48 protein-coding genes, 1 tRNA gene and 1 pseudogene (2 of these 50 only partly in view) are annotated in these 56,868 nt (G+C 68.2%); 25 read left to right on the top strand and 25 right to left on the bottom strand.

What is annotated here, in order from left to right:
• The 4 genes and pseudogenes from Q0C57_RS07875 to Q0C57_RS07860 all read right to left on the bottom strand — a co-directional run.
• A protein-coding gene (locus Q0C57_RS07875; RefSeq protein ID WP_296574574.1) for a PucC family protein crosses the window boundary here: on the bottom strand, window positions 1–1,354 show its 5' portion. The gene continues 44 nt to the left of window position 1, outside the view; the window shows 1,354 of its 1,398 coding nt (coding positions 1–1,354); it begins with the start codon at window positions 1,352–1,354; the stop codon falls past the left edge of the window.
• Between the two features lie 511 nt (window positions 1,355–1,865).
• Window positions 1,866–2,009 (bottom strand): annotated as a pseudogene (locus Q0C57_RS07870) (light-harvesting protein); the annotation flags it as partial.
• A 12-nt stretch (window positions 2,010–2,021) separates the two neighbouring features.
• A complete protein-coding gene (locus Q0C57_RS07865) occupies window positions 2,022–2,183 on the bottom strand; it encodes a light-harvesting protein (RefSeq protein WP_296574571.1) in 162 nt (53 codons plus the stop codon).
• Window positions 2,184–2,665: 482 nt separating this feature from the next.
• Window positions 2,666–3,700, bottom strand: a complete 1,035-nt coding sequence (locus Q0C57_RS07860; protein WP_296574568.1) for an MBL fold metallo-hydrolase — start codon at window positions 3,698–3,700, stop codon at window positions 2,666–2,668.
• A 293-nt stretch (window positions 3,701–3,993) separates the two neighbouring features.
• Here Q0C57_RS07860 and Q0C57_RS07855 point away from each other — a divergent pair, with 293 nt between their 5' ends.
• Window positions 3,994–4,890 carry a LysR family transcriptional regulator gene (locus Q0C57_RS07855; RefSeq protein WP_296574565.1) on the top strand — a complete coding sequence of 299 codons (897 nt, stop codon included), beginning with the start codon at window positions 3,994–3,996 and terminating at the stop codon, window positions 4,888–4,890.
• 131 nt (window positions 4,891–5,021) lie between these two features.
• Here the strand turns inward: Q0C57_RS07855 and Q0C57_RS07850 are convergent, their stop codons facing one another.
• The 3 genes from Q0C57_RS07850 to bcp form a co-directional block, all read right to left on the bottom strand.
• The gene (locus tag Q0C57_RS07850; RefSeq protein ID WP_296574562.1) at window positions 5,022–6,983 is read right to left on the bottom strand and encodes a hypothetical protein; all 1,962 of its coding nucleotides are present in this window, start codon (window positions 6,981–6,983) and stop codon (window positions 5,022–5,024) included.
• A gap of 70 nt (window positions 6,984–7,053) precedes the next feature.
• On the bottom strand, window positions 7,054–8,409 hold the full coding sequence (locus Q0C57_RS07845; RefSeq protein WP_296574559.1) for a M23 family metallopeptidase: 1,356 nt from the start codon (window positions 8,407–8,409) through the stop codon (window positions 7,054–7,056).
• 130 nt (window positions 8,410–8,539) lie between these two features.
• The gene (gene bcp, locus Q0C57_RS07840; protein WP_296574556.1) at window positions 8,540–9,004 is read right to left on the bottom strand and encodes a thioredoxin-dependent thiol peroxidase; all 465 of its coding nucleotides are present in this window, start codon (window positions 9,002–9,004) and stop codon (window positions 8,540–8,542) included.
• A gap of 453 nt (window positions 9,005–9,457) precedes the next feature.
• Between bcp and Q0C57_RS07835 the strand changes: the two genes are divergently transcribed.
• The gene (locus Q0C57_RS07835; protein ID WP_296574553.1) at window positions 9,458–12,820 is read left to right on the top strand and encodes a DUF3971 domain-containing protein; all 3,363 of its coding nucleotides are present in this window, start codon (window positions 9,458–9,460) and stop codon (window positions 12,818–12,820) included.
• Window positions 12,821–12,852: 32 nt separating this feature from the next.
• Here Q0C57_RS07835 and Q0C57_RS07830 read toward each other — a convergent pair whose 3' ends face one another.
• Both Q0C57_RS07830 and Q0C57_RS07825 read right to left on the bottom strand, forming a co-directional pair.
• Complete coding sequence (locus tag Q0C57_RS07830; RefSeq protein ID WP_296574550.1) at window positions 12,853–13,170, bottom strand: rhodanese-like domain-containing protein; 318 nt, start codon at window positions 13,168–13,170, stop codon at window positions 12,853–12,855.
• A gap of 42 nt (window positions 13,171–13,212) precedes the next feature.
• Complete coding sequence (locus Q0C57_RS07825) at window positions 13,213–14,304, bottom strand: anhydro-N-acetylmuramic acid kinase (RefSeq protein ID WP_296574548.1); 1,092 nt, start codon at window positions 14,302–14,304, stop codon at window positions 13,213–13,215.
• 98 nt (window positions 14,305–14,402) lie between these two features.
• Between Q0C57_RS07825 and tyrS the strand changes: the two genes are divergently transcribed.
• Complete coding sequence (tyrS, locus tag Q0C57_RS07820; RefSeq protein WP_296574545.1) at window positions 14,403–15,656, top strand: tyrosine--tRNA ligase; 1,254 nt, start codon at window positions 14,403–14,405, stop codon at window positions 15,654–15,656.
• A 4-nt stretch (window positions 15,657–15,660) separates the two neighbouring features.
• Complete coding sequence (locus tag Q0C57_RS07815) at window positions 15,661–16,278, top strand: glutathione S-transferase N-terminal domain-containing protein (protein WP_296574542.1); 618 nt, start codon at window positions 15,661–15,663, stop codon at window positions 16,276–16,278.
• A gap of 3 nt (window positions 16,279–16,281) precedes the next feature.
• Here the strand turns inward: Q0C57_RS07815 and Q0C57_RS07810 are convergent, their stop codons facing one another.
• From Q0C57_RS07810 to leuC, 4 genes are read right to left on the bottom strand one after another with little or no spacing between them, the layout of a single operon-like run.
• The gene (locus Q0C57_RS07810) at window positions 16,282–16,536 is read right to left on the bottom strand and encodes a Txe/YoeB family addiction module toxin (RefSeq protein ID WP_296574539.1); all 255 of its coding nucleotides are present in this window, start codon (window positions 16,534–16,536) and stop codon (window positions 16,282–16,284) included.
• Entirely contained in the window at window positions 16,533–16,787 is a 255-nt protein-coding gene (locus tag Q0C57_RS07805) for a type II toxin-antitoxin system Phd/YefM family antitoxin (RefSeq protein WP_296574536.1), read from the bottom strand. Before Q0C57_RS07805 ends, Q0C57_RS07810 begins: the two co-directional genes overlap by 4 nt.
• Window positions 16,788–16,818: 31 nt before the next feature.
• Complete coding sequence (gene leuD / locus Q0C57_RS07800) at window positions 16,819–17,400, bottom strand: 3-isopropylmalate dehydratase small subunit (protein WP_296574533.1); 582 nt, start codon at window positions 17,398–17,400, stop codon at window positions 16,819–16,821.
• The gene (gene leuC, locus Q0C57_RS07795; RefSeq protein WP_296574531.1) at window positions 17,397–18,794 is read right to left on the bottom strand and encodes a 3-isopropylmalate dehydratase large subunit; all 1,398 of its coding nucleotides are present in this window, start codon (window positions 18,792–18,794) and stop codon (window positions 17,397–17,399) included. The genes leuD and leuC overlap by 4 nt, the downstream gene beginning before the upstream one ends.
• A gap of 182 nt (window positions 18,795–18,976) precedes the next feature.
• Here leuC and Q0C57_RS07790 point away from each other — a divergent pair, with 182 nt between their 5' ends.
• The 13 genes from Q0C57_RS07790 (at window position 18,977) to Q0C57_RS07730 (ending at window position 34,912) form a co-directional block, all read left to right on the top strand.
• Window positions 18,977–19,783 (top strand): GntR family transcriptional regulator, encoded by an 807-nt coding sequence (locus tag Q0C57_RS07790; RefSeq protein ID WP_296574529.1) that lies wholly within the window; start codon window positions 18,977–18,979, stop codon window positions 19,781–19,783.
• A gap of 101 nt (window positions 19,784–19,884) precedes the next feature.
• Entirely contained in the window at window positions 19,885–21,102 is a 1,218-nt protein-coding gene (locus Q0C57_RS07785) for an ABC transporter substrate-binding protein (protein ID WP_296574526.1), read from the top strand.
• A 76-nt stretch (window positions 21,103–21,178) separates the two neighbouring features.
• Complete coding sequence (locus Q0C57_RS07780) at window positions 21,179–22,060, top strand: branched-chain amino acid ABC transporter permease (RefSeq protein WP_296574523.1); 882 nt, start codon at window positions 21,179–21,181, stop codon at window positions 22,058–22,060.
• Between the two features lie 77 nt (window positions 22,061–22,137).
• A complete protein-coding gene (locus Q0C57_RS07775) occupies window positions 22,138–23,058 on the top strand; it encodes a branched-chain amino acid ABC transporter permease (RefSeq protein WP_296574674.1) in 921 nt (306 codons plus the stop codon).
• Window positions 23,058–23,798 (top strand): ABC transporter ATP-binding protein, encoded by a 741-nt coding sequence (locus Q0C57_RS07770; protein WP_296574521.1) that lies wholly within the window; start codon window positions 23,058–23,060, stop codon window positions 23,796–23,798. Before Q0C57_RS07775 ends, Q0C57_RS07770 begins: the two co-directional genes overlap by 1 nt.
• 4 nt (window positions 23,799–23,802) lie before the next feature.
• Window positions 23,803–24,504, top strand: a complete 702-nt coding sequence (locus Q0C57_RS07765) for an ABC transporter ATP-binding protein (protein ID WP_296574672.1) — start codon at window positions 23,803–23,805, stop codon at window positions 24,502–24,504.
• 61 nt (window positions 24,505–24,565) lie between these two features.
• A complete protein-coding gene (locus Q0C57_RS07760) occupies window positions 24,566–25,450 on the top strand; it encodes an oxaloacetate decarboxylase (RefSeq protein ID WP_296574517.1) in 885 nt (294 codons plus the stop codon).
• Complete coding sequence (locus Q0C57_RS07755) at window positions 25,447–27,099, top strand: hydantoinase B/oxoprolinase family protein (RefSeq protein ID WP_296574514.1); 1,653 nt, start codon at window positions 25,447–25,449, stop codon at window positions 27,097–27,099. The genes Q0C57_RS07760 and Q0C57_RS07755 overlap by 4 nt, the downstream gene beginning before the upstream one ends.
• On the top strand, window positions 27,096–29,141 hold the full coding sequence (locus Q0C57_RS07750; RefSeq protein ID WP_296574512.1) for a hydantoinase/oxoprolinase family protein: 2,046 nt from the start codon (window positions 27,096–27,098) through the stop codon (window positions 29,139–29,141). Before Q0C57_RS07755 ends, Q0C57_RS07750 begins: the two co-directional genes overlap by 4 nt.
• Window positions 29,141–29,737 (top strand): cysteine hydrolase, encoded by a 597-nt coding sequence (locus tag Q0C57_RS07745; RefSeq protein ID WP_296574510.1) that lies wholly within the window; start codon window positions 29,141–29,143, stop codon window positions 29,735–29,737. Before Q0C57_RS07750 ends, Q0C57_RS07745 begins: the two co-directional genes overlap by 1 nt.
• Window positions 29,738–29,744: 7 nt before the next feature.
• A complete protein-coding gene (locus Q0C57_RS07740; protein WP_296574507.1) occupies window positions 29,745–31,148 on the top strand; it encodes an FAD-dependent oxidoreductase in 1,404 nt (467 codons plus the stop codon).
• 8 nt (window positions 31,149–31,156) lie between these two features.
• The gene (locus tag Q0C57_RS07735) at window positions 31,157–33,076 is read left to right on the top strand and encodes an aminopeptidase P family protein (RefSeq protein ID WP_296574504.1); all 1,920 of its coding nucleotides are present in this window, start codon (window positions 31,157–31,159) and stop codon (window positions 33,074–33,076) included.
• Window positions 33,077–33,217: 141 nt separating this feature from the next.
• Window positions 33,218–34,912: a methyl-accepting chemotaxis protein gene (locus tag Q0C57_RS07730; protein ID WP_296574502.1), complete on the top strand. Its 1,695-nt coding sequence runs from the start codon at window positions 33,218–33,220 to the stop codon at window positions 34,910–34,912.
• Between the two features lie 70 nt (window positions 34,913–34,982).
• Here Q0C57_RS07730 and Q0C57_RS07725 read toward each other — a convergent pair whose 3' ends face one another.
• The 3 genes from Q0C57_RS07725 to Q0C57_RS07715 all read right to left on the bottom strand — a co-directional run bounded on the left by Q0C57_RS07725 (window position 34,983) and on the right by Q0C57_RS07715 (window position 38,984).
• Window positions 34,983–36,284: an amidase gene (locus Q0C57_RS07725; protein WP_296574499.1), complete on the bottom strand. Its 1,302-nt coding sequence runs from the start codon at window positions 36,282–36,284 to the stop codon at window positions 34,983–34,985.
• Window positions 36,285–36,373: 89 nt separating this feature from the next.
• Window positions 36,374–37,657 (bottom strand): ArgE/DapE family deacylase, encoded by a 1,284-nt coding sequence (locus tag Q0C57_RS07720; protein ID WP_296574497.1) that lies wholly within the window; start codon window positions 37,655–37,657, stop codon window positions 36,374–36,376.
• A gap of 37 nt (window positions 37,658–37,694) precedes the next feature.
• Window positions 37,695–38,984, bottom strand: a complete 1,290-nt coding sequence (locus Q0C57_RS07715; protein ID WP_296574495.1) for an ArgE/DapE family deacylase — start codon at window positions 38,982–38,984, stop codon at window positions 37,695–37,697.
• Between the two features lie 272 nt (window positions 38,985–39,256).
• Here Q0C57_RS07715 and Q0C57_RS07710 point away from each other — a divergent pair, with 272 nt between their 5' ends.
• On the top strand, window positions 39,257–40,282 hold the full coding sequence (locus tag Q0C57_RS07710) for a histone deacetylase family protein (protein ID WP_296574491.1): 1,026 nt from the start codon (window positions 39,257–39,259) through the stop codon (window positions 40,280–40,282).
• On the opposite strand, the gene Q0C57_RS07705 is transcribed toward Q0C57_RS07710, so the two are convergent.
• Together Q0C57_RS07705 and Q0C57_RS07700 are read right to left on the bottom strand one after the other, a co-directional pair.
• Window positions 40,283–40,498: a DUF2892 domain-containing protein gene (locus Q0C57_RS07705; RefSeq protein ID WP_296574486.1), complete on the bottom strand. Its 216-nt coding sequence runs from the start codon at window positions 40,496–40,498 to the stop codon at window positions 40,283–40,285.
• 86 nt (window positions 40,499–40,584) lie between these two features.
• On the bottom strand, window positions 40,585–41,271 hold the full coding sequence (locus tag Q0C57_RS07700) for a Crp/Fnr family transcriptional regulator (RefSeq protein ID WP_296574483.1): 687 nt from the start codon (window positions 41,269–41,271) through the stop codon (window positions 40,585–40,587).
• A 126-nt stretch (window positions 41,272–41,397) separates the two neighbouring features.
• Between Q0C57_RS07700 and Q0C57_RS07695 the strand changes: the two genes are divergently transcribed.
• Window positions 41,398–43,083, top strand: coding sequence for an FAD-dependent monooxygenase (locus Q0C57_RS07695; RefSeq protein ID WP_296574479.1), 1,686 nt, complete (start codon window positions 41,398–41,400; stop codon window positions 43,081–43,083).
• The gene (locus Q0C57_RS07690; protein ID WP_296574476.1) at window positions 43,080–43,325 is read left to right on the top strand and encodes a hypothetical protein; all 246 of its coding nucleotides are present in this window, start codon (window positions 43,080–43,082) and stop codon (window positions 43,323–43,325) included. Before Q0C57_RS07695 ends, Q0C57_RS07690 begins: the two co-directional genes overlap by 4 nt.
• Here Q0C57_RS07690 and Q0C57_RS07685 read toward each other — a convergent pair.
• Both Q0C57_RS07685 and Q0C57_RS07680 read right to left on the bottom strand, forming a co-directional pair.
• Window positions 43,289–44,029 (bottom strand): RlmE family RNA methyltransferase, encoded by a 741-nt coding sequence (locus Q0C57_RS07685; RefSeq protein WP_296574473.1) that lies wholly within the window; start codon window positions 44,027–44,029, stop codon window positions 43,289–43,291. The genes Q0C57_RS07690 and Q0C57_RS07685 overlap by 37 nt on opposite strands.
• Entirely contained in the window at window positions 44,026–45,156 is a 1,131-nt protein-coding gene (locus tag Q0C57_RS07680) for a Ppx/GppA phosphatase family protein (RefSeq protein ID WP_296574470.1), read from the bottom strand. The genes Q0C57_RS07685 and Q0C57_RS07680 overlap by 4 nt, the downstream gene beginning before the upstream one ends.
• A 213-nt stretch (window positions 45,157–45,369) precedes the next feature.
• Here Q0C57_RS07680 and Q0C57_RS07675 point away from each other — a divergent pair.
• The 4 genes from Q0C57_RS07675 (at window position 45,370) to Q0C57_RS07660 (ending at window position 48,829) form a co-directional block, all read left to right on the top strand.
• Window positions 45,370–45,443 (top strand) — tRNA-Gln (locus Q0C57_RS07675).
• Window positions 45,444–45,883: 440 nt separating this feature from the next.
• Entirely contained in the window at window positions 45,884–46,870 is a 987-nt protein-coding gene (locus Q0C57_RS07670; RefSeq protein WP_296574468.1) for a DctP family TRAP transporter solute-binding subunit, read from the top strand.
• A gap of 76 nt (window positions 46,871–46,946) precedes the next feature.
• Window positions 46,947–47,555, top strand: coding sequence for a TRAP transporter small permease subunit (locus Q0C57_RS07665; RefSeq protein WP_296574465.1), 609 nt, complete (start codon window positions 46,947–46,949; stop codon window positions 47,553–47,555).
• Window positions 47,552–48,829 (top strand): TRAP transporter large permease, encoded by a 1,278-nt coding sequence (locus tag Q0C57_RS07660; RefSeq protein ID WP_296574463.1) that lies wholly within the window; start codon window positions 47,552–47,554, stop codon window positions 48,827–48,829. The genes Q0C57_RS07665 and Q0C57_RS07660 overlap by 4 nt, the downstream gene beginning before the upstream one ends.
• Window positions 48,830–49,101: 272 nt before the next feature.
• On the opposite strand, the gene Q0C57_RS07655 is transcribed toward Q0C57_RS07660, so the two are convergent.
• Window positions 49,102–51,210 carry a PAS domain S-box protein gene (locus Q0C57_RS07655; RefSeq protein ID WP_296574460.1) on the bottom strand — a complete coding sequence of 703 codons (2,109 nt, stop codon included), beginning with the start codon at window positions 51,208–51,210 and terminating at the stop codon, window positions 49,102–49,104.
• 405 nt (window positions 51,211–51,615) lie between these two features.
• Between Q0C57_RS07655 and Q0C57_RS07650 the strand changes: the two genes are divergently transcribed.
• Complete coding sequence (locus Q0C57_RS07650; protein WP_296574456.1) at window positions 51,616–51,822, top strand: hypothetical protein; 207 nt, start codon at window positions 51,616–51,618, stop codon at window positions 51,820–51,822.
• Between the two features lie 564 nt (window positions 51,823–52,386).
• Here Q0C57_RS07650 and Q0C57_RS07645 read toward each other — a convergent pair.
• The 4 genes from Q0C57_RS07645 to Q0C57_RS07630 form a co-directional block, all read right to left on the bottom strand.
• Window positions 52,387–53,373, bottom strand: coding sequence for a tripartite tricarboxylate transporter substrate-binding protein (locus Q0C57_RS07645; RefSeq protein ID WP_296574453.1), 987 nt, complete (start codon window positions 53,371–53,373; stop codon window positions 52,387–52,389).
• 91 nt (window positions 53,374–53,464) lie between these two features.
• A complete protein-coding gene (locus Q0C57_RS07640) occupies window positions 53,465–54,331 on the bottom strand; it encodes an amidohydrolase family protein (protein ID WP_296574450.1) in 867 nt (288 codons plus the stop codon).
• Window positions 54,328–56,211, bottom strand: a complete 1,884-nt coding sequence (locus Q0C57_RS07635) for a feruloyl-CoA synthase (RefSeq protein WP_296574447.1) — start codon at window positions 56,209–56,211, stop codon at window positions 54,328–54,330. Before Q0C57_RS07635 ends, Q0C57_RS07640 begins: the two co-directional genes overlap by 4 nt.
• Window positions 56,212–56,302: 91 nt before the next feature.
• Window positions 56,303–56,868, bottom strand: the 3' portion of a protein-coding gene (locus Q0C57_RS07630) for a crotonase/enoyl-CoA hydratase family protein (RefSeq protein ID WP_296574444.1). 226 nt of this gene lie beyond the right edge of the window; 566 of the gene's 792 nt are visible here — the last part of the coding sequence; its start codon lies beyond the right edge, outside the window — the gene reads right to left on this strand; it ends in the stop codon at window positions 56,303–56,305.

The following is a 56,868-nucleotide window of genomic DNA, read 5'->3' as shown; positions in this document are numbered from 1 at the left end:
ACATCGCTGCGAAGGTTGCGAGGAGCAGAACGATTTCCGTTGCATAGACGATCATATAGCCCCGTGCCGCGCCAAGGCCTTCCAGCGCTCCCATCGACATGGCCACGTCGCGCAGAATGCCACCGAGGGCGATGCCAAGCCCGGCCGCGGTGGCCTGGATGGCGCCCCAGGCGCCGAGCGCCAGCCCGGCCTGGCCCTCCGGCGCATGGTTCATCGCGGCGGTCAGAGTGCCATGCCCGAACAGGCCGCCGCCGGCACCGATGACGATGACGCCCGCGGCAAAGAGCATGGGGGAGCCTGCCGGGGCCGCGGCGATCACCCCGGCAAAGCCGAGGATGCCGACGAGCGTGCCGAGCCCCGCAATCGCGAAGGCGTCGGCGCCGCGGCTCAGCACATGCGAGGCCGCGGCGAAGCCGATCAGCCCGCCCCCCGCCAAGGCGGCGGTCAGCTTGGTGGTGTCGGCGACCGAGAGCCCGAGAATCTCGCCGCCATAGGGCTCGAGCAGCACGTCCTGCATGCCGAAGGCCATCGTGCCCAGGCCGACGGCAACCAGCCGGCGTCGCGCCGCCTTGCCCTGCATGTAGCGTCCAAACGAGTGGCGGAAGCGCGGTTGCGGAGCGGCCAGTTCGGCGGCCGTCATGCGCTTCAGGCCCTCCTGCTTCCACAGCGCGATGCCATTCAGCACGATCGTCACCACGGCAGTGCCCTGGATCACCTGGATCAGCCGGCCCGGCGTGAACTCCTCTAGCAAATAGCCGAAGGTGAGCGCGCTGGCGATGGTTCCGACCAGCAGCATCACATACATGAGCCCGACCACCTTTGGCCGGCGGTCATCGCGGGTCAGGTCGGTGGCAAGCGCCAGAGCCACAGTCTGCGTGGTATGGACACCGGCTCCGACCAGCAGGAACGACAGGGCCGCGGCGGCCTGCCCGATCCAGACCGGATAGTCCTTGGCCGCACCGCCGCCCGACAGCACGAGCAGCGCGAAGGGCATGAGGGCCAGCCCGCCGAACTGCACCATCGTGCCGTTGAACAGGAAGGGTACCCGCTTCCAGCCGAGCACCGACACATGGGTGTCTGAACTCTGGCCGATCAAGACCCGGAACGGCGCGAACAGCACAGGCAGCGCGATCATGGTTGCGACAAGGGCGGCTGAGATGCCGAGCTCGACGATCATGACGCGGTTCAGTGTGCCGACCATCAGCACCAGCGACATGCCGACGGAGACCTGAACCAGCGACAGGCGCAGCAGGCGCGACAGCGGCACCCCGGCAGAGGCGGCATCCGCAAAGGGCAGGAAGCGCGGCCCGAGCCCGACCCAAGCCCTCATCGCTCTCTGGCTGATCGAATTCATCGCCTCGCACCGCTCATCGCGTCGTGAACCGCTTGGACCGTCGAAACGCCCTGCCTTCGGTTCCGCATCGCACGGTGGCCGGGCGCCTTTGCGAGGCAAGGCAGGGCCTGACAGGAGACCGGCGCAACCAGATCCGGCCGCGCCGCGAAGTCTGGCGGGAGCAGTCGCATGACCCCAGAGCCGGATCCAAGGTCCGGATCGGGACCATACGACTGCCTTGTTCGTCACCGCCCATTCAAGGCAGAGCGCGCCATCATTCTCGTGTGGCGAAGGCTATTCGCCCAGGTGGACTGTCCACCACACGGGTCGAGCCTTCCGTCGCGCTGGCGGTTGCGCGTGGCGGGCTGTCCACCACGCTGGCCGTCCCTTGCGGCGTCACCGTCACAATGACCTGCCGGGTGGCATCGCTGTTGCCGGTCGGAGCGATGTTGAGGACGACCGTGGTGTTGCCGTCGGCACGCAAGGCGACCGGAACAATCGGCGCGGTGTCGGCGCGTGCCGTCGTCCGCGACTTGCCCTTGAAGAAGTCGGCCACCCAGGTCGTGTTGTTCAGCACGGCGAAGTGCACCGTGAAGGAAATCAGCGCGACGCTGCCGAGGAAGAGCGGCAATCCGACAGTGGGATTGACCACGCACCATATTCTACCGTTGTTCATCGGAGGTCCCCGTCACTTGAGCCAGGGGGAGTAGATATAGACAAGAATGTGCGCGAAAAGCGAAATCGCAAAGAAGACGCGCGCCCCGTCGATGACGTGCCTGTGCAGCGCCTCCGACTCCTTGATGGTCAGACCCGTTGGCCAGACCCTGTTTGGATCGTCTAAACTGTCCACTTGCTTTCTCCCTCAGTGAGACAAGACCGCTCCCGTTGTGAGACCCGCATATCCACGTGCCTCCTGCGCGCCGCAGTCAGCCAGCGCGCAGTCCCTGCCGGTGCAAATGCACCGAATGTCGATCCTTCGAGCGGGCGACCCACCGGAACGGCGTGGCCGGTCGATTGGAGAGAATGCGGTTGACAGCACCGGCAGGCTCTTCGCCGAGCTCCCCATTGGGGGCCGATTGTCAATTTAATGTGACATTTAGTAGCGTAATATTATTTTTACAAAAGGCTGTCAAGGACGATCGCGGGCGGGGACGTGCACAGGCTGCACAGCCTTGACGGCGGCAGGCGCGCCTGAAAGCGATGGCCGGAAAACCGATTGGGGAATGGGCAGAGCGAGCAGGCCGCCCGCCGGGTCCGGCATCGCCGGATCACCGTCCCGATCGGCCGTTCTGTCAGGGGCGTCCGACTGGCAGCCGGACGCCGGGATCGCCGTCAGCTCGACCAGACCACGCGGGTCGCCTTGGCGCATTCGTTCATGACCGTCAGGGCGCGGACGGTGGTGGCCGAGCCGAGGACGAAAGGATTCGGGCCGCCACGGCCCATGGTCTCCAGCTTCTCGACCGCCCGGTCGTAGATATTGTGGTTGGAGATGAAAACGTCGACATTCTGGCGCACCGCGATCTCCCGCGCCCGCTCTGTTCCGTCGATATAGGCATTGATCCGGGTCAGGCGATCGCTCCGGCGGCCGAAATTGAACGCCGTGCCACCCCAGAGCATGACCCGATGGGTTGTCCCGCCGCTTCTGGCGTTGAACAGCAGCGAGATCGTTCCCATCGTATGGCCAGGCGTCAGCAGCACATCGACGGTGGTGTCGCCGAGGCGCAGCACGGCACCGTCGTCGACCGCGACATCCCGTTGCGGCGGGCGTCCCCAGTCCGGCCGGTCGAATTCCAGCGCGGTCTCCATCATCGTCCAGTCGAGCGTGCTGGCGATGATCCGGGGATTGTACTGCCGCTTGAGATAGCCGACGCCGCCATAATGGTCGCCGTGGCCATGGGTGACGACAACCATCTTGATCGCTCTGGGGTCGAGGCCGAGCTTGCGCATGCCGGCATCGATGATGTGTTCGGCCTCGTCGTCATTGTCCATGGCATCGATCAGGATGATGCCGTCCGACGTCACGAGCGCCCAGGCGCTGACCCAGCGATTGCCGACGAAAAACAGATTGTCGAAGGCCCGGCCCGGAGGCGGTGTCGGCATGCGCATCAGTTCGTCCGGGGATACCTGCCGCAGTCCGGGTGTCGGCGCGGCAATTTGGCTGAGGCCGAAATAGGACAGAAGGTCGGTGCCGGCTGCCTCGCGCGCAGCGGCAATATGGCGCTGGACCTCCGGCGACTGCGCCAGGGCCGGGGACGGGTCCAGAGCCCAGACCGCGCAGCAGGCACAGGCCGTGGCCAGGAAGCTTCGCCGCGACGGCGAGACAGGTTCTGCGCGAAAAGCACTGCTGGGCAGTTTGAACAGGCGCATGTGACACCTTGGAGTGTGAGGGAAATGGCGGGCCGCCGCCGCGCTCGAACTGCCGCAGCATCAGCAGCGGCGATCAGGGCTGAACGAGGTAGACGCCCTTCACGCCGGCCGTTGTCATCAGCAGCGGGGTCGCCAGCAAACCGGTCAGAGCCCGGCGGCGATCGGTGACGGAAAGGGGGTCTGAGTAGTCATGGCGTCGTGCCTTTGGTGAGGCTCCATCTATCGCAATGATCGGAATTCGTTACAATAAACTAAATCTTGAGCAAATTATATCATTGTAGTTACAATAACCCATGGACCGCTTCGCCGAACTGGAGGCTTTCGCAGCCACCATCGAACTGGGCAGCCAGGCCGCGGCCGCAACCTCACTGGGCCTGAGCCGGATGGCGGTCAGCCGCCTGATCCGCGCTCTGGAGGAACGGATCGGCGAACCGCTGCTGATCCGAACCACGCGCAGCCAGATCCTCACCGAAGCCGGCGCGAGGGTACGGGACACCGCCCGCGCCGTGCTCGACCATTATCGCGACCTCCTTGTCCGGCCGGGCGACGACACCCGAGAGGTCGCCGGCACGCTGCGGGTGAGCGTTCCCGTCTCCTTCGGATGGCGCCAGATCGTCCCGCGGCTGCCGGAACTGATGGCGACCCATCAACGGCTGCGCGTCGATGTCGTCCTCCTCGACCGGCAGGTGCACCTGATCGATGAGGGCTTCGACATCGCCGTCAGGATCGGTGACCAGCCGGCTGCGGAGTTCGCCGCGACCCGGCTGGGGCTCATCGAGACCGTGCTCTGTGCCACGCCAGCCTATATCGACCGCCACGGCGCGCCGAAGCGGCCGACCGATCTCATGACCCATGATTGCCTGCTCTATGCCTATGCCAGTCCGGGGCGCGGCTGGGTGTTCCGGGGACCGGGCGGCGCCGAGCAGCGGGTTCGCGTCACCGGGCGACTCACCAGCAACAATGGCGATGCGCTTCTCGCGGCGGCCCTCGCCGGCCTCGGAATCATCCAGCAGCCGCGCTTCGTCGTCGAGGACGACCTGAAAGCCGGGCGGCTGGTGCCGCTGCTGCGCGGCTACAGGACGCGCGAATTGGCAGCCTGGGCAATCGAGGTCCCCGGCCGCGAGCGCAACTCGGCGGCCGACGCCTTCATCGGCTTCCTGGCGCGCAGAGTATTCCAGACGGCGCCCTGACCCCGTGATCCCGGGCAGCGTCCGGAGTAGATCTCGCGAGAAGGCGGTATGGATCGCGGCTTCTCCTTTCGCCGCGCAACGGAAAGGCCGCCCTCGGGGCGGCCTTTTGTTGTCCCGCTATCTGGGCCGCCTCAGCAACGCGTCGGATAGGCCCGCGGCCCGGTCACTTCGAAATCCCGCCACATGGTGTTGACTGCGCGGATCATCTCGCTCGCCATGGCGCGCGGGAAGCGGGCCTGGACCAGATAGACGACGCCGGGCTCGTTTCGCTTCTGCGCCACCAGGTCGTAATAGTCGAGATCGGTGCGGAAGCGGTCGCCCTGCAGCACGCCGCGCCCGCGGACCGAGAACCCGCGGAAGCCGCCGTCGCCTGGCGGCAGGCCAGCATCGCTCATCACCTCACCGCGGCGGGGACGCGCGCCTTCGATGATCGTGTCCCAGTACCAGGCCTGTGCCGTGCAGGCGCCGCGCGCGTGGTTGGCACTGACCACAACCACGGCATCGCGGTTATGCTCGTGGACCAGCACCGAATTGATTGGTCCCGGCAGGTCGTTGTCGCTGTCGAGCCGGAAGTCCTTGGGAATGGCGAAGGACCAGCGGTCCCGCCGGTGACGGTAGGGCCCGTCGACCCCGGCCGGCGGGTCTTGCGGAACCGAGCCGGTGACATCGCCTTCGGGGCGCGGCTGCGGCATCGGCGCGACCTGTGGCGCAGCCTGGGTCTCGGCAGCCGGGGCTGGTGTCGCGGCCTCGGGTGCCGGCCGCGGCCGGACCGAGCCGGTGGTGACGGCATTGTCGGCTGCAGCGGTCGCGATCTGGCGCAGCGACTGCACCTCGGTCTCCAGGCTGGCGACGCGGGCGGTGGCCTCCTGCGCCTTCCTTTCGGCGACGGTGATGGCAGCCTGGGCGGCCTGCAGGTCGGTCTGGCTGCGCCGTGCCTGTCCCGTCGCCTCGGCCGCCTGGGTCTGCCGCTGGATCAACTCCGTCTGGCTGTGGGCAAGCTGGGTGCGGGCGATGCGCAGGTTGGCTTCCGCCGTTTCGGCGCGGCGGGCTGCCGTTCGTGACTGCTCGCGCAGCCGGGCGAGTTCCGCAGCGGCACTCGAGGCGACCTGCGCCTTCTCGCCTGCAGCCTTCGCGAGGGCCGCGATCCGCGGATGGGCATCGCCGCGCAGGGGGCCGGCGAATTCGGTCACGCCGACCGCCGCCATGCTGCCGACGAGAAAGGCGGCGGCAGAAATGCCGATCCACCTGAGCGGGAGATTGCCATTGGCCGGTACAGGCGGCGGTGCGGCCGCGGCTCGGTCGAGCGCGGTCCGCAAGCGCTCGTTCTCTCCGGACAGGCGCGCGACGCTGTCGCGCAGCGCCGCGACGCCGTCCACCATCGCCTCGCGCGGGTCGGGCGGAATCGCCTGCGGATCCGTGCGCACTGCCCTGAGATAGGCGGCGAAGGCCTCCAACTGTGCCTTCAGCCGGTCCTGTGCCACCGTGTTGCGTTCCTGCAGGACGCTATGGACCTTGCGGAACGCGACAGCGAAACGCGCGCGCTCGGTGCCCTCGAAACGGGCCCAGATCGCTGGCGTCGCCGGGTCGTTCGGATGGCGGCGGGCGAAGGCCATCTGGGCCGGCTCGCCGTCGGCCTCGCGGTCTGCGGCGATCGCCAGGGCGAGGTCGGAAAGCCCCGGCCGCCCGAGTTTTTCGCCCAGCGCCACCAGCAGCGACTGCCAGGCGGGATCCCTGGCCTCGGAGGCGGCGAGCCAGCCCGACAGGTCCGGCGTCGGGAGGGAGTCGAACGGCGGTTCCAGCCTCTCCGTCGCCAGCGGACTGAGCCGCGCCACCGCGAGCCGTCCGCCCTCGTGGGCCGTACGGGCGAGGCTATAGAGGCCGGCATGATTCTCCGTGGGGTCGAGGATTTCGGCCGGCCAGAGGGCAAGAAGGGCGCGCGCACCGGCCGCCGCCTCGCGCAGGGCCTTGGCCGCACCTCGGCCCTTGGGCTCCATGTCCGGCTGGAGGGTGATTCCGAGTTCGGCCAGCGCCTGCCGGACGATGTCGACGTGGCTTTTGTCCGATCGCCGATAGGCCAGAAACAGGTCCGTCACGGATCCTCTCCCGAATTGTCCCGCGCGGGGAACGACGATGGCATGCACGTCCAGGCCGCGCCGGGCCAGGTCAGTCGGCGGAGGCGAGCCTCAAGCCGGCGCGCACGAAGCGCATGGGGTCGACGGCCTCGCCGTTGACCCGGGTCTCGTAATGCAGGTGCGGGCCCGTCGACCGGCCGGTCGAGCCGATGCGCCCGACACGCTGGCCGACGCCGACCAGGTCGCCTTCCTTCACCTCGATGCGGGACAGATGGGCGTAGCGGGTGGTGATGCCGTTGCCGTGGTCGATCTCGACGAGCAGGCCATAGCCGCCGAGGGCGGCGGCATGGCTCACCCGGCCGCTGCCGGAGGCGAAGACGGGCTCGCCGGTGGCGCCGCGAAAGTCGATCCCCGAATGCATGGCCCAGGTCCGCAGGAACGGATCGAGCCGCGCACCGAAGCCCGACGACAGTTCGAGTTCGCCGGAATGGGGACGGGCGATCGGGATGCTGGCGACCAGACGGTTCAGCCTGTCGTGGTCGCGGATGACCGTCTGCAGCCGGAACACCTGCTTCTCGAAGGGCGATGCATCCGGCGTCGGCGCGGGCAGGGGAATGAGCGGGCCGCCCGTGCCCGCCGTCGAACCGCCGCGGGCGACCGGCGCGAGGCGCGTTTCGGCAAGCCCGAGTTCGGCGAGCATGGCGCGAATGCGCTTGGCACGCCGCTCGGTGCGTGTCTCAAGGCCCTGGAGCAGCCCGTGCTGGCTCTGCTCGACGAGGTCCAGCGAGCGCTCGACCCGGGCGACCACGTCGTGATGAGAGGGTTCCCCGGCGAAGCTGACAGGGGTGTCGGGCAAGGCGGCGACCACGGCGCGTGATTCGAGCCGCGACTGGCGCTCCGCCGGCGGGGTCAGGCGTACCGTATCGGCGGCGACTGCTGGCCGCGGGGTGGGCGATGCCGCCGCACTGCGGCCCGGCAGGACTGCGCCCATCCGGTTCGGCGGGAGCGGCGCGCCGACCGATTCCTTCAGCGATGTGACGATGGCCTGCCGCGTCTCAAGCAGGGCCTGACGGCGTGCGACCTGATCGACGCGCCGCTCGAGTTCGGTCTGGTCGACCATCTGGCGGCTCGTCAATCGGTCGACCTGGGCGCGCAAGTCGCGGATCCGGTCCTCATAGGCGTGCTGCAGGGCCGCCTGCCGGCTCATCATGCCGCCGATGATGTCATCCTTGAAGGCGAGATAGCTGGTGACCGCCACGCCCCACAAACAGAGAGCGAGGGCCACCACGAGCAGGATCCCGCTCAGCGCGAAGGATAGCGACAGGGTGCGGGTCCCGGCGCGGCCGCGCCAGGCGAGTGTGAGGGCTCCGGTGGGAACCTGAGCCCTCAGATTGGCTTCCTGGGCGAGCTGGGCGCGATTGTATCGCTGGCTGGGCTGCTGCGGCATCCGGCGTCCATCCCTACGCGAACGAGACGCCGCATTACCGCGCATTAAGGTTAACGAACCGTGCCCTGTAAGCGGTTCTTTCCGTAAGGTGAGGGGCCTGAGCTGCCGCTAAGAGCGCCTGCGCCGCCGCTCAGAGCGCCTGCGCCGCCGCCAGTACCTCCGCCGCGTGGTCCTTCACCTTCACCTTCGGCCAGATGCGGGCGATCTTGCCCTCCGCATCGATCAGGAAAGTGGCGCGCTCGATGCCCATATAGGATTTGCCGTACATGCTCTTCTCGACCCAAACGCCATAGGCTTCCACGACCTGCCCGTCCTCGTCGGAGCCGAGTGCCACGCCGAGGCCGTGTTTGGCCTGGAACTTGTCGAGTGCCTTGGCCGGGTCGCGGGACATGCCGATGACGGTCGTGCCGGCCGCCTCAAACGCCGCCCTCAGCGCGGTGAAGTCCTTCGCCTCCTGCGTGCAGCCTGGCGTGTCGGCCTTCGGATAGAAGTACAGCACCACCTTGCGACCCTTCAGGGCAGCGAGATCGACGATGCCGCCCCGGTCCCCCGCCACCGAGAAGTTCGGTGCCTTGTCCCCCACATTCAGCCCCATCGCGCCATCCTTTCGTCGGTTTTGCCCATTAGGGGTTTGTGTCTACGCTTGCGCAAGATCATTGGATTTTCGCTCGGCCCCGCTGCGGCGATGTTCGAACGGGGCGTGGATGGCACCGCCGCCCCCATGGAACCGTGCCTAACATTCGGTTAAGCCGGATCAGGCAAAAGTGTCCGAATGCGCCGTGTCGCATGATGGCCCCGGGCCGACGAGGCCCGGGCGAGAGATGGAGACGGAATGGATTGGCGCCCCGACCAGGGCCGGGCTCCGTGCGACACGACCTTGATCGCCCCCCGCGCGCGCGGATGGGGCCGCGGGTCGGCGCGGGCATTTGCCGGCTGGTGGGCCAACCGGCGCGTGCCGGCCTTCCTGAAGCGCGTTTTCGGTGGTGCGCCGTCCTGTTGGTCGACCCGCCGCCGGGTTTGCACGGGGGCGATCGCCGGCCTTTTCCTCTTGATCATCTGTCCCCTGCTCTTCCTTGCCTGGCAGATCCAGCGCGGCGGCATGGGCCTCGACATGGTGACGCCGTGGATCGCGCGGTCGCTGTCCGACCAGCTCGGGGACGGCCGAACGGTGACCATCGGCGCCGCGGTGATCGTCCGCGACGGCAGCGGCAATGTCGAGATCGAGGCCCGCGACGTCGTCGTCCATGACGGCGATGGCCGGCGCGTCGCATCCATGCCGCGTGTCGCGCTCGGGCTCGATTCGCTACCGATCCTCGGTCGCCCCTCCATCCGCCGGATCGATCTCGTCGGCGCCTCCGTGGCCCTCAAGGTCGGCGAGGACGGCCAGATCGCTCTCGCCGCCGGGCGATTCCGCACCCCGATTCCCGAAGAGGGCCGCGTCACCGAACCGCCTGCCAGCGGAACGCCCCCCGCCGCCGAAGTGAACTCGACCTTGCCCGAGCCGGAAATGTCGCCGTTCCGGCGCCTCGGAATCTGGCTCGACCTGATCGAGAAGTCCGGGCTCGACGGCCATCGCCTCGCCGGCTTCGGCCTGCGCAATGGCACGGTCATCGTCGACGACGTGCGGTCCGGCAAGCGTTTCGTCTTCGCCGGCATCGATCTCGACCTCACCGTCCCGACCACCGGCGGCCTGTCGATCGAACTTGACGCGTCGGGCTCGGGCGCCCGCTGGACCTCCACCGCCATCGTCACGCCGCGTGACGCCGCGGGTCGCCGGGTCATCGACCTGTCGATGCGCGACATGGCTCCGCGCGACCTGTCGCTGGCCCTGCAGGGGCCCCAGGTCGTCTTCGCCGATACGCCGATTTCCGGCACCCTGCGGGCGACGGTCGGCGACGACGGCGACCCCGTCGCCTTTAACGGCCGCGTCACCATGGGCGCCGGCAAGGTCGGCGACGTCAACGACGAAGCCCTGCGCGTCGCCATCGACAGCGTCGCCGCCGACGTTCACTGGGACACCCTTGCGCCGGGGCTCGTCGTCGATCGGGTCGAGGTCGTCGCCGGCGACAACAGGGCCTCCCTCAATGGTGTGGTGATCCCGCCGGCCCGCAGCGGTGAGCCTTTCGTCGTCGAGCTGAAGGCCCTTCGGGCTGTCACCTCCGTGCTCAATCCGCATGAGCCGCCGGTGCCGATCAATGTCAGCGGGGCCCGTTTCGTCTTCGAACCGGCGACCCGCACGCTCGCTCTCGGCGGCATGACGGTCGACCAGGGCGCCGAGACGCTGGCGCGCATTGCCGGCAAGCTGACCTTCGCCGAAGGATCGCCCGCCGTCGAACTCGACGTGACCGCCGGGCGGATGCCGCTGGCAACCGCCCTGTCGCTCTGGCCGCGCGCCTCCAACCCCCATGCCCGAGACTGGGTCGCCGACAACATGCGCGGCGGCACCACCGATGACACCGCCATCCGCATGGCGATTCCGGCCGGGCTGCTGGCGAGCAAGCACTGGGTGCTGGAAAAGGATGCGCTGTCGGTGCGCTCCAAACTGCGTGGGACGTCCCTGCGGGTCATGCCAGGCATGTCGCCGCTGAAGGATGCCGATCTCGATCTCGATGTCGACGGCCAGATGGCGAGCCTCACCGTGGAGCGCGGCAGCGTCGAGCCCGCGGTGGGCCAGAGGCTGATCCTCACCCAGGGGACGTTCGAGATTCTCGACCACCGGATACAGCCACTGCAATCGGTGACCAAGTTCCGCCTCCAGGGCTCGGCTTCCGCCGCCTTCGCGCTGCTCGGTGAGCAGGCCTTCAAGGGCGCAGCCACTGGCCCGACGCTCCCCACCGGCAAGGTGGAGGGTATGGTGACGGCGCAGGTCACGGTCAACGTTCCTCTGACCGACACTTTCCAGGCTAACCTGATCGACTATGCCGTCGATGCCGATTTCACCGGCTTTTCGGCCGATAATGCGTTCGGCGAGATGCGTGTCGAGCGGGCCGCCTTCAAGGTCCAGACGACTCCGCGCAGCCTCACCATGCGCGGACAGGGCGTTCTTGGCGGTGCCCAGGCCAACTTCGAATACCGCAAGCCCCGCCCCGATGCAAAGCCCGAGATCCGGCTGACGGCGACGCTGGATGATCGCGGCCGCTCACGCCTCGGGCTCAATATCGGACCGCGGATCGTCGGCCCCACCCCGGTCAGGGTGATGACGGTGGGCGAGGATTCCGGCCGCTACAATGTCGAGGTCGACCTCGGCCCCGCGACCCTCGCCGACCTTCTCCCCGGCTGGAGCAAGCCGCGGGGGCAGCCGGCCAAGGCGCGCTTCGTCGCGGTCGAGGGCGACGACGGCTGGAAGCTGGAGGACCTCGTCGTGGAGAGCCGCGGCGTGCTCGTGCGCGGCTCCGCCACCTTCGACGACAAGGGCGGCCTCATCGCCGGGGTGTTCCCGGCCTATAACCTGTCAGACGGCGACAGGGTCAACATCCGCATCGAGCGCGCCGGCAGCGGCCACCGCGTCATCGGTCGCGGCGAGATGATCGATGCCCGCCACCTGATCAAGTCCCTGTCCGAGCCGGCGCGTCCCGGTGCCCTGGCGCCCGCCACCGCGGCCACCGAAGTCGATATCGACTTCAAGGCCAATGCCGTGGTCGGCGGCAACGGCGAGGTGATCCGGCAGTTTGAGATGCGCATGGTCCGCCAGGGCCAGACGATCCGCTCGCTCAGCGCATCGGGGCGCGTCGGCCGCGATGCGCCCTTTGCCATCGAGCAGCGCGGCCAGGGCAACGCGCAGCGGCTGGCAGTCAGTTCCGGCGATGCCGGCGCATTGCTGCGGTTCCTCGACATCTACCGCGCGCTCCAGGGCGGCACCCTGGCGCTGATCATGACCCCGCCGCAGCCCAACGGGACCATCCGCGAGGGAAGTGTCGAGATCACCGACTTCCGAATCCGCGGCGACCAGGCCATTTCCGGCATGGTGGCGGCCGCCGGCACCGGGCCCAATGCGCCGCGCCAGCAGCAGAACGACGCCTTCGCCTTCTCGCGCCTGCGCGCCAATTTCGCCCGCGCGGCCAGCAAGGTGACCGTGTCCGACGGCCTGCTCTGGGGCGCGGCGATCGGTGCTACGGTCGAGGGCGAGTTCGATCCGGGCCGGGACCGCCTGATGCTGCGCGGAACCTATGTGCCGGCCTATGCGCTGAACAATATCTTCGCGCGCATCCCCGTGCTCGGCTTCTTCCTCGGTGGGGCGCCCGACGAGGGCGTTTTCGGCATCACCTACCAGATCGCCGGCGCGGTCAGCGCGCCGCGCCTGACCATCAATCCCCTGTCGGCGGTGACGCCGGGCTTCCTGCGCAAGATGTTCGAATTCCGCGGCGCCTCGTCCACCCCTCCGCCCATGCCGGGCGACGCCGCCCAGCGCTGACGGGCCGGGCACCCGGGAGGCAGGGCGCCAGATCAGCCGCGCACGATATCCTGCCCGTCCATCACCCAGCCCTTGATGCCGCCGGCCAGATGCGCGTCGTAAGGCTTGCCGGAAGTCTGCGCGATCTCCGACGCCTGGAGCGAGCGCATGCCGGCCGCACACATGAACACGACGCGCTTGCCGTCCGGGTTGGGAATGGCGCGCGGATCGAAGCTGGAGAGCGGCAGGTTCAGCGACCCCGGAATATGCGCCATCTGGAATTCGTGCGGCTCGCGCACGTCAATCAGCAGGATCGAATCGGCGGAGAGTCCGCGGGCGACGTCGTCGGTGGAGAGATCTTGGACAGGCATGGCAGGTCTCGGCTCGGGTGAGTCAGGGGATCTCAGTATGGCCTAGGCGAGGACGATCCCGCCAGTGACGGGCGCCGTGACCCCCGTGGTCGAGGGATAGGTCAGCGGCAAGCCCATCATCGACCGCACTGCGAGGAAGGCGAAGGCCTGTGCCTCGAGGAAATCCGACGACCAGCCGACATCCTCGCCGGTGCGCACTTCCGCGCCGGTGGCATGGGCGAGAAGCCGCAGCAGCTCCGGGTTCCTGGCGCCGCCGCCGCAGACGACCCACAGCACCGGCGGATCGGGCACGAAATCGGCGGCGCGGGCGATCGAACGCGCAGTGAAGGCGGTCAGCGACGCCGCCCCGTCCTCGGTCGCGACATTGCCGACAATCGAGAAGGAGAATGCGTTGCGGTCGAGGGACTTCGGTGGCGGCTTCGCGAAGAAGGGATGGACCAGGAGCCAGGCGAGCAGGGCCTCGTCGGCCCGCCCGCGCGCCGCAGCGCCGCCGCCGGCATCCATGCGCGCGCCGGTCCGCTCGCCCATCCAGTCGTCGACCAGCGCATTGCCCGGCCCGGTATCGAAGGCGAGCAGCGCCTCGTCCGCAGCAATCAGTGTGACATTGGCGACGCCGCCGATATTGACCACCGCCAGCGGGCGGGGGAGGGCGGCCTGTGCGGCGAGAGCCCGGTGGAAGACCGGCACGAGCGGTGCGCCCTGGCCGCCGGCCGCGACGTCGGCCTGGCGGAGATCGTAGACGACGGGAATGCCGAGTCGCTGGCGCAGCGCCACCCCGTCGCCGATCTGCACGGTCAGCCCGATCGCCGGGCGGTGCAGCACGGTCTGGCCGTGAAAACCGACCACGCCGATGTCTCCGCGCGCGAGTCCGTTCGTCTCCAGGAACAGTTCGACCGCTTCGGCATGGGCGCGGGTGACGAGGGCCTCGGCCCGGGCGAGGAGGGGTGTACGGGTCGTGCGATCGGTGATCTGCGCGCCCTCCTTCAGGGCGGCGCGCAGGATAGCGCGTTCGTCCTCGCTATAGGCGCGGTAGCCGGTCGGGCCGAAGCCGCCGATGGTCTCGCCGTCGGTCTCGACCAGCGCCACGTCGACGCCGTCCATGGAGGTTCCCGACATCAGGCCGATGGCGCGCATGAGTCCCGCCGATTCGAAGGGTGAAATTGATCCCCGCCTCTGCTACACCGCGCCTCCTCCGGGGTTAAGTCCCGGCCTCAGCTCTCGTTGGAAAGATCATGACCGCCCCCAGCTCCGACTTCCTGCGCATCCTCACCGAGCGCGGGTTCATCCACCAGTGTTCCGACATGCAGGGTCTCGACGCCCTGGCGGCCAAGGGGGGTGTCGTCGCCTATGTGGGCTATGACTGCACGGCGCCCTCGCTCCATGTCGGGCATCTGCTGTCGATCATGATGCTGCACTGGATGCAGGCCACCGGCGCCGGCAAGCCGATCACGCTCATGGGGGGCGGCACGACCCGCGTCGGCGACCCCTCCGGCCGCGACGAGACGCGCAAGATCCTCTCCATCGACGACATCAACGCCAACAAGGACGCGCTGAAGGGCGTGTTCGCGAAGCTGCTGACCTTCGGCGAGGGCAAGACTGACGCCATCATGCCTGACAATGCGGAGTGGCTGACGAGGCTCAACTACATCGAGATGCTGCGCGATATCGGCCGGCATTTTTCGGTGAACCGCATGATGACGATGGACTCCGTGCGCATGCGGCTGGAGCGCGAGCAGGAACTCTCCTTCATCGAATTTAACTACATGATCCTCCAGTCCTACGATTTCGTCGAACTGGCCCGCCGCTACGGCACCAACCTGCAGATGGGCGGATCCGACCAGTGGGGCAATATCGTCACCGGCGTCGATCTCGGCCGCCGCATGGGCACCCACCAGCTCTATGCCCTGACCTGCCCGCTGCTGACCACGTCGTCCGGTGCCAAGATGGGCAAGACGGCGGCGGGCGCCGTCTGGCTCAACGCCGACATGCTGTCCAACTACGATTACTGGCAGTTCTGGCGGAACACCGAGGACGGTGACGTCGCCCGCTTCCTCAAGCTGTTCACGTTGTTGCCGATGGCCGAGATCGACCGCCTCGCCGCTCTCCAGGGCGCCGAGATCAACGAGGCGAAGAAGGTGCTGGCGACGGAAGCCACCGCGCTGGTGCGCGGTCGCGACGTCGCCGAGGCCGCCGCCGCGACGGCGAAGAAGACCTTTGAACAGGGCGCGCTCGGCGACGACCTGCCGGTGGTCACCGTCCCGGCCGCCGAACTCGCCTCCGGTATCGGCGTCCTCAGCCTGTTCGTCCGCGCCGGCCTTGTCGCCTCCAACGGCGAGGCCCGTCGCCAGGTCCAGGGCGGTGGTCTGAAACTCAACGACGAGACGGTGACCGACGCTCAGGCGGTGGTGACCGAAAAGGCCCTGAGGGACGGCGTCGCCAAGCTGTCCTTCGGCCGCAAGAAACATGTGCTGGTGAAGGCAGGGTGAGACCATGACGATGAAGTTCTTCTACGGCCCGAAGACCTGCGCGCTGGCCTCGCGCATCGCGCTGGAAGAGGCCGGCGCGGCCTATGAACCCGTCCGGGTCGACTTCGCCTCGGGCGAGCAGACCAAGCCGGCCTTTCTCGCCGTCAATCCCAAGGGTCGCGTCCCGGCCCTGGTCACCGAACGTGGCGTGCTGACGGAGAACGTCGCGATCCTCGCCTTCGTCGCCCAGAGCCATCCGGACAAGGCCCTGGCGCCGCTCGACGACCCCTTCGCCTTCGCGCAGATGCAGGCCTTCAACAGCTACCTCGCCTCCACGGTGCATGTGAACCACGCCCACAAGCACCGCGGCGCCCGCTGGGCGACCGAGGAGAGTTCCTTTCTCGACATGCGCCGCAAGGTGCCGGAGACCATGGCGGCGAGCTTCCGCCTCATCGAGAACGACTTCTTCCGCGGCCCCTGGGTCATGGGCGAAGCCTATTCGGTGGCGGACGCCTATCTCTTCACAGTAACGCGCTGGCTGGAGGGCGACGGCGTCGACATGGCGCAGTTCCCGCGCGTCGCCGACCACCTCGCCCGCATGGGCGAGCGCCCGGCCGTCAAGGCGGCACTGGCAGGGGAGTGAACCTCAGTAGCGGTAGCGGCACTGGGCGATCTCGAGTACCTCGCCGCGCACGCGGTAGACGAGGCGGTGCTCCTGGTCGATACGCCGCGACCACCAGCCCTGGAGTTCGTTTTTCAAGGGCTCGGGCTTGCCGGTGCCGGTGAAGGGCGTTCGGGTGCACTCGTCGATGAGGTTGTTGAGTCTTTTCAGGAGTTGCCGATCCGTGTCCTGCCAGTATCGGTAGTGCGCCCAGCCGCGTGGCGAGAAGGCGATGATCATTCCTCCAGTTTCCTGACGACCCCCAGCCCGGCATCGAGTTCGGCGATCGATGCCAAGAGTTCCTCGCGATTGCGCGGGCTCTTGAGGAGATAGGTCGTCTCCTCCATCGACGTGTAATCCTCCAGCGAGATCAGCACCGCGGGCGGCTTGCCGCCCTCACGGGTGATCAGCACCGGTGCATGGTCGGCCGTCACCTGATCAAGAGTGGCGGCGAGGGTCTTGCGAAGTTCGGTCGAGGTCTTGACACGCATGGAAAGAGTGTACGTCAAAACGTACGCAATCTCAACGCCGCCGCGGCGCCGCCCAGGGCCTTGCTCCGGCATCGCGCGCCGTGAAGGCGGCGATGGCATCGCCTTCGGCCAGCGTCAGGTCGATGTCGTCCCAGCCGTTCAGCAATTGCGTCTGCCACACCGGATCGATAGCGAAGGGTACCACGACATTGCCGCAGGCGATGGTCTGCGCCGCGAGGTCGACGGTGACCGGCAGGTCCGCGGTGTCGAGCAGCCTTTCCGCGTCCTCCTCGCTCACCATGGCCGGCACCACGCCGTTCTTGACGCAATTGGACGCGAAGATGTCGCCGAAGGTGGGGGCGATGACGGCGCGGAAACCGAAATCCGCCAGCGCATAGACCGCTGCCTCGCGCGACGAGCCGCAGCCGAAATTGCGCCGTGCCACCAGGATGGTCTGGCCGGCGCGGGGGGCAGGGGCGGTGCCCTCGGCGGCAAGGTCGTGCAGGAGAAAGCGGCCATAGCCCTCCGGCTGGCGCGGCTCCTTCATGAAGCGCGCCGGGATAAGCTGGTCGGTGTCGATATTGGCCACCGGCAGCTTCAGCATTGCGGCCGTGTCACAGGTGAAGGGTTTCATCCGAATCGCCTGACATCGGTGAGCCGGCCGTTGACGGCCGCCGCCGCCGCCATGGCCGGGGACATCAGGTGGGTACGCGCGCCCGGCCCCTGGCGGCCCTTGAAATTGCGGTTGGTTGTCGAGGCGCAGCGCTCGCCCGCGGGAACCATGTCGCCGTTCATGCCGACACACATGGAACAGCCCGATTCCACCCAGTCCAGCCCGGCCTCGGTGAAGATGCGGGCGAGGCCCTCCTCCTCGGCCTGGCGCTTGACCAGCGAGGAGCCCGGCGAGACCAGGCCCGGCACCACCGCCTTGCGGCCGGCAAGGATCTGCGCCGCGGCGCGCAGGTCCTCAATGCGCGCATTGGTGCACGAGCCGATGAAAACCCGGTCGATGGCGACCGATTGCAGCGCCTGTCCCGGCGAGAGCCCCATGTAGTCGAGCGCATCGCGCGCCGCTGCCGCCTTGATCGGGTCGCTGATGCGGTCGGGATCGGGCACGTGGGCATCGATCGGCAGGGCCTGTTCCGGGCTGATACCCCAGGTGACGGTCGGAGCGATAGCGGCCGCGGCGAAACTCACCTCGCGGTCGAAGACGGCGTCGGCGTCGCTGGCGAGGTCGGCCCAGTCCGCCAAGGCCAGGTCCCACAGCGCCCCCTCAGGGGCGAAGGGCCGGCCCTTGAGATAGGCGATGCTGGTGGCGTCGGGCGCCACCATGCCGCAGCGCCCGCCGGCCTCGATGGACATGTTGCAGAGAGTCATCCGCCCCTCCATCGACAGCGCCCGGATCGCCGAGCCCGCATATTCGATGGCGTGGCCAGCTGCTCCGTCGGCGCCGATGGCGGCGATGACGGTGAGCATGATGTCCTTGGCGGTGATGCCGGGCGCGGTCTGTCCCTCGACGCTGACCCGCATCCGCTTTGGCTTCTTTTGCCAGAGCGTCTGGGTCGCCAGCACATGGGCGACCTCGGAGGCGCCGATCCCGAAGGCATAGGCGCCGAAGGCCCCATGGGTGGAGGTGTGGCTGTCGCCGCAGACGACGGTGAGGCCCGGCAGGGTGAGGCCCTGTTCGGTACCCGTCACATGGACGATGCCCTGTCGCCTGTCATCGAGCCCGAACAGCGTGATGTGATGGGCGGCGGTATTGGCGCCAAGCTGGGCGACCATGCGGGCGATGGAGGGATCGGGCACCGGGCCGTCACGGCCGCGGGTCGGAACATAGTGATCGGCCACCCCGAAAGTGAGGTCCGGCCGCGCCACCGGCACGCCCCGGGCCGCAATCTGGCCGAAGGCGTGATGCGAGCCTTCATGGACGAAATGGCGGTCGATCCACAGCAGCGACAGGCCATCGGCGCGGCTGCTGACCACGTGGCGATCCCAGAGCCTGTCGAACAGGGTGGCGGGCAACTGCACTCTCGACTCCAAGGCGACGCTTGACGAGCCAACATTGTATCATAGGATAGACAAAGCTAGAAATATCTTTATCTCTATCCATCGAACAGGCCGGCAGACAAATGCAAACCGTCGCACTGCCTAGCAAGGGGTCCGCGCCAATGCGCCCCGGTGTGACAACCGGACTGCGAGGGAGCGAGCCCATGGCTGAAGCCATCGAAACATCCAAGACGCGCCGGGTCTATCTCACCTTGCGCGACCGAATCTCGTCGGGGGAACTGACGCCGGGCACCCGCCTGCCGTCGGAGCCGGACCTCGCCGATCTGCACGACGTCTCACGCGTGACGATTCGCCGGGCGCTGGCGGAACTCGAGCGCGAGGGTCTGATCTCACGCCGGCCGGGTGCCGGAACCTTCATCACGGCGCGGATGATCAAGCGGCCGATCGTCGCGGACCTGTCGAACGCGCTCGCCCATCTGGTCGAGATGGGGCGGTCCACCGACGTCCGGCTCCTGCAGTTCGGCTATGTGGACGCCAATCCCGATGTCGCCGAGGCGCTGAGGCTCGACGCCGGCGAGCGGGTGCAGCGTTCGGTGCGCGTGCGCATCATCGACGGCGAGCCCTTCTCCTATCTCGTCACCCATGTGCCTCAACGCATCGGCATGACCTTTACCGAGGCGGAACTGGGTGTGCAGCCGCTTCTGACCCTCATCGAGCGCTCCGGCGTCAAGGTCGATCGTGCCACCCAGACGATCTCCGCCGCCCTCGCAGGTCCGGACATCGCCGAGGCGCTCGGCGTCGACATCGGTGCGCCGCTGTTGTCGCTGAACCGCGTGGTCTTCGACGTGAAGCGGCGCGGCATCGAGCATCTCGCGGCCTTTTACCGGCCGGACCGCTATTCCTTCCAGATGGATCTGGTCCGCATCGATTCCGGCGGAGACAGGCTGTGGTCCCCGGTCGAGCGCCTGCGCATGGGCGTCGGCCTGAACGGGGCCGGCGCCAACGACTGACAGGATTCCCACCGGCCTCGCGGCTGGCGGCTTCGACAGAATGACAAGAACCGGCCGAAGCCGGTCGTCTTTCAGAGTGTAACAGACGGAGAAGAGCGACCATGACCGCCTGGAATGAAACGACGCGACGCAGCCTTCTGAAGTCCGGCGCCGCGGGTGCCGCCATCCTCTCGGCCCCGGGCCTCCTGCGGGCGCAAGCCGCCCCCGTGAAACTCGGCATCCTCCAGCCGGTGACCGGGGCGCTCGCCCAGGACGGCGAATATGGCCGCCTCGGCGCCCAGCTTGCCATCGACGAGATCAACAAGGCCGGCGGCATCAAGTCGCTCGGCGGCGCCAGGATCGAAATGGTCTTCGGCGACGCCCGCTCGAGTCCGGAGGCGGGCTCCCAGGAGGTGGAGAAGATGCATGCCGAGGGCGTCTCCGCCATCGTCGGCGGCTTCGCCTCGCCGATCTGCCTCGCCGCCTCGCAGGCCGCCTCGCGCTACGACATCGCCTATGCGGTCGATGTCGGCGTCTCCGACCAGATCGTCTCGCGTGGGCTGAAGAACACCTTCCGCTTCGGCCCCGGCTTCGGCGCCGTGACCCGCGCCGCCATCGACAACCTGGTCAAGCTCAACGATGCCGCCGGCAAGCCGGCCAAGACCGTGGTGCTGGTCCATGAGGACGGCCTCTTCGGCTCGGGCCTCGCCAAGCTGATGAACGATCGCCTGTCAGCCCTCGGCTTCCAGATCCTCGAGACCATCCCGCATCCGACGCCGGCCCGCGACATGTCCAATGTCGCCCTGCGCATCCGGGCGCTCAACCCCGACCTCGTCATCCCGTCGAGTTATTACGGCGAGTTCGTGCTGCTCGCCCGGACGATGCAGCAGCAGCGGATCCGTCCCAAGGGCATCTATGCGGTGCTCAACGGTGCGGCCTCGAACTTCCGCTTTGTCCGTGAATTCCCCGACGCCGCCAACAATGTCATGGATTGCAACCACTGGGCCGATCCGCGCAAGCCGAAGACAGCCGAGCTGCGCCGACAGGTCGAGGCCACGGGCCGCTTCTGGCTCTACAACGTGCCGCTGAACTATTCCTCGGTGCGGCTGGTTGCCGATGCCATCGAGCGCTCCGGTTCGCGCGATCGCATCAAGATCATCGAGGCCATGGCGACCTCCACCTTCACCGACCACATCATGCCCTATGGTCCGACGAAGTTCGAGAACGGCCAGAACACCGCCGCCGCTCCGGTCAACACCCAGGTCCAGAATGGCGACATCAAGGTGATCTTCCCTGACACCTTTGCCGACGCCAAACCGGTCTTCCCGGTCACCGGCTGACGCTGCCGCCCCGCTCCCCCGCCCCGCGGCCGGTTCGCCCGCCGCGGGGTCGTCATGCCGGTGAGGTTCTTCTCCCGTGTTCAGGTCCTATCCGCCGCAGATCGTGCTTGAGGCCGTGCTCAACGGCCTGCTCACCGGCGCCGTCTATGCCCTCGTGGCGCTCGGCCTGACGCTGGTCTATGGCGTTCTTCACATCATCAACTTCGCCCATGGCGCCATGCTGACGCTGGCCATGTTCGCCGTCCTCGTGGCCCATCTCGGCTTCGGCATCGATCCCTACCTTGCCATCCTGCCGCTGACGCCGCTGTTCTTCGCCTTCGGCTACGGCCTGCAGCGCTTTGTCATCTCGCCGGCGAGCCGCAACGATGACGGCGCTATCCTCCTGGTGACACTCGGCCTGTCGATCGTCATCGAGAACCTCCTCCTCGCCATCTTCCGCTCCGACACGCGGTCGCTGACCCTCGACTATTCCTTCTCCGTGGTCGATCTCGGCTTCGCGCTGCTGTCGCTGCCGCGCGTCATCGGCTTCGGCGTCGCGCTGGTCGTCGCCGCCGCGCTCTGGGCCATCCTTGCCCTGACCGATACCGGCAAGGCGATCCGGGCTGTGGCGAAGGAGAAGCTCGGCGCCTCCCTCGTCGGCATCGACGTCAACCACATCTATGCCGTCACCTTCGGCCTCGGCGCGGCGACGCTGGCAGTGGCCGCCTGCCTGCTCATGCCGTCGTTCTACGTCAATCCGCGGGTCGGCAATGCCTTTGTCCTCGTCGCCTTCACCGTTGTGGTGCTCGGCGGCATGGGGTCGATCGCAGGCGCCCTGGTCGGTGGCCTCGTCATCGGCGTCGTCGAGAGCCTGTCGGGCCTCTATCTCGGCGAAAGCCTTGGCCAGATCGGCATCTTCCTCATCTTCATCCTGGTCCTGCTGTTTCGCCCGACCGGCCTGTTCGGGGCGAAGGCATGAGTTCCGGAACCTTCGCCGCCTATCGCCCGATCCTCATCGCCATCGCAGCCCTTGCGGCCCTGCCGCTGGCCGTGCCCATGCTCGTTAGCGCCGGCCTCTTCGCCGGTGCCAACACCTTCTACAACCTGATGATCTTCATCCTGATTATCACTCTGGCGGCACAGGGCTGGAACATCGCCGGCGGCTATGGCGGCCAGTTCTCCTTCGGCCACGCCGCCTTCTTCGGCACGGGCGCCTATGCCCAGGCGGTGCTGCAGACCCGCTACGGCGTCAATGCCTGGGCGGCGCTGCCGGTGGCCATGGCGTTGGGCGGCCTGGTCGGCGCGGTGATCGGCCTGCTCGCCTTCCGCGCCCGCCTGCGTGGCTCCTATTTCGCGCTGGTCACGCTCGCCTTCGCCGAGGTCTTCCGTATCCTCGCCAACGCCACCCCGATCACCGGCGGCGCCGCCGGCACGCTGGTGCCGCTGCGCATCGGCTTTGGCCAGATGCAGTTCGAGGCGCCGGCCGCCTTCTTCTACCTCGCGCTCGGTTTCGTCGCCGTCGTTCTCCTCCTCAACCGCCTGCTGGAGCGCTCGCGCTTCGGCGCCTGGCTCGTGGCCGTCAGGGAAAACGAGGACGCCGCCCGCGCCCTCGGCGTTGACACGCTCACGGTCAAGCTCAAGGCGATCACGCTCTCGGCAGCCGTCACCGCCGTGGCCGGCGCGCTCTACACCCAGAAGTTCCTCTATGTCGACGCCAACATCGCCTATGGGGCCTGGATCTCTGTGGAGGCGCTTCTCGCCCCCATCGTCGGTGGCATCGGCACGGTTTTCGGCCCGCTCATCGGCGCCGTCGCGCTGATCGGGCTCGGCGAGGCGGCGAAGACCTTGATCCACTCCGCCTTCGGCTCCGCCGTTCCGGGCGTCGACCTCGTCGTTTACGGCCTGTTGCTGATCGTCGTCATCGCCTTTGCGCCGCGTGGCCTCATCGGCCTCCTCAGGGCCGGGGGAGGGCGCTGATGCTGGAGGTCCACAGCCTCACCAAGCGCTTTGGCGGCCTCGTCGCGGTCAGCGACGTCAGCCTCACCGTGCCCGAGGGCTCGATCACCGGGCTCATCGGCCCGAATGGCGCCGGCAAGACCACGCTCTTCACGCTGGTCTCCGGCTTCCAGACCCCGAGCGCCGGTCGTGTGCTCTTCTGCGGCGAAGACATCACCGGGCGCACGCCGGAGAGGCTCGCGGTCCTCGGTATCGCTCGCACCTTCCAGATCGTCCAGCCCTTTGCCGGCCTGTCCGTGCTGGAGAATATCGCGGTTGGCGCCTATCTGCGCTTCCCCCACCGGGCCGACGCCATGGCCCATGCCGGGGCGGTGGCGGAGAGGGTCGGTCTCACCGATCTCGGCCGCCCGGCCGCCTCGCTGACAGTGGCCGGACGCAAGCGGCTGGAGCTCGCCCGGGCGCTGGCGACCGGTCCGCGCCTCGTCTTACTCGACGAAGTGCTAGCCGGCCTCAACCCCTCCGAGATCCGCGACATCATCCCGGTGATCCGGGCGATCCGGGACGCCGGGGTGACGATCCTGATGATCGAACATGTCATGCAGGCGGTGATGAGCCTGTGCGAACATGTCCATGTCCTCGCCAACGGTCGCCTTATCGCCGCCGGCACGCCGGCTGAGGTGGTGGGCAATCCGGCGGTCGTCGAGGCCTATCTCGGTCACGGCGCGGCGGGACGCCTGCAGAAGGGGGCGGCCCATGGCTGAGCCGATCCTGTCCGTGGACGGCCTCGTCGCCGGCTATGGCGCGACGGAAATCCTGCGTGGCCTGTCGATGAGCGTCGCCCCCGGCGAGATCGTCGCCGTCCTCGGCTCCAACGGCGTTGGCAAGACGACGCTGAACATGGTCCTGTCGGGGATCCTGCGCTCCAGCGCTGGCACGGTCCACTTCCTCGGCGAGAACATCACCCGCGCGTCGCCCGGCGAGATCGTCGCGCGCGGCCTGATCCACGTCCCGGAGGGGCGCAAGATCTTCCCCAACATGACGGTGCGCGAGAATCTCGTGCTGGGCTCCTACCGGCGCGGCAAGGCGGTGCGCGCCGGCAATCTCGAGCGGGTATTCTCCACCTTTCCCCGCCTGCGCGAGCGCAGCGGTCAACTGGCGGGAACCCTTTCGGGCGGCGAGCAGCAGATGCTCGCCATCGGCCGCGGCATGATGGCCGAGCCGAAGCTGCTGATTCTCGACGAGCCTTCGCTCGGCCTCTCGCCGCTGCTGGTGGAGGAAATGTTCACCCTGGTGCGGCAGATCCATGCCGAAGGGCTCTCTATCCTGCTCGTAGAGCAGAACGTCGTCCAGTCGCTGGAGGTTGCCTCCCGTGCCTTCATTCTGGAAAACGGCATCTTCGCGCTGTCCGGGACAGCAGCGGACCTCGCTGCGAGCGACGATCTGCGCCGCGCCTATCTGGGCCTGTAACAGTGGCCCGTCATTGTCCTTCCAAGTCTTTCATGACCAAGCGCCTTGCCGGAGACTGCCGATGACCAGCCCTGCCGAGATTCTGCGCGCCCGGCTCGACCGGCGCCCCGTGCTGGTCGCGCCCGGCGTTGTCGATCCGCTCACCGCCCAGATCGCCGTCGATGCCGGCTTCGAGGCGCTTTACCTGACTGGTGCCGGCATCGCCTATACGCAGCTCGGCATGCCCGATATCGGGCTCACCACCATGACCGAGGTGAGCAACGTCATCGCCCGCATCGCCGACAAGGTGAGCGTGCCGCTGATCGTCGACGGCGATACCGGCTTCGGCAATGCCATCTCGGTCCAGCGCACCGTCCGTGTCTTCGAACGGGCCGGGGCCGCAGCCATCCAGATCGAGGACCAGACCTTCCCCAAGCGCTGCGGCCATCTGCGCGGCAAGGACGTGATGCCGACGGAGGACATGGTCGGCAAGATCAAGGCAGCGGTGGATGCCCGCGCCAACGGCATGCTCGTCATCGGCCGCACCGATGCCGGCGCCGTCGAGGGCTTCGAGCGGGCCTTTGAACGGGCCGAGCGTTATGCCGAGGCGGGGGCCGACATCATTTTCGTCGAGGCCCCGCGCACCCGCGACGAACTCTCAGCCGTCCCGGCGCGGCTCGGCCGGATCCGGCCGCTGATGGCCAACATGGTCGAGGGGGGCCGCACGCCGATGACGCCGGTCAGTGACCTGGAGGCCATGGGCTACAGCCTCGTGGTCTTTTCAGCCGGTGTGGTCCGGTCCATGGCAAAGTCAGCCCGCCGGTTCTATGACACGCTCCGGGCCGACGGCACTTCCGATGCGGTGCGCGAGGAGATGTATTCCTTCGACGAACTCGCCGACATCGTCGGCACCACCGCGCTGCTGGAGGCGGGCAAACGCTATGACCCGGCTGGGGGCGGGGCATGACGCTCGATCCCGTCACCCTCGCGGTCCTCAAGGGGCGGCTGGAACAGATCGCCGACGAGATGGACGCGACGCTCTATCGCTCCGCCTTCAACCCGATCATCGCCGAGGCGCGCGATGCCTGCCACGGCCTCTACCACCGCGATACCGGAGACACGCTGGTCCAGGGCACCAAGGGCCTGCCGATCTTCGTTGGTGCCATGGCCTTCGCCGTCAAGGCGGTGATCGACAAGGTGAAGGCCCAGGGCGGGCTTGCCCCGGGCGACACCTTCATCTTCAACGACCCCTATGCCGGCGGCACCCATCTCAATGATTTCCGGCTGGTCCGGCCGGTCTTCCGTGACGGCGCCCTGTTCTGCTGGCTCGCCTCGGCCGGCCATTGGCTCGACATCGGCGGCAATGTCCCTGGCGGCTACAATCCGGTGGCGACCGAGAGCTTCCAGGAAGGCGTGCTGATCCCGGTGGTGAAGCTGGTCGCGGCCGGCGAGACCCGGCAGGACATCCTCGACATCCTCACCGCCAATTCCCGCCTGCCGAATTCGAACTGGGGCGACCTCAACGGCCAGCTCAACGCGCTCGATCTCGGCGAGATCAGGCTCAAGGCCCTGCTCGACCAGTATGGCGCCGCCACCATCGACCGGGCCTTCGTCGCCTTTTCCAGCCGCGCCGAGGCGCTTATGCGCGAGGCGATCGCCGCGCTCCCGGACGGCACCTATGCCTTTGAGGACTATCTCGACAATGACGGCATCGTCGACGCGCGGCTGACGGTGGCGCTCGACCTCACCATCGCGGGCGAGACCATGGTGCTCGACTTCTCGCGCTCCTCGCCGCCCTGCGCCGGCCCGATCAACATCTCCGTGCCGACGACGATCGCTGCCTGCTATGTCGCGCTCAAGCATGTCTTCACCGATGTGCCGGCCAATGCCGGGTGCCTCAAGCCGATCACCTTCATCGTGCCGGGGACGACCCTGCTGGGCGCCGGGGCGCCCAAGCCCATGGCTGGCTATACCGAGACGATCCTGCGCCTCATCGGGGTCGTCTTCGGCGCCCTGGCGAAGGCGGTGCCCGATCGCGCCACCGCCGGCCCCTTCGGCACGATCAACGCCCTCTCCATGGCCGGTCATCGCGCCGATGGCAGCCGCTGGGTGATGTTCAACTTCTTCGGCGGCGGTCTCGGCGGCAATCCCGAGAGTGACGGGCTCAACCACGCCAACAATCCGATCTCGACCGCCACCATGCCGCCGGTGGAGATCCTCGAGGCAGCCTATCCCATCCTGTTCACGCAATGGGCGCTACGGCCCGATTCCGCCGGCCTGGGCGCCCATCGCGGCGGCCTCGGCGCCATCTACGAGATCGAGGTGCTGGACCCGCGCGGGGCCGACGTCTTCCTGCTCGGCGAACGCGGCCGCTTCGCGCCCTTCGGCGTCAATGGCGGCGGGGAGGGGGCTCTCAACCGTTTCACCTGGACCGATGGCGGCGTCACCGGGACCCCGCCCATGGCCTCCAAGGTCACCGGGGTGAAGCTTGGCCTGGGCGGCCGTGTCAGGCTGGAGACACCGGGCGGCGGCGGCTTCGGCGATCCCGCCGGGCGCGATCCGGCGGCGACCGCGCGCGATCAGCGGCTCGGCTATGTGACCGGAGCGAAGGCATGACCACCCTCGTCGGCGTCGATGTCGGTGGCACCTTCACCGATCTGTTCTTCCTGGACGAGGCGACCGGCACGTTCCGCACCGCCAAGGTCCCGTCCAACCGCGGTGATGAGGCCGTTGGCTTCCTTGAGGGGCTGAAGACTTTCGGCGCCCTGTCGGACCTCGGCTCCATCGTCCACGGCACGACGGTCGGTACCAATGCGCTGCTGGAGCGCAAGGGCGCGCGTATCGGCGTCATCACCACCACGGGATTCCGCGACGTGCTGGAGATGCGCCGCCGCGACCGCCGCAACACCTGGGGCCTGTGGGGCGACTTCACCCCCATCGCCGACCGCGACCTGCGCGTCGAGGTCGCCGAGCGGACCCTCGCCGACGGCACGGTGCGTCAGGCGGTGGACCCGGTGGAGGTGGCCGCCGCGGCGCGGGCCCTGGTCGCCGCGGGCGCGACGGCGCTCGCCGTCGTCTTCGTCAACGCCTATGCCAATCCCACCAACGAGAGGGCCGCGGCCGCGGCCGCCCGCGCTGTCTGGCCGAACGAGCACGTTTCGGTCTCCTCCGAGATCCTGCCGGAGATCCGCGAGTTCGAGCGGGCCTCGACCACCGCGCTCAACGCCTACCTGCAACCCGTCGTCGGCTCCTATCTCGCCAAGCTGGAAGCGGCACTGGCGGGCGAGGCCTTTGCCGGCGCCTTCCACATCGTCCAGTCCAATGGCGGCGTCATGTCGACGGCGACCGCCCGCCGCCTGCCGGTGCGCACGGCCCTGTCGGGCCCCGCCGCCGGCGTCATCGCCGCGGCGGCCATCGCCACCGCCGCCGGCTTTCCTGACATCATCACCGGCGACCTCGGCGGCACCTCCTTCGACGTGTCGCTGATCGCCGGCGGCGAGGCGGCTCTGGCCTCCCAGACCACCATCGATTTCGGCCTCGTCATCCGCTCGCCGATGATCGAGATCACCACGATCGGGGCAGGCGGCGGCTCTATTGCCCGCGTCGACCGCGGCGGCTTTCTCGAGGTCGGTCCCGAAAGCGCGGGCTCGCGCCCCGGCCCCGTGGCCTATGGGCAGGGCAACGACCGCCCGACGCTCACCGACGCCAACATCGTGCTCGGTCGCATCAATGCCGACCGACCCATCGGCGGCAAGCTCCAGCGGCTCGACGTCGAGGCGGCGCGGCGGGCGCTCGCCCGCCATGTCGGGGAACCGCTCGGCCTCACGCCGGAGGAGGCGGCCGAGGCGGTCGTGCGCATCGCCGATGCGCGCATGGCCGGCGCCATCCGCCTCGTCTCGGTGGAGCGCGGCCACGATCCCGGGACTTTCGCCTTCGTGCCCTTCGGTGGTGGCGGCGCTTTGCATGCCGGCGCCCTGATCGCCGATATCGGCCTCAAGGCGGCGCTGGTGCCGCGCTTTCCCGGTGTCACCTCGGCCATGGGCTGCGTCATGGCCGATATCCGCCACGACCAGGTGCAGACGCTGAACCTCGTGCTCGGCAGCCTCGATGCCGAGGCCCTCGATCGCCGTATGGCGGAGGAGGGCGCGGCCGCCCACGCCGTCGTCGCCGGCGCCGGCCTCACCGTCGGGCGGATCGACGTCACCTACGAACTCGACATGCATTATCTCGGGCAGACCCACACCGTCGCCGTGCCGTTGCCGGTGACGCTGACCGGGGGCCGCACCGGCATCACCGCCGCTATCGTCGGGAAGGCCTTCGAGGCCGCCTATTCGCGGGCCTTTTCCCGCCTGCTTCCCGGCCTCGGCATCCGCATCGTCAACCTGCGCACCACGGCCATCGGCCGCCGCCCGGCCATCGACCTCGCCGCGCTGGCGCCGGAGGCCTCCGCGTCCTTGGCCAAGGCGCGCACCGGCAGCCGTCCCGTCTGGTTCGGCGGCTGGCGCGAGGCGGCGGTCTTCTCCCGCCTTGACCTGCCGGTCGATGCGGTGGTGGAGGGCCCGGCCGTGCTCGAACAGCCGGACGCCACGATCCTCGTGCCGCCCGGGCAGCGGGCGCGCGTCGACCGCTTCGGCAACCTCGTCCTGGAAGGCGCCTGATGGATCTCGCCCGCACCGCGCTGCTCGTCTGCGACCTGCAGAACGACTTCCTCCACCCCGACGGCGCCTATGGCCGGGCGCGGCAGTCCGCGCCCGAGATCGCCGCGCTGCCGGAACGCCTGAAGCCGCTGGCCGACCTGATCCGGGCGAGGGGAGGCTGGATCGTCTCCACCCATTTCACCCTCGTCCCGGGCAAGGGCGGCGAGCCCTTCATCTCCGACCATCTGAAGCAGTTGCGTCCCTTCCTCGGAAGCGGCGATTTCGTGCCCGGCTCCTGGGGCCACGACACGGTGGACGCCCTGCAGCCGGTCGACATCAAGGTGGAGAAGGTCGCCTATTCCGCCTTCTACATGTCGCGGCTTGAATGGGTGCTGAAGAAGGCAGGCATCGACACGCTCCTCGCCTGCGGCATCGTCACCAATGGCGGTGTCGCCTCGACGGTGCGCGACGCCCATGTCCGCGACTTCCACGTGACCGTCATCGCCGATGGCTGCGCGGCCTTCTCGCCGCAGGTGCATGACGAGGCCATTGCCGGGCTGAAGCCGGTGGCGCGGATCGCCTCGGTCGCCGCGCTGATGGCGGAGATCGGCGGGTGAGGGCCCCATGCCCCGCATCCTGAGCGATGACCTCCCCTTCGACCTGACCGTGCCGGTCGCCATCGTCGGCGGCGGGGCGGCTGGACTCTGTGCGGCGCTGGCCGCCCGGGAGGCGGGCATCGACCCAGTAGTCTTCGAGCGTGATGCGCTACCCCAGGGCTCGACGGCCCTCTCGGCGGGGCTCATCCCGGCCGCCGGCACCGCAGCGCAGCGGGCGGCCGGCATAGCGGACAGCGCCGCGTCCTTCGCCCACGACATCCAGGCCAAGGCCCATGGCGCGGCCGACCCCGCCGTGCTGGAGGTGGTGACGGCGGGCGCCGGCCCGGCCATTGACTGGCTCACCGAGCGCCATGGCCTCGCCTTCACGGTGATCGCCGATTTCTCCTATCCCGGCCACTCCGCGCGGCGCATGCACGGCCTCGCCTCGCGCGCCGGATCCGAACTGATCGACCGGCTGCGCGCCGCCGTCGAATCCGCTGGAATCGACATCGTCACCGGGGCGCGAGTTGAGGCCCTCGTCGCGACGCCGGAAGGTCGTGTCCGCGGCCTCGTCGCCACGCGACCGGACGGGTCGCGGGAGCGCATCGGCTGTGCGGCGCTCGTCCTCGCCTGCAACGGCTATGGCGGCAACAAGGATCTCGTCGCCGAGCACATCCCCGCTCTCAAGGACGCGCTCTATTTCGGCCATCCCGGCAACCAGGGGGACGCGGTTCTCTGGGGGGAGGCGCTGGGGGCGGGGCTACGCCACATGAGCGGGCATCAGGGCCATGGCTCCGTCGCCCATCCCCACGGCATCCTTGTCTCCTGGGCGGTGATCATGGAGGGCGGCTGTCAGGTCAACACGGCAGGGGAGAGGTTCTGGAACGAGGCCTCCGGCTATTCGGAGGCGGCGCTTGCCGTGCTCGGCCAGCCCGGCGGCATTGCCTGGGACCTTTTCGACGCGCGCATCGCCGGCATCGCCCGCCAGTTCGAGGACTTCCGCCGGGCCGAGGCGGCGGGCGCCGTTCTTCAAGCGGAATCGATGGATGAACTGGCGGCGCGTCTGAGTATTCCGCCCCAAGTGATTCGCGCGACTCTCGAATCCGTCGCCGATCTCAAGCGCCGTCGAGGAACGGACGGCTTCGGCCGCGACTGGTCGGGCCTGCCCGACCTGGTGCCGCCCTACTGCGCCGTGAAGGTCACCGGAGCCCTGTTCCACACCCAGGGCGGCCTCGCCGTGGACGGCACTGCGCGGGTGCTGCGGACCGGTGGCGCGCCGCTCCCCAATCTTTTCGCGGCAGGAGGCGCTGCGGTAGGGGTGTCGGGACCGGACGCCTCCGGCTATCTTTCCGGCAACGGACTCCTGACGGCCGTGGTGCTGGGACGCATCGCTGGTCGTGAGGCGGCCCTCCTCGTCAGCGCCGAACCCTGAGAGCCCCCATGCCTGTCGACCTCAAGGCCCTGAAGCCGCTCCTTGCCCGCGTCCGCGCCACCCCGCCGGGCAAGACCGCCGACGGCTGGATGGCGGCGGCCTGTCCCGGCGCGAGCGCTGCCGACAGGCAGGTAATCGCCGCCGCGCTGGCTGAACTGCCGAAGCCCGCCTTCAGCCGTGACGCCAGCCGCATTCCGGCGCTGCAGAAGATCCTGAAGAAGGACAAGCTTGCAGCCTTCCTCGTGCCGCGGGCCGACGAGCATCAGGGCGAATATCTCGTGGCCCGCGCCGAGAGGTTGCAATGGCTCACCGGTTTCACCGGATCGGCAGGCTTTGCCATCATCCTGCCGAAGGAGGCTGCGCTCTTCGTCGACGGTCGCTATACCCTGCAGGCGCCGGCCGAGACGGACGCCTCCGTCGTCACCTGCCGCCACTTCAAGAAGCCCCCCGCCATCGAGTGGCTCGCGGCCAGGGTCAAGACCGGCGATCGCATCGGCTTCGATCCGCGCATCACACCGGTCCGGGAGGCCGAGCGCTGGCGCGAGGCGCTCGGCAAGGCGGGTGCTGCGCTTGTGGCGCTCGACATCAATCCCATCGATGCAATCTGGTCCGGCCAGCCCGGCGATCCCTATTCCGCCATCCATGCCCAGCCGCTGAAATTCGCCGGTGAGGCAAGTGGCGACAAGCGCGCGCGCATCGGCCAGGAGATTGCCGCGCGCGGCGCCCAGGCGGCCGTGCTCAACCAGTTGGATTCCATCGCCTGGCTGCTCAACGTGCGCGGCGGCGACACCCCGGCGACGCCGCTGGTCCAGAGCTTCCTGATCCTCGCCGCCGACGGCCACGCGACCTGGTTCGTCGACCAGGCGAAGTTCACGCCGGGCCTTGCCGCCCATCTCGGCAACGGCGTGACCGTGCGCCCCCTCGAGGCTTTCGCCGAGGGGCTGCAGGAATGGTCCGGACAGGCGGTGACCATCGAACCGGAGACCGCGACCGCCTGGATTGCCGACCGGCTGACCGCGGCCGGCGCCACACTGATTCATGGCCAGGATCCGTCGGTCCTGCCCAAGGCACGCAAGAACCGGGTGGAACTTGCCGGCACCCGCAGGGCGCATATCCGCGACGGCGCGGCCATGGCGCGCTTCCTCCACTGGGTCGACCGTGAGGCGGTCGGCCAGGGCGAACTCGCCGTCATGGCGAAGCTGGAGGAGATCCGCGGCGCCGATGCCCTGCACCGCGGCGCCAGCTTCACCACCATCGCCGGCGCCGGCTCGAACGGCGCCATCGTTCATTACCGGTCCTCGCCGGCGACCGAACGAAAGGTCGAGAAGGGGACGTTCCTGCTCGTCGATTCCGGTGCCCAATATCTGGACGGCACCACCGACATCACCCGCACCATCGCCGTGGGCGGTGTGCCGAAGCGTCTCAAGGAGCACTACACCCTGGTCCTCAAGGGTCACATCGCGGTCGCCACCGCCCGCTTTCCCAAGGGCACGGGCGGCATCGCCATCGACGGTTTCGCCCGCCGAGCGCTCTGGCAGGCCGGTCTCGACTTCGACCACGGCACCGGCCACGGTGTCGGCGTTTATCTCGGCGTGCATGAGGGGCCGGCTCGGATCTCGCCCCTGTCGCAGGTTCCGCTCGAGCCCGGCATGATCCTGTCCAACGAGCCTGGCTTCTACGAGACCGGGTCGCATGGCATCCGCCTCGAAAATCTGATCGTGGTCACCGAAAGCACTAAGCCGGGCTTCCTGGAATTCGAGACGATCACCTTCTGCCCCTTCGACCGCCGCGCCATCGTGGCGGGGCTGCTCACCGCGGCCGAGCGGCAATGGCTTGATGCCTATCACGCACGGACCCGGAGCCTGCTGGAAGGGCGCCTGACCGGTGCCGACCGCGCCTGGTTGAAACGCATGACGGCGCCGCTTTGATCGGATAACCGCCGGTTTGGCATGCAGTTGCACCCATCAGTTGCAATTCTTCAGCTGCGATGGTCGAATCGTACCGTTTTGTTAACTGCAACCCCCGATGGTCTGAGTGAAATTCATTCTCCTGGGGCTATCATGCACTTATTGTCTCGACTCCCTCTCGCGGCGCGGGTTGCCGCCCTTGCGGCCCTCGTCATTGCCGCCGTCGGCCTCGGATCCGGCTTTTATGCCGTGTCGCAGATCGACGCCCGCATGGCCGAAATCGTCGAAGGCCAGGTCACCGACCGCAGCCTCCAGATGAGCCGTGCAGCAGAACTCGCGCTTCCCGAAGGCAAGATGGATCGCGCCAGCGCGACGGGTCCGGTCGTGCGCATCCGCGCCAGCGCCCTGCCGGCCGAGGGCGATCACCGCATCGTCGATCACGCCGCCGACGGAGCGTCCCTGTTCCGCCGCGACCCGGCAACGGGTGACCTGATCCGCTTCTCGTCGTCCGTGCGCGACCAGCAGGGCAACCGCGTCATGGGCTCGCGCATCCCGGCCTCCTCGCCCATCGCGCAGGCGATCGGCCGAGGCGAGGTGCTGACCGACCACATCGTCGTGGGCAACATCCCGCGCATCGCCCGCTATGTGCCGATCGTCACGCCCGACAACCGCATCCTCGGCGCGCTCGGCGCCGGAGTCAGCAAGGCCAACGCCGACGCCTCCGCCGCCAGCATGCGGGAAGGCGTGATCATCGCCATGGCCCTGCTGGCGATCGTCGCCGCGGTCGGCGTGTTCTTCCTGCTGACCTACTTCCTCAAGCCGGTGCGCGAGGCTGCCGCAGCGATCATCGGTCTGGCCGAGGATCGCACGGTCGACATGTCGCGCCACGCCGCCCGTCAGGACGAGATCGGCCTCATTGCCCGCGCTGTCGGCGGTCTAGCCCAGAGCCTCGCCGAGCGTGCGCAGATGCGCAGCGCCGAGGACCAGCGCAGTGCCGCCGAACTGGCCCGCCGCGCGACGATGGAAACGGCCGTCAGCCATTTCGACCAGGCCATCGGTTCCGTCATGGACCGCGTCGCCTCGCGCGCCGTCTCCGTGACCGGCGCCACCGGAACGGTCTATGCGGCGGGCGAAGCCGCCGATGCCGGCGTCCGCGAGACGGTCCAGGCGACGGAGGAGACCCTGCACCGCGTCACCGGCATCGCCGGTGCGACGGAGGAACTCAACGCGGCCATCGTCGAGATCCGCCGCCAGACCGAAGAGGCGATGAAAGTGTCCTCCGAGGCGACGCAGGCGGTGGAATCGGCCTCCAGCGACGTCTCCGGTCTCGCCGCCATGGGCGAGAAGATCGGCGCCGTGGTCGAGCTGATCCGCGCCATCGCCGAGCAGACCAACCTGCTGGCCCTCAACGCCACCATCGAAGCGGCCCGCGCCGGCGAGGCCGGCCGCGGCTTCGCCGTGGTCGCCTCTGAGGTGAAGCAACTCGCCTCCCAGACCGCCCGTGCCACCGAGGATATCGCCGCCCAGGTCGCCTCCATCCAGCAGGCGACCGGCCGCAGCGTCGCCTCGATGGGCGGCATCACCGAGACGGTGGTGCGCATGCGCCGGGCGAGCGAGGCGATCTCCACCGCCATCGACCAGCAGGCCCAGGCGACCCAGGAGATCGGCATCAGCGTCGAGGGCACCGCCTCGGTCGCGCAGACGGCCGGCCGGTCCATCGCCAGCGTGTCGGAGCGCCTGAAGGCGACCGGTTCCGCCGTCGGTGCGCTCAACGATGTCGCCAAGGGTCTCGAGGGCGACATTGCCGGTCTTCGCCAGGCGGTCGGCGCCTTCCTCAAGGAGGTCAAGGCGGCCTGAGCCCTGGCCCTCCCAGCAAATCTTGCAGCGATGGCCGGGCAATGCCCGGCCATCGTCGTTTAGAGCCGCCTCAGCCGGCGAAGGCCTTCTCCACCGCCGCGGCCATGCGCAGCAGCCGGCGGTCCTGCCCGGCCAGCGACGTCAGCATGAAGCCGACCGGAAGGCCCTTCACCTGCGGGCAGGGGAGCGAGATCCCGGTGAAGGTGAAGATGTTGCCGACGGTGGTGTTGCGCAGCACGAGCCCGTTGGCGGTCCAGAACTGGTCGTCGGAAGCGATCAGGTCGGAGATCTTCGGTGCCCGGATCGGCGTCGTCGGCAGGATGAGGGCATCGATATCGGCGAGCCTGTCGCGCATCCGGGCGACCAGTTCCGCCCGCTTGTTGACGAGGCGGATATAGTCCGGGGCGGCAGCCTTGGCACCGATCCGCACCCGCGCGAGCACGCGCGGGTCGAAGTCCCGCGCCCTTTCCTCCATCCATTCCGCATGCACGGCGGCCGCCTCCATGGCGACAAAGGGGGCTTTCGCCATGGCGTCGGCGAGTTCCTGCAGGAGGTCCTCGATCGAGATGTCGGAGATGCGGACGCCGGCCCTGGTGAGGCGGGCGGTGGAGGCCTCGAAGGCCTGTTCGACCTCCGGCTCCATCTGACTGAACAGGCGACCGCGCGGGATCGCCAGCCTGAGCCCTGCCAGGGGAGCGGGCGTCAGCGTCCAGGGCTGCTCGCCGGCGAGGACCGCGTCGGTGGCGGCGCAGTCGGCGACGGTCTTTGCCAGCGGTCCGATCGTGTCGAGCGCGTAGGAGAGGGGGAAGGCACCCTCCAGGGGAATCCGGCCATAGGTCGGCTTGAACCCGACGCAGCCGTTCAGCGCCGCGGGAATGCGGATCGACCCGCCGGTATCCGAGCCGAGGCCCATGCGGGCGGTGCCCTCGGCGGCCGAGACGCCGGCGCCCGACGACGATCCGCCGGGAACACGGCTCTTGTCGGCGGCATTGCCGGGCGTGCCGAAATGCGGATTGATGCCGATGCCCGAGAAGGCGAATTCGCTCATGTTGGTCTTGCCGACGATGACCACGCCGGCCTGGCGCAGGCGCGCTACCGTCGGTGCATCGGCACTCGCCGCCGGCTGCGAGCGCAGGATGGTGGAGCCCGCCGTGGTCACCTCGCCGGCAACGTCGAACAGGTCCTTGACCGAGATGACCCAGCCATCGAGCGGCGACAGTTTCACGCCGGCCCTGGCGCGCGCATCGGCGGCGTCCGCCTCGGCCCGCGCCCGCTCTGCATAGACCTTGGTGTAGGTGACCCGGCCGTCGGATGAGGGGTCATCGATGCGGGCGAGCGAGGCTTCGAGTGCATCGCGGACGGAGGTAGGCATAGACGGCACTCCAGGCGGGTTCGGGATGGGGACTGTCGGCAATGGCAATGGTTCCGGTCAAGGCCCGGGTGTGCCGGCGGGCGTCCCGCTCAAACCGGTTCGGTGCCGCACCATTCGGCGACGAACAGCGCCATCGACTTCGTCGCCTTGCGCAGGCTCTCGATGGAGAAGCGCTCGTCGAAGCCGTGAACGCGCTCCGCCGAGGGGCCGTAATTGAGCGTCGGGATCTTGTCGAAGAGCGCATAGACCCGCCCGTCGAGATAGGCGGGCGTGACGCTCTCCTTGAGCGGCTCGCCCCAGGCGCGCTGGTGGGCCCGCGCCAGCACAGCCTCGGCCTCGGAGCCGGGCGCGAGGATATAGCCCTCGGTGGTGAAGCCGTTCCAGGCGATCTTCGGCGGGTTGTTGGCGAGAAAGCGGTCCGCGCGCGCCGCCTTGGAGATCGTGTCCTCGATGGCGCGCATCATCTCCTGCGGTGTCTCGCCGGGAAAGATCGAGATGCGGCAGTCGACCGTGCACCATGCCGGCACGGAGGAGGCCCAGTCGCCGCCCTTGATCTTGCCGATATTGAGATTGATCGGGTGTGGCTCGTCCTTGAAGAGCGGGTGGTTCGGCGTCTTGGTGTTCCAGAACGCCTCAAGTTCGCGCAGCTTGCCGATGATGCCGAAGGCCGCCTCGATGGCGTTCTGGCCTGCGCCCGCCTCGCGCACATGGACCGGATGGCCCTGCACGGTGAACTGGAACCAGACGACGCCGACATTGCCGCGGGTGATCTTGCCCTGGCTCGGCTCGGGGATCAGTGCCGCCTCGGCCTTGTAGCCACGCAGGTGGCACTGCAGCGCCCCGTTGCCGGTCGATTCCTCCTCGACCACGGATTGCACATAGACGGTTGCTGCCGGCTGCAGGCCCGTCCGCCTCAGGGCGTCAAAGACGGCGACCATGGCCCCGTGGCCGGCCTTCATGTCGCCAGCGCCGCGGCCGTAGAACCAGTCGCCGTCGATGCGCGGCTCGTAGGGCGGCGAGGTCCACATCTCCAGCGGCCCGGACGGCACGATGTCGATATGGCCCTGCATGATCAGGCTGCGGCCGGTCTCCGCCTTCGGACGGTGGATGCCGACGACGATCGGCGCGGTCGAGTGGGTGTCGGAAAAGGGCGACCCGCCGGGATGGCGTTTGATCGCCTCCTCGTCCATGGCGAAGCGCTCCATGGCGAAGCCGCGCTTGCGCAATTCCTGGAACACGAAGTCCTGCACCGCATGCTCGTCGCCGCGCTGGGAGGGATAGCGCACCAGCGTCTTCAGATAGTCGAGCTGGGCATCGAACCCGTCATCGACGGCCTTGACGATACGGTCGGCGAGGGCGGGATCGAGGGCCATGGGCTTTGCTCCGGGCAGAGGTCGATGAAGGTGAGGGTCAGGACGCGATCGGCTCGGTGCCGCACCATTCGGCGACGAAGAGCGCCATCGTCCGGGTCACGCGGCGCATGCTGCTGATCGAGAAACGCTCGTCGAAGCCATGGATATTCTCCGAGATCGGGCCGTAGCAGAGCGCCGGAATCTTATCGTAGAGGGCATAGACCCGGGTATCGAGATAGCCCGGCGTGACGAGATCCTGCAGCGTGCTGCCGGTTGCCGTCTCGTGCGCACGCGCGAGCACCGCTTCCGCCTCCGACCCCGGCTGCAGCACATAGCCTTCGGTGGTGAAGCCGGTGAACGTAACGCGTGGCGGATTGTTGGCGAGGAACCTGTCGCCCCGCGCTGCGCCCATCACCGCCTCCTCGATGGCGCGCATCATCGTTTCGGCGGATTCGCCCGGATAGATCGCGATCCGACAGTCGATGACGCACCAGGCCGGCACTGAGGAAGCCCAGTCTCCACCCTCGATCATGCCGATGTTCAGGTTGATCGGGTGGTCGACCTCTTCGAAGTGGCGGAACTCGTTCTTCCTGGCATTCCAGCGCGCCTCGAGGTCACGCAGTGCGCGGATGACGCCCTGCGTCGCCTCGATGGCGTTCTGCCCGGTCCCCGCCTGGCTGACATGGACGGGCAGGCCGGCCACTGCGACGCGGAACCAGACGACTCCGGTATTGGCGCGGATGAGCTTCTCGTCCTCCGGTTCGGGAATCAGCACCGCATCGGCTCTGTAGCCGCGCAGGTGGCACTGGAGCGCGCCGTTGCCGGTGGATTCCTCTTCGACCACGGATTGGACCGTGACGGTCGCCGCCGGCTGCAGCCCGATGCTGGCCAGCGCATCGAAGACCGCGAACATGGCGGCGTGGCCGGCCTTCATGTCGGCGCCGCCGCGGCCATAGAACCAGTCGCCTTCGCGATGCGGTTCGAAGGGATCGCGCGACCACAGGTCCCGCGGTCCCGGCGGCACGACGTCGACATGGCTTTGCAGGATCAGCGTGCGGCCGGTCTCGGCCCGCGGGCGGTGGATGCCGACGACGATCGGCGCGTCGGAATGGTCCGCCGTTACCTGCGAGCCGCCGGGATGGCGGGCGAGGGCCGCCGGCTCCATGGCGAAGCGCTCGGTGGCCCAGCCGCGGCGCTTCATCGCGGCGAGCACGAAGTCCTGGCAGGCGTGCTCGCGGCCGCGCGTCGAGGGAAAGCGGACGAGATCGGCCGTCAGCGCCATCTGGCGGTCGAATCCGGCATCGACGGCAGTGACGATTTGGTCGGCAAGGGTGGGATCGAGAGGCATGGCAGCTCCGGAGCGAGGGCGAGCCTAGCCGCGCGCGGCGGCCGAGCAACCATCGCCGGCGCAGCCGTGCTGCGCGCCCGGCGGCGTATCGCGCAGCGGGGCGCCGTCGGGCTGAATCAGGCAGCTTGTTGCGAAGGACGTACGTCGCAGATGCCCAGTTTCCCGTTCATCGTGATGCGCTCGCGCAAACCACGTCGCCACACGCCGCCCTTGCCTCGGCCCGCCATCCGGGGAACATGGCGCCATCTTCTCCAGCCCGGTCGAATCCCGTCATGAAAGCCGTCTTCACCGACCTGCACACAGGCCATGACCCCAAGCGTTTCATCCTGCGCGGCAAGTTTGCTCAGGGGGAAGAGCGCCCGGAGCGCGCCGAGCGACTCATGGCAGGCCTGAAGGCGGGAAACCACCCAACAGTGCCGAGCGAGCCCTTTGGCCAGGGACCGCGGCTCGGCGTCCATTCCGTCGATTACCTGCGCTTTCTGGAGGAGGCCGCCGCCGAGTGGCAAACGCTCGCCGATGCCTCCGACGAGGTGCTGGGCAACGTCCACCCTGTCCGCCGCGGCGGCACCATGCCCCAATCCATCACCGGCCGCGCCGGCTGGTACATGCAGGACATGGCCTGCGGCATCGGTCCGGACACCTGGCTCGCGGCCTCCTCGGCCACCGATGTCGCGGTGACCGCCGCCGAACTCGTCATCGAGGGCGAACGCGCCGCCTATGCGCTGTGCCGGCCGCCAGGCCACCACGCCTATCGCGACGCCGCCGGCGGCCATTGCTTCCTCAACAACACCGCCATCGCCGCGCAATATCTGCGCGCGGTCCATGACCGGGTGGCGATCCTCGACATCGACATCCACCACGGCAACGGCACGCAGGACATTTTCTACGACCGTGCCGACGTCCTGACCGTCTCGGTCCATGCCGATCCGTCGCGCTTCTACCCCTTCTTCTGGGGCTATGCGCATGAGCGTGGAACCGGGGCCGGCGAGGGTGCGAATCTCAACCTTCCGATCCCGGTCGGGGCGAGCGATGATGCCTATGTCGCGGCGGTGGAAGCCGCGGCGAAGACGATCGCCGCCTTCACGCCGGGCATGCTGGTGATCGCCCTCGGTCTCGATGCCTCCGCCGACGATCCTTTCGGCGGCGCCAAGGTGACCGCGGCCGGGTTCCGCCGCGCCGGCGAGGCCATCGCGCGGATGGGCCTGCCGACGCTCTTCGTCCAGGAGGGCGGCTATCTCTCCGACCAGCTCGGTCCCAATCTCACGGCCGTTCTGGGCGGGTTCGAGGCCGTCGCCTGATCAGCCCTGGCGGGTCGATGCCGGGCAGGTGTTCATGCCGAGCAGCGTATAGGCCGGGCACCAGCCGAGCGCCGCCGTGGCGAGCGGCACGATGCCGATCCAGCCGAGCCAGTTGTAGCCGGTCGCCGGAATGCCGGTGATGGCAAAGAGCAGCAGGGCGATGCCGGCGACGATGCGCAGGACGCGGTCGATACCACCGATATTGGTGCTGAACATGGGAGCCTCCGTCAGGGGCGCCGGCGGAAGAGCCGTAGCCTGTGACCGCATGAAACGCTCTTTCCCCGTTCCTGTCGGTGACCTGGTCACACGGCGCGGGCGAGTCTGGCGAGCTTGTCCGGTGCGGTGATTCGGATCACGCCGCGGCCGAGCGCCACCACGCCCTCCTGCTCCAGGGCCTTCAGCGCCCGGCTGACCACCTCACGCGCCGACCCCAGTTCGACGGCGAGGTCGTGATGGGTCGCGGTGACGGCCCCGTCCACGGCCCGCTCGACCAGCGTTTCCGCCAGCCGGCGGTCGAGGCGGCGGAAGGCAAGCTCTTCGAAGGTCATGATCAGGTCGGCGACCCGCGTCGCATAGCTCTCCAGCACGGCATTGCGGAAGGCCGGCGAGGAGCCGAGGAGGTCGCGGAACAGCGGTGCGGGGATCGCGACGGCGGTGACGGCGCTCTCGCAGAGAGCCTCGGCCGCGTAAGGCTCGTGCTTGAGCAGGCAGGACGTCGTCAGGACGCAGCTCTCGCCGGCCGAGACCCGGTAGAGCACAATCTCGCGGCCGGATTCGGCGACAATCTGCACGCGCACGCAGCCATCGAGCACAATGAGATAGGCCTCGCAGGGCGCCCCGGATGCGAAGGGACGGCCGTCCTTGGGCAAGTGGAGGATCCGCGCCCGCCGGGCGATCTCCTGGCGCGATGCGGCGTCCAGCCCGGCAAAGGTGCCGATGCGGTCGAGCCAGGCCGCGGCCGGGCCGGCAGGGTTCGAGCGTTGTTCCATGGCTGCGAACCTGAGCCATTGGAGCGTCGGGTTCAAGTCGGCCGGGTCCTTGACACCTGGGACGCGGCCCGCTCCCCTTGACCTGGCAAGGTCGCGGGCAAGACGCGACGGGAAGGAAACGCAGCCGTGAGACCCGAGGGCAGGGGGCCGCTGGACTCCCTCTACTTTTCCTATCCGCATTTTGTGGCCGAGCGCGCAGCCGAACTCGACGGCAACCGTCCGGTCCACCCCGTCGTTATCGTCGGCGCCGGGCCCATCGGCATGACCGCCGCCCTGACATTGGCGCGCTACGGCGTAGAGTCCCTGGTGCTCGACGCCAAGCCGACCTTCAACGATGGCAGCCGGGCCACCTGCATCGCGCGGTCGAGCTTCCACATCTTCGAGCGGATCGGCGCGGTCGAAGCCTTTCTCGCCAAAGCCCTTGGCTGGACGACCGGTCGCAGCTCCTATCGCGGCCGCGAGATCTACCGCCTCACTATGCCGGACTCCGACGACGAAAAGTTCCGGCCCATGTACAATTTGCAGCAGCAATTTACCGAGCAGTTCCTCTACGACGCCTGCCTCGCGAGTGGGCGTGTCACCTTCCGCTGGCAGAGTGAGGTAACGGCCACCGATAACCGACCCGGCGGCGTGACCCTGACGGTCGCGAGCCCGCACGGGGCCTATCCGCTCGCCGCCACCTGGGTGCTCGCCGCCGACGGCGCCCGCAGCGCCATGCGGGGGCAGCTCGGCCTGCGGCTGAAGGGCGACAATTACGAGGGACGCTACGTCATCGCCGATGTGAAGATGGCCTTTGATCACCCGACCGAGAGGCGCGCCCTGTTCGACCCGGCCTCCAATCCAGGCGGCACAGTTCTGATGCACAAGCAGCCGGACGCCATCTGGCGCGTCGACTACCAGCTGCGTGACGGCGAGAGCCCGGAAGAGGCGGTGCGCGAGGCGACGATCCGCGCCCGCGTCGGCGCCATCCTCGCCGATCTCGGCCATGACGGGCCCTGGGAACTCGAATGGTGGTCGATCTACACCGCCAACACCCTCGCCCTCGACGACTACCGCCATGGCCGCGTGATCTTCATCGGCGACAGCGCCCACATCGTGCCGATTTTCGGCGTGCGCGGCCTCAACAACGGCCTCGCCGATGCCCACAATATCGGCTGGAAGCTCGCCTATGTGCTGAACGGCGCCGCCGATGCGCGTCTCCTCGACAGCTACTCGCCCGAAAGGCGCGGCGCCACGCTCGACGTCTTTGCCAATGCCACCAAGAGCACGCGCTTCATGACGCCGCCGACATCAGGCCACCGGCTGGTGCGCGAGGCGGTGCTGTCGCTCGCCCTGACCGAGGACTTCGCCAAGGCCTTCGCCAATCCACGCCAGATGCAGCCCTATACCTATGGCGCGAGCCCGCTGACGCCCTTCGCCGGCCGCGATGCGGAGTTTGATGCGGGTCCGGTCTCGGGCGCCGCGCTGGCCAACGTCCGCCTTGCCGACGGCTTCCTTTCCGATCATCTCGGCGACGGCTTCACGGCACTGGTTTTCGCCGACGGGGCAGTGCCCGGCGAGACTGCGGCGCTGGTCGCGGCGCTGGCGACGCGCGAGCCGCGCCTGCGCGCCCTGATCGTCGGCGGCACGCTCGACCATTCCTGCGCGGTTCCGCTCGCCGATTCCGGCGGTCACCTCGCCAGCGCCTATGACGCGCTTCCCGGCACGGTCTATCTCGTCAGGCCTGACCTCCATGTCGCCGGCCGCTGGCGGCGGGCGGTCCCGGCCGAGATCCTCGCCACCCTCGACGCCGGCCTCGGGAGATCGTTATGACCGCCACGTCGCCACCTGCGTCACTTGCCTTCGAGGCGCTGGAGCGCGTTTACGACCAACTCGCCGCGGCGATCGACGAGGCCGGGGAAGCGCATCAGTCACTGTTCCTCGCGAAGCTCGTCATCGTCATGGCCCATCGGGCAGGCGACGGGCTCGATTTCGACACCTGCGTCGCGACGGCGCTGGAGAACCTCGGCCTTCCCGCTCAGACCCTGTCGTCCTCCGGCGATGCGGCGTCCTGAGTCCCGCCGGGCGGGACCGCGCCGCGGCCCCGAAACCCCATGGCGAGCACGTAGAGCTCCTTGGAATCGGCCCGGCTCGCTTGCGGCTTGATATGCTTCACCGTGGCGAAGTCGCGCTTCAGGTCGCCCAGCAGGTCTCCCTCCGTGCCGCCCTGCAGCACCTTACAGAGAAAGTGGCCGCCGGGAGCCAGCACCTCGCGGGCGAAATGGATGGCGAGTTCGGCGAGATAGATGATCTTGATCTGATCGGTCTTGCGATGGCCCGTCGCATTGGCCGCCATGTCGGAGAGCACCACGTCGGCCTCGCCGCCGAGCATCTCCTTCAGCCGCAGCGGCGCCTCGTCGGTGGTGAAGTCGCCTTTCATGAAGGCGACGCCGGGGACGGGGTCGACGTCGAGGAGGTCGATGCCGACGATCTTGCCGCGGCCCTGGTCGAGGCCGATGCGCTTGGCCGCCACCTGAAGCCAGCCGCCCGGTGCAGCCCCGAGGTCGACGATGCGCTGGCCTGGCTTCAGGAGCTTTGCCCGGTCATCGATCTCGATCAATTTGAATGCGGCGCGCGAGCGCCAGCCCTCGCGCTTGGCGCGGGCGACGTAGGGGTCGTTGAGCTGGCGCTCGAGCCATTTCTGCTGGCTGGTGGTGCGCTTCTTGGCGGTCTTGAGCCGCACCGCGAGCTCACGGCCGCCGCCGGACTTGGTCGTCATCTGGCACCTCCCGATCCGGCGGGCCGATCCTGCTCGCGGTGGTGGAAAGGCCGCCGCCACACGCCGTCCTGACGCATCAGGCTGACGAGGATGCCCTCGCGCAGGCCCCGGTCGGCGACACGCAGCCGCTGGCAGGGGAAATGCCGGCGCATGCCTTCCAGAATGGCGCAGCCGGCGAGAACGAGGTCGGCCCGCTCGGCCCCGATACAGGGATGGGCGATGCGGTCGTCGTAGGTCATGGCGAGCAGCTGATCGAGGATGATGTCGACCTCGCCGGCCGCGAGCCAGGCTCCGTCAACACGGCGCCGATCATATTTCGGCAGGCCGAGATGGACGCCGGCGAGCGTCGTCACCGTGCCCGATGTCCCCAGCATGTGCAGGTGCTCGATCTGCGCCTGGATCGCCTTCCGATGGGCGAAGGGCTCGACCATGGCGGCGACCTCGTCGACCATGCGCCCGAAGCTCTCGCGTGTGACGTGCTTGCCGTCGTGCCGTTCGGCGAGCGTGACGACGCCGACCGGCAGCGAGGTCCAGCCGAGGATCTCGGCCGTCGGCGGGCCGCCCTGCCGGCCAGGGCCGCGCGGCAGCAGCCAGACGATCTCAGAGGAGCCACCGCCGATGTCGAAGAGAATGACGCCGCGCGCCCGCGGATCGGCCAGCGGCACACAGCCCTGCGCCGCCAGTTGCGCCTCGGTGCCGCGGTCGACCACCTCCAGTGCCAGCCCAGTCTCGGCCGTGACGCGGGCGATGAAATCGGCGCCGTTTAAAGCCTGGCGGCAGGCCTCCGTGGCGATGAGCCGGGCGCGGGCCACCTGGCGGTCGCGCAATTTGATGCGGCAGACCTTCAGCGCCTCGACGGCGCGGTCCATCGCCGCTTCGCTCAGGCGGCCGGTCTGCGCCAGGCCTTCGCCCAGCCGCACGATGCGGGAAAATGCGTCGACGACGCGAAAGCTCGCGCCCTCGGGCTTGGCCACCAGCAGGCGGCAATTGTTGGTTCCGAGATCCAGCGCGGCATAGAGCCTGCGCGGCCGATGCGGCTGATGGCCGCGGGACTCGCCCGCATGACCCTCTGCGACCGGACGCACGCCGAAATTTCCCGGCGAACCGCGGGGCGGCTCGTGGGTCATGGCGACCTTTCCCGCCGGTGACCGGAACGCAGGAGCGCTCGACGGACGAACGGCTGTTCTGTTCAGTTGATCTGGAGTGTATCAGGGCGGGGGCCGGCTGCAAGCCGTCTGGCGGTCACAGCCAAAAAGGCTGTCGGCCGGGGCTTGAACAGCCCGGCGCAATCGACTATCACCGCGCCTCGCATCGACAGCGCGCCTCCTTTGAGGCGTTGCTGGGGGATAGTTCAACGGTAGAACATCGGACTCTGACTCCGAGAATCTTGGTTCGAATCCAGGTCCCCCAGCCAAAATTTTCTTCGTTATTCCAATAGCCTAAACGGTACTTTCGGATCGCGCGGCCGGTCCATCAATCGCGTCTGCAAGCACTCTACGCCGCCGGGCGAACTGCCGAGGATCGCCTCCCGGGTCGATGCCTTTGCCCCCGATAGGCCATTCGCCCTGAGCCATCGCACGCCAGGGGGCGCTGGCCCGCTCTATGGCCCGGCGATGTGGCCGGCTGTTCTTGATTGCCACCCCGGCCGAGGGCGCCATCCCGTTTTTTCGCCGGCGAGCGACGCGGTTGGGTGACAAGCGGTGTGCGGGAGCGCATCAACATGTAAGTTCGCCGGAATTATCCACGGAAGGCTCTCCGAGCGCGCATGGGCTTGTAGAGGCCGCGATACACTGGCTATAGAACACGGGAAGCCGGAGGCCATTTGAGACTCTTCGGCATAGGGAGACGCGAACCATGACGATGACCCGCCGAACGGGCCTCAAGACCTTGGCGATTGGCGCCACGCTGGCGCTCGGCGCCGCCCCGGCCCTGGCCCAGACCCAGGTGACCTTCCAGCATCCGATCGGGATCAACAGCCACTACGGCGCCGGCACGACCGCTTTCAAGGAAACCTTCGAGCGGCTGACCAACAACCGCTTCCGCGTGGTCTATCAGCGCAACGACAACGAGCGCGAGACGATCGAGGCCGTACAGATCGGCACCATTGAGTGCACCATCACCTCGACAGGCCCGGTCGGCAATTTTGTCCCGGAAACCCGCAACCTCGACGTGCCCTTCCTGTTCCGTGACACCGCCCATGCCCGCGGCCTGCTGGACAGCCCGATTGGCCAGGAACTTCTTCAGCGTTTCCCCGCGCGTGGCATCTATGCGGTGGCCTGGCTCGAGAACGGCTTCCGCCACATGACCAACAGCCGGCGCGAGGTGAACTCACCCGCCGATGTGCGTGGCCTGAAGGTGCGCACCATGGAAAACCCCGTGCACATGCGCGCCTTCCAGACGCTCGGCGCACTGCCGACGCCGATGGCGTTCAGCGAACTGGTGCCGGCGCTGCAGCAGGGGACGGTGGACGGGCAGGAAAACCCGATCCCGGTGATCCTGAACAACAACCTGAACCAGGTACAACGCTTCCTGACGCTGACCGGCCACGTCTATTCGCCGGCGCTGCTGCTCTGCAACCCGGCCTTCGTGAGCCGGTTGAACGCGCAGGATCGCGCCGCGCTTGTGCAGGCCGGCCGCGATGCGGCCGCGGCGAACCGCGCGCGCGTCACCTCCGACGAACAGACCGGCGTCGACGAACTGCGCCGCCGCGGCATGACTGTGGTGACGCAGGTGGACAGCGCCGCCTTCCAGGCCGCGCTCGCCTCCGGGGCCACGCAGATCGAGCAGGGCCTCGACAGCGCTCTGCTCCGCCGCATCCGGGATTGGCGCCCCGGCTCGTGAGCCTGGCTGTACTGGCCTGACCGGGGGCGCAGGGCTCGAACCCTGCGCCCCCTTTCCTTGCCGCGCTGGAGAACAGATGAACGCGATCAATGTCATGCCCCTGCAAGTGACCGCCGTTGCAACGGTCGCTGCCGTGGGCTTCGCCCTGTGGGCGGGCCACCGTGGCGGCCAGGCCAGCGGCGCCCGCGCCCTGGCGCGCCGCGCCGTTCTGACCCTCGATCGCGTCACGACCGAGCTCGCGGCCATGGTCGCCTGCCTCGCCATGGCGATCGCCGTGGCCGCCGGTGCCTGGCAGGTGGTCGCCCGCTTCGCGACCGAGACACCGTCCTCCTGGTCGGAAGCGCTGGTGCGGGTCGCGCTGATCTGGATGGCCTATCTCGGCGTGGCGGTCGCGCTTCGCGCAGGAGCGCTGGTCTCGATCGATGTCGCGCAACGCTTCACGAGCGGCGCCTTGCAGCGGACGATCGAGGCGATGTCTCTTGCCTGCGTGCTCTCCTTCCTCGGCGTGATGTTCTGGTTCGGCTGGGCCATGACCGAACGCGTCCAGTTTCAGACCATCGCCGGCCTCGAGTTCTCGATGGCCTATGCCTATGCCGCCATTCCGCTGGGTGCGCTGCTGGCCATGGTGGGCGCGATGGCGCATTTCCTCGACCGCCGGTCGGAAGAACTGGAGAACGCGTCATGAGCGGCATGATGCTCACCGTGATGCTGGTGCTGTTTGCAACCAGCGTCCCTGTTGCGGTGGCGATCGGCCTGGCCGCCGTGGTCGGGCTCACCGGCTACACCAATTTCCCGCTGATCGTGGCGGCGCAGCAGCTTTTCATCGGGCTCGACCGCTTTCCGCTGGCGGCGATCCCCTTCTTCATCCTGGCCGGCAACCTGATGGATGTCGGCGGCATCTCCCGCCGGCTGGTGGATTTCGCGAAGTCGATCGTGGGCGGCATCCAGGGCGGGCTTCCCGCGACCTGCGTCCTGACCTGCATGATCTTCGCTGCCATCAGCGGTTCGTCGGTCGCGACCACCTTCGCCATCGGCGCGATCATGATCCCGGCACTGGTCCGCGCAGGGTACCCCGTGGCCTTCGCCGCGGCTCTGCAGGCAACCGCCGCTGAACTCGGCGTGATCATACCGCCCTCCATCCCGTTGATCCTCTACGGCGTCAGCACGCAGACGAGCATCCCGGAGCTGTTCATCGCGGGCTTCGGACCTGGGCTCCTCATCTCCAGCGCGCTGGTCGCGACCGTATTGATCTGGTGCCGCATCAAGGGCTGGGGCAAGAACGATGGCGAAGGTCGGCTGCCCTTCCTGGTGGCAACGAAGCAGGCCGGCTGGGCGCTGTTGATGCCGGTGGTGGTGTTGGGTGGCATCTATGGCGGGATCACCACGCCAACCGAAGCCTCGGTGGTCGCAGTGGTCTACGCGATCATCGTTGGCGTCTTCATCCACCGTGAGATCCGGCTGCCCAACCTCTACCCGATCTTCAAGAAGTCGGTGATCAGCTCGGCGGTCATCATGTTCATCATCGCAGCCGCGACGCTGTTCTCCTGGCTGCTCAACCGCCAGGGCGTGCCGGACATGGCAGCCGAATGGCTGGTCAAGACCTTCGACGATGCGAACTCCTATCTGATGGCCGTGAACCTGTTCCTGTTCGTGATCGGCATGTTCGTGGAGACCTCGGCCTCCATCATCGTGCTGGCGCCGATCCTGGCGGAGGCGGCGCAGCGGCTGGGCATCGACAGCGTCCACTTCGGCACGGTCATGGTGGTGAACCTGGCCATGGGGATGATTACGCCGCCGTTCGGCGTGAACCTCTTTGCTGCCGCGCAGGTGGCAGGCACCAGTATCGACAAGATGATGCGGTACCTGCCGGTCTTCATCGGCGTGATCTTTGCCTGCCTGATGGTGCTGTCCTACGTGCCCTGGATCTCACTGGCTCTGCCGACGCTCGTCTTCCGCTGACAGGAGTGACGCATTGGCGGGCCGGTGCCGCTCAGCTGGCCGGCCGTCACCCGCCTCCGCCAGCACCGCTTCGCCATGGCGAGGCGCGGCCCCGCGCTGATGAATGTGGCGCGGGGTGTTTGAACTGTTCGTCACCCCCGGATAGGGGCTTTCGTCCCCCGCTTATGCCGCTACCGGGATCGGCGCCGGGCGCTTTCCACCCGCACCGGCGCCACAGCCGGCGCGCGAGGTTCGCGCCGGCGGGATGCGTCCGCATTTCGCCGGACTTTAGGTCAGGCCGCCTGGACGTTCAGGCTCTCGAGGGTCTCGGCCAGCACCCCGATCCGGTTGCGGCTGGTCTCCAGCAAGGCGGAGATCTCGGACGACGAGGACGACGAGCGCGAGGCGAGCATCTTGACCTCCTGGGCGACGACGGCGAAGCCTTTGCCAGCCTCGCCCGCGCGCGCCGCCTCGATGGTCGCGTTGAGCGCCAGCAGGTTGGTCTGTTTGGCGATGGTCTCGATAGCGCTGGTGATGGCGCCGATCTGATCGGCCGAATGGAGGACCTCGGCCAGGGCCTGGTTCGTCTGTTCCATGGCGCGGCGACGGTTCGTGATGTCGACGGCACACATCAGGATGCGCTCCGGCCGGCCCTCGATGTCGTTGAGGACGGAGAAGATGGCCTCCAGCCAGACGGCCTCGTTGCCGATCCCGGGCCAGGCCAGTTCGCGCCGCACGGCCTCGCCGCGCAACAGCCGGCTGCGATCGGCTTCGGCGAGCAGGTTCGAAAGGCCGACGGTCGACCCGGACGTGACGCCCTTGCCGTCGAGAAAGCGGTTGGCCATGATCAGCCGTCCGTCGCCGATGGACCATTCGGCCAGGGCATTGTTCGCGCTGATCGAGTCGATCTGGGCGGTCTTGGCAAGCGCGGCCTGCTTGGTCGGGGTAATGTCGGTCTGGATCGACACATAGCGCTCGATCTGTCCGCTGGCGTCGAAGACCGGATTGATCGCCAGCGAGTTCCAGAACGGCTGGCCGTCGCGGCTGTAGTTGAGGATTTCGCAGTAGTAGGGCTCCCGACGGCGCAGATGCTCGGCGATGGCGGCGCGGGTTTCGGCGCTCGTGGCCGCCCCCTGGAGGAGGTCTCCGGGCTTGCGTCCCTTGACGTCAGCCGCCTTGTACCCGGTCGTGCGTTCGAAGCCCGGATTGACATATTCGATCATGCCTGCGGCGTCGGTGATGATGACCGAGTTCGATGTCTCGTTGGCGACAAGGGAGAGCAGGTGGAACTGCTCGCGTCGCCGCACGTCCGCAGAGATGTCGGAGGCGAACTTGACGATCTTGATCGGCTTGCCATCCGGGCCGAGGACCGGGTTGTAGGTCGCCTGCAGCCAGATGCGGCGACCGTCCTTGCCGCGCCGGCCGAACTCGCCCGACTTGAATTCACCACGGCCGAGCGCCGTCCAGAAGGCCGCATAGCCCGGGCTATTGCCCTCGCTCTCGTCCACGAAAAGCCGGTGATGGCGGCCGACGATTTCGTCGAGACGATAGCCGACACAGGCGAGGAAGATCTCGTTGGCGGTCTGGATGGTGCCATCCGGTGCGAACTCGATCACCGCCTGGGACCTGTCGATCGCACGCAGTTTGCCCGCGGCATCGAGGCCCCGCATCTTCTCGGCGGTGATATCGGATGCAAATTTGACGATCTTGACCGGCTTCCCATCTGGACCGAAGACGGGGTTGTAGGTCGCCTGCAGCCAGATCTCGCGCCCGTCCTTCGCCAGGCGGCGGAACTCCCCGGACTGGAACTCGCCGCGACCCAATGCCTGCCAGAACGCGCGGTAGGGGGCGCTATGAACCACGTCTGACGGCATGAACATGCTGTGATGCCGCCCGGTGAGAAGCTCGGGCGCATAGCCGACGGTGGCGGCAAAATTCGCGTTGGCGGCGAGGATGGTCCCGTCGAGGGCGAACTCGATCACCGCCTGCGAACGGTCGAGCGCGGCGATCTTGCCGGCATCATCGGCACGCGCCCGCTTCAGGTCGGTGATGTCGGTGGCGAACTTCACGATCCGGACGACGCGGCCGCGCCAGTTCTTGATCGGCGTGTAGGTGGCCTGGATCCAGACGTCGCGACCATCACGGGCAATGCGGCGGAACTCGGCCTGCTGAAAGCGACCGGCGGCGAGGTCGGCCCAGAAGGTGCGGTAGGCGTCGGTGTCCCGCTCGCTTGGGTCGACGAAGATGGAATGGTGACGCCCCTGGATCTCGTCGAGCCTGAAACCCATGACGTTAAGGAAATTTCTGTTGGCCTTGACGATCGTCCCGTCAGGCCGGAATTCGATGACGGCCTGGGACTGATCAACAGCACTGAGCAGCGCAAGGAAGGCCTTGGGCAACATTCTATTCTCCATTCACGAAGTGTAAATTAGGGAATATTTCTATCGCGCGAGTCATTAAGCGGGACTTTCGGTTGCGTGGGGCACGGTGTCGCAACCGTTCACGCAGAAGCTTCAGTATATCCGCGGCGGAAGTTTGCGGTCGTCTTGGCGAGGGCCGATAAGTCGGCGGCGAACCACCTGTATCGTCTCGCCGGCCTGTGGAAACCGATCCGCCGAAGGTGTCTGTCGCTCAAGCATCCAGGCCATCGCCGAGATGACCGCGATCCCGCCGTTTCATGGGCCGAGGCCGTGGCACCGCCATAAGCCGTGCAGCGACCCGGCGTGTCTCTCGGGTAGCGCAGCAAGCCCTGTGGGCAGACGGGAGCACGCAGGATGCCGGCAGGACAGAGCAGCGGAACCAGGACGATGACCGGACGCGACGACGAGAAGGTCAGGAAGGACGACATCGTGGGCCATCGCGACAAGGCGCAGCGGCGGCCCGGACAGAGCCTCGATGGCAAGGGCGTCCGGGTCGGCGAATACAAGGACGATCCCGCCAGTCGCTGCTCCCCGCGCGAGGAGCGGCAGACAGGAGACGGACGGTCAGACGTCGGACGCAGGCGCGTCCGGTGAGGGCCTACAGGCCGCAGCCGGAACACTGGAGCCCGGTCGATCGGCCCGGTTTCGATCTCGGGGGAGCGATCGGCGAGACCGCCGCGGGCCAAGGCCTTGGTCTCGGCGACAATGCCAGGAACGATCGAAAGGACTGGCGTCTGCCCCCCTCAGCATCCGACGGCAGTAGGGACGGACACAGGCCGCAGGGGTTCGGATCCGTCAGTCTTGAAACATCGGCGCCGGTCTCGAACGGAACCGACGCTTGCTGTCGAGGTGAGCCCAGGCCGGCTCAGCCGCGCTGGCGCCGGCGCTGCATCATCGTATCCAGGGAATACTCCGCCACCTGCCACCACGGATATTCCTCGTTGCGGAAGCGCGCATGTGCTCGTAGAGGCGCTTGAAGTCGGCATTGGTCTTCGAAGGTAGGCATAGATCTTGTCGGCCGCCTTTTGGGCGGCGTCGAGAATTTCCGGGCTGCAGGCCTTGACGTGGGCTCCGGCCGCCACGCGGCGCCGGAGCGCCGGGGGATTCCGGCCTCGACGCGAACGGGCCGGGCTCCCCGCCCGGCCCGTTCGCCTGCACTCATTCGTCCAGAGAGAAGCCGGACGCCTTGACGATCGGCTCCCAGTTCCGCCGGGCCTGCTCGAGATAGGCCGCATAATCCGGCGGCGACATGGTAAAGGGCTCCTGTCCCACGGCGCGCAGCGTATCGCGCGTCGCCGGCGCCTTCACGGCCTCGCCGATCAGGCCGGCGATCTGCGCCGCCAGGGTCGGCGCTGTCCCTCTCGGCAGGAAGCAGCCGAACGTGTCCCGGGCAACCACCTTGGCATGGCCCTGTTCGCCGAAGGTCGCGACACTCGGCAGGAAGGCCGAGCGCTCCCGGTCGGCGACGGCGATGACGCGCAGGACGCCCCCGGCCACATGGGGCAGGTAGTCGCCGATCGGCGTGATGGTCGAGGCGATATGGCCGCCGATCAGATCCTGGATGGCGGGGGTCGAGCCGCGATAGGGCACGTGGCGGAGCTGGAGGCCCGCCGAGGCGATCAGCAATTCGCCCATGAAATGGGGCGACGAGCCGGCGGCGGGCGAACCGAAGGCCGCCTTGTCGGGATTGGCCCTGGCCCAGGCGATGAAGGTGGCGACGTCGCGGACCTCGGCCGGTACCATCGGGCCGACCGCCATGGCGAAGGTGACATAGGTGGCCGGTGTGACGGGGGTGATGTCGGTCGCCGGATTGTAGGCCAGCCGCCGGTAGACGCTCGGATAGATGGTGAACATGGCATCGGGGCTCACCAGCATGGTGCGGCCGTCAGGCTGGGCCTCGATCACCGCCTGGATGGCGATCCTGGCAGAGGCGCCGGGCCGGTTCTCGACGACGAAGCTCTCGGCGACCGTTCCGCGCAGACTTTCGGCGAGACGCCGCGCCAGCGTGTCGGTCGGCCCGCCCGCTGGGAAGCCGACGACGAGACGGCCGACACCGCGGATGAGCTGGGCGGGAGCGGGCAGGGTGGATGCGGTCAGGGCTGCGGCTGACAGGCCGAGCATGCGGCGGCGATTCATGGTCTTCATGGGGTTCCTCTCTCTGGTGAAGCGGTGCCGGTTCTTGCAGGTCCGGTCGCCGCGATTGGTCTGCACGGCCTCCTCGTGCGGGGGTCGGCGGTCAGCCTCCGAGCCCGAGCACCTTCATGGCGTTCTTCTTCATGATCAGGTCATGCACCTCCGGCTTGAAGCCAACCTCGGTGAACTGGGCGAGCCAGCGTTCCGGCGCGATCAGCGGGAAATCCGACCCGAACAGCATCTTCGTCCGCAGCTGCGCATTGGCATATTGGACGATCTGCGGTGGGAAATACTTCGGCATCCACCCCGAGAGGTCGATGTAGACATTGGGCTTGTGCAGAGCCATGGAGAGCGCTTCGTCAGTCCAGGGCCATGATGGATGAGCGAGGATAATCGTCATATCCGGGAAGTCGACTGCGACATCATCGACGTGGATGGGCTGCGAATACTTGAGCCGCATGCCACCGCCGCCACGCATGCCGGTGCCGATGCCGGAATGGCCGGTGTGGAAGATCGCCGGCATCTTGTAGTGGGCGATGACCTCATAGAGCTGATAGGCCATCCGGTCATTGGGGTAGAAACCCTGGCAGGTCGGGTGGAACTTGAAGCCCTTGACGATACCGCCCTTGATCAGGGCCTCCGCCTCGCGCGCCCCGAGCCGGCCCTTGTGTGGGTCGATCGAGGCGAAGGCGATCATGATGTCGGCATTGTCGCGGGCAGCGTCGGCGATCTCGTCGTTGGGAATGCGACGGTTGCCGATCTGTGTCTCGGTATCGACGGTGAACATCACCAGGCCAATGCGCTGCGCACGGTAATGCGCGATGGTCTCGGCGATGGTCGGCCGCTTGCCGACCTTGAAATATTTGCCCGCCGCTTCCTCATAGGGCGCCCAGTAGGGATCAGGCTCCTGCCGGCATGAGACCTCGGCATGGGTGTGGATGTCGATGGCGACGAGGTCGTCGACCTTCATGGCGCAACTCCTGCACGGGACTTCAAGACGATGACATTGGCCGGGGGCCGCTCGGCATGGAGGGCAGCGACCAGATCGGCGCGGCGGGTGAGCACGGCGCGCTGGTTGATCGAGCCCTTGTCGGTGAGTTCGCCGTCCTCCAGCGATGGCGGTACCGTGAGGATCATCGCCCGCGCCACCCGGTTGGACGAGCCCGTGGCCGCCGCGGCCAGACTGGCCAGACGCTGTGTGATGTCCGCAATCAGCCCCGCATGCGCGTAGAGGCCGGCATCGCCAGGCGGCAGGCCGGTGAAGGCGGCGCAGGCCTCGCGGTCCGGCACCAGCAGCACGCCCACCTCATCGCGGTCGTGGCCGGTGATGACCGTGTCGCGGATCAGCGGGTCGAGGTTCGAAGAGATCAGGTGCCGCAGAGGGCCGACGCTGACCCAGGTGCCGGTGGCGAGCTTGAAGTCCTCCGACAGGCGGCCGTCGAACAGGAAACCCTGGGCCGGATCGGCCGGATCAGCGAAGGCGACGGCATCGCCGAACCGGTAGAAGCCCTCCTCGTCGAAGACCTTTTCCGTCAGGTCCGGCCGGCGCCAATAGCCGGGCGTCACCGTCTCGGCCTTGACCCGTGCCTCAAGCTTGGTGTCCACCGGCACGAGTTTCAGCGTCACGCCGGCCATCGGCAGGCCGATGGCGCCGGCCTGGCCGGTGGTGCGCAGGTTCATCAGGGCAGAGGGGGCGGTTTCGGTCGCCCCGAGCCCGGTGACGAAGGGAATGTCGCGGCCGGCGGCCTCGCGCGCCAGGGCGCGGTAGCCGTCCCAGACCGGCTGGGCAAGGCCGGCACCGGCATAGAACAGCATGTCGAGGCGGCTGAAGAAGTGGCGGGCGAAGGCAGGGTCCTCCTGCAGGTGCGGCAGCAGCGCCTCGTAGCCCTTGGGCACGTTGAAATAGGCGGTCGGCGCGATCTCGCGGAGGTTGCGGACCGTCGGCAGGATGCCCGCTGCCACCGGCTTGCCCTCGTCGATATGCAGCGTGCCGCCATGGGTCAGGACCATGCCGAAATTGTGGTTCGAGCCGAAGGTGTGGTTCCACGGCAGCCAGTCGACGAAGACGGGCGGCGTCGTGGCGAGGAAGGGGAAGCATTGCTCCAGCATGGCCTGGTTGGCCATCAGCATGCGCTGGGTATTGATCACCGCCTTCGGCTCGCCGGTCGAACCCGAGGTCAGCAGGAACTTGGCGATGGTGTCGGAACCGATCGCCGCGAAGGCCGCGTCGACCCGGGCATCGTCCGCCTCGCCTTCGAGCGCCGTCAGCGGCAGGGCGCCGCCCGTCTCCGACCGCTGCGCGGCGACCAGCACCCGGTCCTGTCCCGCGACGGCGGCCAGCGCCGCCCGGAACGGATGGGCATCGGCGACGAAGATAAGACCGGGTGTGAGGAGGTCGAGACAATAGGCGAGCTTGCCGAAGTCGCGCGCCACCAGGCTGTAGGGCGGCGAGATCGGCGCATAGGGCACGCCGACCATCATGGCGGCGAGGGCGACCAGGGCATGGTCGATGCCGTTGCCCGACAGAATCGCGACCGGCCGCTCGGCCGAGAGGTCGTGGCGCAGGAGCCCGGCGGCGAGGCGCCGGACCTGCCGCAACGTCTCGGCATAGGTCAGGCTGCGCCAGGCGCCCTCGGTTGTTCTTTCGGCGAGAAAGGTGCGGTCGGGCGCCGCCGCCGCCCAGTGGACCAGGCGGTCTGGCAGCGCGCGCGGATAGGCGCCGATCGTCTGGCGCACCGAGACGAACCGGACGCCGTCGGCCCGCTCCTCGATGACAGGCTCAAGGCGGCCGAGCCGGTGCCAGCCGTCACCATCGGCATCAGTCGTCTGACGGGGGGCGACACGCGACATCGAAGCCTCCGGGGGTGCCGCCTGTGGCTGGCGAGGCGTTGGGGGACATGCGGAATGCACTGTGCCGGAGCATGCGGCCCGGCGGCGCCCGTCAGGCGGGCCGGGAGACCTTGGCCGCCCGCTTGGCGAGGAAATCGCGGACGCGGGCCTTGGCCTCGGGCATGGTCTGGGCGGCCGAGGCCATCAGCGCTTCCGTCAGGTAGCCGATATGGGGGTCGGCCTCGGCGATGCGCGGCAGGGCGTGGATCACCGCGAAACGGGTCATGTCGGCAATTCCGGCCGCCTTGCGGGCGAGATCCATGGCAAGCGCCAGTCCGGCGCCGTCGGCGACCCGGTACTGGCAGGCGCCGGCCGCCTTCGCCTCGTCGGCGGAGAGCGTGCGTCCGGTCAGCATCATGTCCTGGACCAGCGGGGTTCCGATGAGCCGGGGGATGCGGACCGAGCCGCCGCCGCCGAGGAAGATGCCCCGCTGGCCTTCCGGCAGCGCGAAGAAGGCGGATTGCTCGGCGATGCGGATATGGGTTGCAGCCGCCAGTTCGAACCCGCCGCCGACCACGGCGCCGTGCAGAACCGAGATGACGGGCACCCGGCCGAACTGGATGTCCTGGAAGGCGCGGTGCCAGCCGAGCGAGTGATGGATGGCGGCGGCAAGGTCAG

The sequence above is a fragment of the Phreatobacter sp. genome (assembly GCF_022843985.1).
Taxonomy (GTDB): domain Bacteria; phylum Pseudomonadota; class Alphaproteobacteria; order Rhizobiales; family Phreatobacteraceae; genus Phreatobacter.
The sequence above is the reverse complement of the archived record's forward strand: the minus strand, read 5'-3'. Positions and strand labels throughout refer to the sequence as shown.

Coding starts and splice junctions, on each gene's coding strand:
- Q0C57_RS07655 (WP_296574460.1), bottom strand. CDS start 51,210: ATGTTGCCCAAGGCCTTCCTTGCGCTGCTCAGTGCTGTTGATCAGTCC.
- tyrS (WP_296574545.1), top strand. CDS start 14,403: ATGACCGCCCCCAGCTCCGACTTCCTGCGCATCCTCACCGAGCGCGGG.
- Q0C57_RS07785 (WP_296574526.1), top strand. CDS start 19,885: ATGACCGCCTGGAATGAAACGACGCGACGCAGCCTTCTGAAGTCCGGC.
- Q0C57_RS07750 (WP_296574512.1), top strand. CDS start 27,096: ATGACCACCCTCGTCGGCGTCGATGTCGGTGGCACCTTCACCGATCTG.
- Q0C57_RS07725 (WP_296574499.1), bottom strand. CDS start 36,284: ATGCCTACCTCCGTCCGCGATGCACTCGAAGCCTCGCTCGCCCGCATC.
- Q0C57_RS07710 (WP_296574491.1), top strand. CDS start 39,257: ATGAAAGCCGTCTTCACCGACCTGCACACAGGCCATGACCCCAAGCGT.
- Q0C57_RS07825 (WP_296574548.1), bottom strand. CDS start 14,304: ATGCGCGCCATCGGCCTGATGTCGGGAACCTCCATGGACGGCGTCGAC.
- Q0C57_RS07860 (WP_296574568.1), bottom strand. CDS start 3,700: ATGCGCCTGTTCAAACTGCCCAGCAGTGCTTTTCGCGCAGAACCTGTC.
- Q0C57_RS07700 (WP_296574483.1), bottom strand. CDS start 41,271: ATGGAACAACGCTCGAACCCTGCCGGCCCGGCCGCGGCCTGGCTCGAC.
- Q0C57_RS07755 (WP_296574514.1), top strand. CDS start 25,447: ATGACGCTCGATCCCGTCACCCTCGCGGTCCTCAAGGGGCGGCTGGAA.
- Q0C57_RS07770 (WP_296574521.1), top strand. CDS start 23,058: ATGCTGGAGGTCCACAGCCTCACCAAGCGCTTTGGCGGCCTCGTCGCG.
- leuD (WP_296574533.1), bottom strand. CDS start 17,400: ATGAAACCCTTCACCTGTGACACGGCCGCAATGCTGAAGCTGCCGGTG.
- Q0C57_RS07790 (WP_296574529.1), top strand. CDS start 18,977: ATGGCTGAAGCCATCGAAACATCCAAGACGCGCCGGGTCTATCTCACC.
- Q0C57_RS07830 (WP_296574550.1), bottom strand. CDS start 13,170: ATGCCTGTCCAAGATCTCTCCACCGACGACGTCGCCCGCGGACTCTCC.
- Q0C57_RS07805 (WP_296574536.1), bottom strand. CDS start 16,787: ATGCGTGTCAAGACCTCGACCGAACTTCGCAAGACCCTCGCCGCCACT.
- Q0C57_RS07670 (WP_296574468.1), top strand. CDS start 45,884: ATGACGATGACCCGCCGAACGGGCCTCAAGACCTTGGCGATTGGCGCC.
- Q0C57_RS07810 (WP_296574539.1), bottom strand. CDS start 16,536: ATGATCATCGCCTTCTCGCCACGCGGCTGGGCGCACTACCGATACTGG.
- Q0C57_RS07760 (WP_296574517.1), top strand. CDS start 24,566: ATGACCAGCCCTGCCGAGATTCTGCGCGCCCGGCTCGACCGGCGCCCC.
- Q0C57_RS07650 (WP_296574456.1), top strand. CDS start 51,616: ATGACCGGACGCGACGACGAGAAGGTCAGGAAGGACGACATCGTGGGC.
- Q0C57_RS07815 (WP_296574542.1), top strand. CDS start 15,661: ATGACGATGAAGTTCTTCTACGGCCCGAAGACCTGCGCGCTGGCCTCG.
- Q0C57_RS07720 (WP_296574497.1), bottom strand. CDS start 37,657: ATGGCCCTCGATCCCGCCCTCGCCGACCGTATCGTCAAGGCCGTCGAT.
- Q0C57_RS07735 (WP_296574504.1), top strand. CDS start 31,157: ATGCCTGTCGACCTCAAGGCCCTGAAGCCGCTCCTTGCCCGCGTCCGC.
- Q0C57_RS07705 (WP_296574486.1), bottom strand. CDS start 40,498: ATGTTCAGCACCAATATCGGTGGTATCGACCGCGTCCTGCGCATCGTC.
- Q0C57_RS07845 (WP_296574559.1), bottom strand. CDS start 8,409: ATGCCGCAGCAGCCCAGCCAGCGATACAATCGCGCCCAGCTCGCCCAG.
- bcp (WP_296574556.1), bottom strand. CDS start 9,004: ATGGGGCTGAATGTGGGGGACAAGGCACCGAACTTCTCGGTGGCGGGG.
- Q0C57_RS07715 (WP_296574495.1), bottom strand. CDS start 38,984: ATGCCTCTCGATCCCACCCTTGCCGACCAAATCGTCACTGCCGTCGAT.
- Q0C57_RS07665 (WP_296574465.1), top strand. CDS start 46,947: ATGAACGCGATCAATGTCATGCCCCTGCAAGTGACCGCCGTTGCAACG.
- Q0C57_RS07740 (WP_296574507.1), top strand. CDS start 29,745: ATGCCCCGCATCCTGAGCGATGACCTCCCCTTCGACCTGACCGTGCCG.
- Q0C57_RS07855 (WP_296574565.1), top strand. CDS start 3,994: ATGGACCGCTTCGCCGAACTGGAGGCTTTCGCAGCCACCATCGAACTG.
- Q0C57_RS07640 (WP_296574450.1), bottom strand. CDS start 54,331: ATGAAGGTCGACGACCTCGTCGCCATCGACATCCACACCCATGCCGAG.
- Q0C57_RS07635 (WP_296574447.1), bottom strand. CDS start 56,211: ATGTCGCGTGTCGCCCCCCGTCAGACGACTGATGCCGATGGTGACGGC.
- Q0C57_RS07685 (WP_296574473.1), bottom strand. CDS start 44,029: ATGACGACCAAGTCCGGCGGCGGCCGTGAGCTCGCGGTGCGGCTCAAG.
- Q0C57_RS07745 (WP_296574510.1), top strand. CDS start 29,141: ATGGATCTCGCCCGCACCGCGCTGCTCGTCTGCGACCTGCAGAACGAC.
- Q0C57_RS07775 (WP_296574674.1), top strand. CDS start 22,138: ATGCTCGTTAGCGCCGGCCTCTTCGCCGGTGCCAACACCTTCTACAAC.
- Q0C57_RS07690 (WP_296574476.1), top strand. CDS start 43,080: ATGACCGCCACGTCGCCACCTGCGTCACTTGCCTTCGAGGCGCTGGAG.
- Q0C57_RS07645 (WP_296574453.1), bottom strand. CDS start 53,373: ATGAAGACCATGAATCGCCGCCGCATGCTCGGCCTGTCAGCCGCAGCC.
- Q0C57_RS07660 (WP_296574463.1), top strand. CDS start 47,552: ATGAGCGGCATGATGCTCACCGTGATGCTGGTGCTGTTTGCAACCAGC.
- Q0C57_RS07680 (WP_296574470.1), bottom strand. CDS start 45,156: ATGACCCACGAGCCGCCCCGCGGTTCGCCGGGAAATTTCGGCGTGCGT.